Raw genomic sequence first — 56,944 nt, 5'->3', positions numbered from 1 at the left:
GGCGATTTTCGCCTATTGCACCGAGATCGCCTGGGACGAAGACCGGACCTGCCTGAGCTTCCGCGAACACGAGCGCAGCGACGCCTCGTTTTCACAGCAGGGCTCGGTGTCGGTACCGCACCTGTCGGGGCATATCTATCTGGTGACGAATTCGTCGGGGCAGTATCGCATGGCGATATTGTCGAGACCCAGTATCACCGGCGAGATGTTCGGCTTGCTGACGACATTGCGCGCCGGGCAGGGCTCGCATCTCACACCCGTCTCGACGCCGCTCGCCCTCCTGCCGATGTCGGCTTTCGCGCAGCCGTCGCTCGGCCGCGTCCTGGCGGGCGATCAGAATCACCAGGCATACTCGGCCATCATGCATAGAATTACCGGAGAAAATTACGCCGGTTTCGTCGGGTAGCGACGCCCTTAGCGGGCGTCGTGAAAGATGATGCCGACAGTGTGGCGCATGCCTGAGCGGACCCGGCTTACCCCGTGCCTGAGATTGACACGGTAGTTCCCCTTGGTTCCCCGCACGGGCCGATTATGGACTGCGAAGGCGACGGCATCACCTTGTCGAAGCGGCACGACGTCCACGCGGCTTTGCATGCGCGGCCGCTGTTCGGTCAGGACAAACTCACCACCGGTGAAATCCCGCCCCGGCTCGGACAGCAGAATGGCCACCTGGATTGGGAAAGCAAGTTCGCCGTAGAGGTCCTGATGCAGGCAGTTGAAGTCTCCGGGCACATATCGAAGCAGCAGCGGCGTCGGACGCCGCTGACCGACCTCGTGGCATCGCCTCAGGAAGGCGGCATGCTCCTCGGGATAGCGTTCCTCAACCCCCATACGTTCATTCCACCGGTTTGCGATATCGGCGAGATGAGGATAGAGCGCAGTACGCAATCCACCGAGAAGCCCCGGCAGCGGATAGTTGAAATAGCGATATTCGCCTCTTCCGAAACCGTGGCGCGCCATGATGATGTGGCTGCGGAAATGACGCTCCTCGGGATAAAGGCCGGAAATTGCGTCGCATTCATCGGGTGCGAGAAGCTTCGGAAGGACGGCGCAGCCGAAGCCGTCAAGTTCTCCCGCCAGCGACGTCCAGTCGTAGGCGTCGACCCGGGCCGAGATGGGGCTTTCCGTGAAGGCAGGCGCGGAAGTGGATATCGATGCGTTCATGTTCAGGTCCTCGGTCTGGGCGGGCTTTGGAGGCCCCGCGGATGCCGCAATAGCGCGAAGTCTAGTGTCCAAGCTGGGGCCGTTGCCACCCGATTTCCGATGAGCAATTCACACGAATGAGCCTCACCGGTTACATTGCGATACAATCGAGCCGCTTCCTGAAATTTTGCAGATACAATTCCGGGCGATCTTGCTGCGAGATCATCCATCAGGCAGGAGGCCAGAATGAAATTTGCGTTCCTCGGTGCATTTGCCGTCTCAAGCCTTGCCGTCGGCATCGCCGCTTCGCAATCGGCGGGTTCCGCAACGCCGCCGGAAAATGCCTCACCGATCTATGGTGTGACCATACCGGAAGGCTACAGGGACTGGAAATTCATCGCGCCCGCGCAGGAGGCTCCGCCGCTCGATGAACTTCGCGCCGTGCTGGGCAATGATATCGCCGTTGACGCCTACAAGAAGGGCACGCTGCCTTTCCCGGATGGCTCGGTCCTCGTCAAGCTGGCCTACAAGCGCAAGCAATCGACGGAGTTCGCGCCGGCGACCGTGCCGGGAGCGCCGACGACGGTTCAGGTCATGGTGAAGGATTCCAAGAAATATCCCGATAGCCACGGTTGGGGTTTCGGGCGGTTCGTCGATGGCAAGCCGGTCGATATCGCTCAACATGAAACCTGTCTGAGCTGCCATGTCGGTAACGTTAGGGATCACGACTACGTCTTCACGCGCTATGCGCCGTAAGGTGCGCTAACGCGATTAAGTGGAATTTGCCGGCCTGATCTCATCATACGCGGCCGGCCGGCTATCCATGGTTCTCCTCCCGCCGGGATAGCCGCCTTATCGACAAGCGAGCGCCGCTCGCAGCAAGCAGCCGTCGAGCCGCTTCCATCATCATGAAAGACGACTTTCACAAGTCCGCGCAATCTCTATGGTGCCGCCTCGGGAGAGGTCTCCAAAATTCTTCTTCGCCGGCGAACTGGGCGGAATTCGGAATCCGGCGTGCATTTTGTCGGTGGCAAAGTCAAAGCGCGGATTCTGTATTCCATTGTAGCCTCGGTCGATCCGGACACGGAAGGATACAATTTGGCTGGGTGGAGGACACAACCGAGATACACGCCGAAAGCAAAACTTCGCGGCATTCAACAAGCCTCCCAAACTTTTGGAGATCCTGACGTCGCCTTTATCTTTCTCAATGAACAGACGCAGCTGGACCGAGCGTTGCTATGGCAACCTGATCTACTTCAACGAAACCGACAATGGCGGGCATTTTGCGGCATTGGAGCAGCCGACGATTTTCACCAACGAAGTCAGGGCGGCATTCCGCTCACTACGTTAAGCTGACAAGGCGTTTGACGTGGTGAAGGCACCCGCGGGCAAGCGATGCCCGACGCTTGCCCGCGGAAGAGGGGGAAGCGTATAGCCTTCCCCCTCGCCGGCCGATAACGGATGCTGGCTGATTTGATCCAGCCGGTTTTCGCTGGATCGCTAAGTCCTTACGCAAAAGCGCTTCGGCGTCCAGAAAGCGAACCCACACCCATCAGGCCGGCCAGGATGACCGGGATGCACACCAGATAGGCGGTGCGAATGCCGGCGTGTTCGGCAATGAATCCAAGCAAGGGCGGAGCCAGGAAGAAGACGACAAAGGACATCTGCCCGAGGGCCGCGACGTTGACATGGGCCGGGCGGTCAGTGCGCTGGGCGGCGGCCGAGACCACAAGCGGATAGACCGCGCTGCAGCCGGCGCCCATGAAGGCAAATCCCAGAAGCGCGACGTTGGGGTGAGGTGCGAGCCAGACGGCGCAAAGCCCGGTTATCGCCAGGAGCATCAGGGAAAGCGCGACGGAGCGGGAGCCGTAGCGATCGACGAACCCGTCGGCAAACAATCGCGTCAGTGCCATGAAGAAGGTGAACAGCGTCAGGCCGAGGCCGCCGACGAAGGGCTCGACGTGAAAGACGTCGCGCATGTAGATCGCCGACCAGTCGATGCCAGCACCCTCGACCAGGAATGCCGCGATGCCGATGACGCAGAGCGGCAAAAGGCCGAGCGTCGGCAACGCGATGTGATGGGTCTCGACATGATCCTCGGTCGGACGGGCCGGCGCGTTGCGCATGCCAGAGATGGTGATCGAGCCTACGATGAGGACGAAGATAAATGTCAGACCGAGATGCACGTGCATCGGCACGCCTTCCTGCCGGATCACGGACGACACGAGTGCCGTCACAAAGAAACCGAGGCTCCAGAACCCGTGCGCCCGACTCATCACGCCGCGACCGAGCTGGGCCTCGATGCGATCGATCTCGACGTTGAGATTGATTTCGAGCGCGCCTGCCAGCAATCCCTCGCAGAAGAGGACAGCGAAGACTAGCGGAGCCCAGCCCATCCACGGCACGAGCGCGAGGGAAGCGGAGGTTCCGAGCACGGTGATGAATGCCGTCTTGCGCGCGCCGAGGCGTGCGACGATCGGGGAGGCGAAGGTGAGTGATATGAGCGCGCCGATCGCCGCGCCGATCAATGTCAGGCCGAGCTCGGATTTGTCGATCCGCAAGGCATCCTGCAGATCGGGAAGGCGCGAAAGCATCGCGCCCATCGAGACCGCGAAGAGGAAGAAGCAGACATAAATTCGCTGCTGCGGTTCAAGACGCATTTCGGCGCTCCAGGGAATCTGAACACGAGGGATGGAAAGGGTCTATCCGAAAGCAACCTGCGCTGGCAATACGAAGTCCCTTAATTCATCGGACAAATTAGACGTGCCGGTCAATTTCGGTAAGTGCGCGCGACCGATCAGAAACAAGACCCGCGACTGGACAAAAAAATTTGTCGACCTAACTCAGCCGGCGGGACACGCATAAATCGCATCGCTCTCATTTTTCATCCTTCGTCAACGGATCAGGAAACGGCAGACCAGATGTGGGATTAGCACCGCTCACGAGGCCGGCGGGTCAGACGTCGCAAACGGATTTGAACAGCTACAGGCTGATACCGCTCGCCAGTTGCCCGATTCTAGGCAGCAGCGCGGAATCGGGACTGCCGTCCGGCGTCGTTTTTTCCGGCCGGTCCTTTGACGCGGCAAGCGACAACGCCCTATCCTGCTGCGGTCGCTACAACCTGAGGAACAGCCTGCATCAGGGCGTAGCCGCGATTGGCGATGACGGACATCTGATGTTTGCCGTCAACAGCTGGGTGAGCGGGCAGCGCTGCACGGTCATGGGTGCCTTCGATCCCATGGGCAAGCCTGTCGCGCTGACCAAACCCAGCAGGATTTGCTTGGAAAATATTTCCAGTCGCCCGAGCGTCCCATCGTTCTCGATTCAAAGGCGAAAAGCGACATCGGCTTCAAGACGAATGGGCTCAATCCGAACGTTGGCGTCTATGTCGGCAACAAGACGATCACCTTACGTCAAGGCACGGTCGTCGGATGGTAAGACCGAAGGCAGCGCCACGATCACGACTGATTTCAATGGCAAGGTTCAGGATCAACTTTACGAGCTGTCGGCCAAGGGTAACAATTCGTCCCTGAGTGGCAGCTATGAACGCAGAGGCACCCAGACAGCGGAGAGCCTGAAAGCATCATGGGACAAATGGTCCTTGGAGGGCAAGCATTCCCGGGATGGGACAAGCAGGAACCGCGAGCTCAATCTTTCCTATCGCGCCACGGACAAGATAACGATCAAGGCCTCCTGGAGGCCGGACGTGAAGCCGCCATCCACGCCTCCGCGCATAACCAACTATTCGATCTTTCTCGGCCACCAACCCCAATCCGCCGCCGACCCCTCCCAACTATAGCAACTACATGATCACGCTCGAAATCAAACTGCCCTGAGCAAGGCTGTTTCAATTGAGTTGAGCCGTCCGCCGCGAAAGACCGCGGACGGCTTGATTTTAGCGGGCAGGGCATCGAGAAACTTCGATGCCTGATACGGCGGCAAGTGGATTGATCACGCGCCACAATTTGCCGGCAGCGACGACGGCTTGCGTGTGCCAATCAACACCAGCATCAGGCCGGCGGCGGCCAGCAGACCTCCGGCGATCGAGACCGCCGCATAGCCGAAACCAAGGCTGATGACGGCGGCACCCGTTGCGGCCCCAAGGGCATTACCAAGATTGAAGGCTCCGACATTGATGGAGGAGGCAAGGCCAGGCGCTTCCGCCGCCGCTTCCATGACGCGCATCTGCACGGGCGGGACGATCGCGAACGCAGCCCCGCCCCAGAGAAGCAGGCCGATGGCGGCTCCCGCGTGGGTGATCATCGCCAATGGCAGCGCGAACATGATGGCGGCGAGCAGGGCCAGGAAGATCTTGGTCGCGCCGTCGAGCGACCAGTCAGCCAGCCGACCGCCAAGCCAGTTGCCGATCGTGAAGCCGATGCCGATCAGCACCAGTCCTAGGGTCACGAAGCTGTTGGAGGCGCCGGTGAGTTCGGTAAGCGTGGGAGCGACATAGGTGTATAGCGAGAACATCGCGCCCGCGCCCATGACGGTGGTCGCCATGGCGATGAGGACCGTAGGATGGGTGAGCACGGCCAGTTCCCGCCTGACATCAGGCATCGCACCGCGCTCGCCTTTCGGAAGAGCGACCCAAAGCGCGGCGATTGCGGCGACACCGATCATAGCCGTCCCAGCGAAGGCCATGCGCCAGCCGATCGCCTGACCGACCCAGGTCGCGGCCGGCACGCCGCCGATATTGGCGATCGTCAGCCCCATGAACATGGCGGCAACCGCGCTAGCCTGCTTTTCCTTCGGTACCACGCTTGCGGCCACGACGGCACCCAGGCCGAAGAAGGCGCCATGGTTGAGGCTGGTGACGAGCCGGGCAAGCAGCAGCGTGAAGTAGCCCGGCGCCATCGCCGACATGAGGTTGCCGATCGTGAAGATGCCCATCAGCAGCATCAGCGCCGTGCGCTTGCCGAAACGGCTGAAGGCGAGCGTCATGAAGGGGGCGCCGACCATGACGCCGATCGCATAGGCACTGATGAGGAGGCCGGCGGTCGGGATCGAGACATCGACCCCTTTGGCGATGACCGGAAGAAGGCCCATCGGCGAAAACTCGGTCGTGCCGATGCCGAAGGCGCCGATCGCAAGCGCGAGAAGCGCCCATCGGGCGTGGGAGGATGTTTGAGCCTTTTCGGCCGTCGAAATCTTGGCGTCCATGTTGAAACTCCTTAGGCATCCCATTGGGGCGCGAGGCCGGGCGGGCTGACGATGCGGCCATCCGGGCGGGCGAGAGCGGCGATGGCGATCATATCCGCCTCGTCGAGATTGAAGTCGAAGATCGCGATGTTCTCCTTGACGCGCTCGGGATTGGCGGTCTTGGAAAGCGCGATGTGGCCCTGCTGGATCAGCCAGCGTAGCCCGACCTGCGCGGCGCTCTTGCCGTATCTGGCGCCGATCCGCTGGAGCACCGGCTCCTTCGGCAAAGCGCCGTCGGCCATGCCGTAATAGGCGGTGACCGCAAGACCGCTTGCCCTTGCGGCTGCGACGAGCGCGTGCTGGGGCAGATAGGGATGGATCTCGACCTGATTGGTCACGATCGGCGTGCTGGAAAGTCTGACCGATTCCCGCATCTGCTGGATATTCTGGTTGCTGACGCCGACGAAGCTAGTCTTGCCGGCGGCCTTGACAGCGTTCAGCATTTCGATCTGGTCGGCGACCGGCACCTTGTCGCCCGGCCAGTGCAGCAGCAGGAGATCGACACGGTCGGTCTTCAGCTTGTCTAGGCTTTCGTCGACCGAAGCGGCGAACTTCTCCTTGCTGTAATTGTCTACCCAGACCTTGGTGGTCAGGAAGAGGTCGTCCCGTCTTGCGCCAGCCGTTTGCAAGGCACTGCCGAGCGCTGCCTCGTTCTGATAGATCTGCGCCGTATCGAAATGACGGAAGCCGGCTTCGAGCGCGGCGGGTATGACGCGTTCCACTTCCGCATCCGACATTCGGAAGACGCCAAAGCCGAGCGCGGGAATTGTAGCGCCATGCGCGGTCACGGTGAACATCGAAAACTCCTTTTTGAAAATCTCGACGGCCTTGGCCGCCTTGAATGGATGCCGCGCCGGAATTGAAGGCGCGATTTCTTCGACCTATGAAATAGAGAGAGCATGCGTCCTTGATAATCCGGTAGCTTTTCACATTATTTGTGAAACCAAATCAAAGATGGTGTTCCATGGACAATCGCGTCGGCGAGATGCAGGTATTTCTTCGCGTGGTGGAAGCAGGCAGTTTTTCCGAAGCGGCGCGCCTGCTGCGCATGACGCCGTCGACCGTCAGCAAACTGATCTCCCGCATCGAATCCAGGCTCGGCGTTCGGCTTGTCGAGCGCTCGACACGACGGCTGTCGCTGACCCTCGAGGGGCGGATCTATTATGAGCGCAGCCAGGCCCTGCTGCATGATCTCGACGAGGTCGAGCAGGAGTTGGCGCAGGGCGCGACGACGACGGGCGGCACGGTACGGGTCAACATTTCCGTTGCCTTGGGCGTGCTTGGGCTTGAACCGCTCTTGCCGGAATTTTGGCGGACCTACCCCAATGTCGTCGTCGATCTCTCGCTGTCGGATGAAATCGTCGATCTTTATCTCGACCGCACCGACGTTGCTTTTCGGGTCGGGGCCTTGCCGGCGTCAGGCATGATAGCGCGCCGTATCGGCATTGCCCGCCGCAAGATCGTTGCCGCGCCCAGCTATCTCGATCGCTTTGGAATACCGCTGACCGTCGATGATCTCTCGCGGCACAATTGCCTGGGGTTCAATTTCCGCCGTCTCGCGCCCGTCTGGCCGGTGAGGGAAAGCGGCCGCATCGTCGATCGGGCCATGACGAGTTCGCTGCTCGCCAACAATGGCGAAACCGTCCGGCGCATGGCGCTGGCGGGTGTGGGGCTCGCCCGCATGGGGGACTATCACGTCCGTGCCGACATTGCGGCTGGCCGTCTCATCGAGGTGCTCGCCGATGTCGTCGAGCCGGATGAGGAGCAGATCCATGCGGTCTTTCTCGGCGGCGCGCGCATGCCGCAGCGCGTGCGCGTCTTCCTCGATTTCGTCGTGCCGCGCCTCCGGCAATTCCTTGACGAGGCAGCCTGAGCGGCCTTGGCGGGACTTAATCCCGACCATGTTGACCATGTTCTGCGCCGGCAACCCGCCACCAAGACGTCGGCGGGCAGGGATCACTGCAAGAGCCGGGGTATCGCGCCGGTTCGAGGCTGGATCGACAGATTTTCGTCTTCCCGATCGGTCTCGAGCCGCTGCAGGATCGGGCAATGTGGGCGATGGTCGCCCTGGCAGGAATTAACGAGCATGGTGAGTGTGTGCTCCATGTCCTGCAGGTCGGCGATCTTTTTTTTCAGCGCTTCGATATGTCCCTGAGCCAGGCGCTTGACCTCGGCGCTCTGCCGGGTTTCGTCTCGCCAGAGTTCCAAAAGCTCGCTGATTTCGGCAACGGCGAAGCCGAGATCGCGTGCCCGGCGGATGAAGCGCAGCATGTGCACGTCGTTATCCGAATAGTCGCGATAGCCCGATGCCGTCCTGCCGGCGGCCGGAATGAGGCCGGTCTCCTCGTAATAGCGGATCATCTTGGCCGAAACGCCGGATGCCTTTGCCGCTTGTCCGATATTCATGAAGCTTCTCCAATGACAGGCACCGCCTGATGTCGCCGATGGCAGGTGGGCCTTCCAACCATGGGAAGGTCAATAGCATATTTTTCGCTAGGGGACACTTGACCTTACCACGGTTGGAACCTCCACCTTGAGCACCATGAGATCAAAACCCATGAGAATTCTCGATGGGCCCGCGGTCAAGGTCGAGACGACCGCCATTCAACCGATACCCGGGCAGGTGGTCGAACAAGCGGGCTGGCAGGCGGTCGCGAACTGGGCAACCAAGGTCATGAAAAGCTCTCCACGATCACCATCGGCGCAGAGCCGGTTGAAGACGGCTTCGGTCCAGGGACCAAGGAGCGCGAGGCTGCGGTGAGCGGCCGAATGGGGACATTGCTTTGAGTAAGAGGAAGCAATCGATGCACCGACGTCGTTTTCTAACAGGGCTGGCAGGCCTGGCGATTTCCGGGCCGGCCGCGGCCCAGATGATGCACGGCATGGGACATATGGGGGCAAACGGCGCTCATGACATGCCGATGAGCGGCGGCAAACCTGTCTTGCCGGAAGGGCGGCCCTTGCGTGAGTTGCCGTGCTTGATGAACGAGGCTGGCGAAGCGGGTCTGTTCAAGGCAAGGCTTGCCGCCGAACCGGGGTCGGTTCGTTTCGCCGAGGGGCTCGACACGTCCGCGCTCCTCTATAACGGCGGAAATCCGGTGATCGAGGCGCATGAGGGCGACAGGGTCGAGATCAGTTTCAGGAACGGCATTCCCGATGAGCCGACGACGGTTCATTGGCATGGGATGCCGGTGCCGGCGGATCAGGATGGCAATCCCATGGAAGCCATCGCCTCGGGTAGCGAGCGCCTCTATGCTTTCGATCTGCCGCAAGGCAGCGCCGCATCCTATTGGTTCCATCCCCATCCGCACGGCTTCACCGCCGCGCAGGTCTATCGCGGGCTCGCGGGCGTCTTCCTGGTCAAACCCAAGGATGACCCGATCCCCGCCGAATATGGCGATACGATCCTGATGTTCACCGATCTTCGGATCGCCGAAGATGGAAGCATGCCGGCGAGCAACATGATCGATCTGATGAATGGGCGCGTCGGCGATCATATTCTAGTCAATGGTCAGAGGAATCCGGTCCTGGCCGTCGCGAAAGGGGAAAAGCGTCGTCTGCGCCTTTTCAACGCGACAAACGCGCGGTTCCTGCGGCTGACATTCGAGAATGCCGCCATGGTGCTCGTTGGAACGGATGGCGGCCTTATCGAAGCTCCCGTCGGCATAGACGATTTGCTGCTCGCGCCGGCCGAGCGGGTCGAACTCATCATCTCCTTCGACAAACCTGGAGCGGCGAGGCTTGTCACGCTCGACTACGAGCGTGGATGGATGGGGCCGGGCAAGCCCGAAGAGGCCGGCATGATCTTGCTGACGGCAAATGTCTCGGAGGAAGCCGCGCCTGTCGCGCCGCCGCTTCCGTCGAAGCTGCGCACCATTGACGGCTTCGCGGAACCGTCGGTCACGCGTCGCTTTGTGTTGACGGAATCCATGGAAGGCATGGAGATGAGGTTCCTCATCAACGGCGCCAGCTTCGATATGAACCGCATTGACGAAGTCTCGAAGGTCGGACAGGTGGAATTATGGGAGATCGTCAATCAGGCGGACATGGACCATCCGTTTCATGTGCATGGGACGCAGTTCCAGCTTGTCGAACGCGAAATGGATGGCGCGGTCACAAAGCCGTCCTATCGGGCCTGGAAAGACACTGTGAACGTTGCCGCCGGCGAGACGGTACGCATCCTGCTGCGACAGGATTTGCCGGGGCGGCGCATGTATCATTGTCACATCCTCGAGCATGAGGATCTCGGCATGATGGGCACGGTCGACGTTAAGGCCTGACAAGCTCGATCATCAATCGAAGCGAAGAGGGAAAATTGTCGTTCCCTCATCCTTGGCCTCGAACCTCGATCAGGTTGAGGCCGAGTTCGCGTTTGTCGGTGTGGATGTGCTGTTCGGGTCTTGCGCGAACAGCGGGTTCGGCGCTTTTATGTAAGCGCGTCCTACTGCAGCGAAGTGTTCGCGGCGACCTTGGAGGAGGGTCGATCGCGATCCCGCGGTGGATGCCAAATTGTGCTGACGGTGGCATTCAAGGGGAGGACTCGATGGCCGCTAATCATCAGACGCAATACCGTGAACGTGTGCGATCCGCCCATGAAGCCGTTGCCTTGATACCATCGGGCGCGAAGATCGCAATGCCGATTGCTGCCGGCCAGCCACCCGCCATTCTCGCGGCATTGGCCGAACGCGCGCGGGCCGGCGCGGTGGACAATGTCCGGCTCTACTACCTGCTTTGTACAGGCGTTGCCGGCTCGAGCGTGCTCGACTTCGACCTGCGTGACCGCATCATTCCCATGAGCTATTTTCATGGAGCGGTGGATCGCGCCCTGGATAAGCGGCGAATGGCCGAGATGCTGCCGGCCGCCGAAATCGTGCCATGTCATTTCAGCCAGGTGCCGCGCTCCCTGGTGGAGCATGTCGGTGTCGATACGTTGATTGCCACCGTCTCGCCCATGGATGCGGACGGGAATTTCAGTCTCGGCGCCAGCACGGATTATGCCCTGGCGGTCGCCCGCAAGCCCGGTGCCCGGCTGATCCTCGAAGTCAATCCCAGCATGCCCTACGTGCGGGGCAATTGCATGATCCCCGTCTCGAGCGTCACCGCGCTTGTCGAGAACGACGCAAGCCTGCCGGCGCTCGCCGCAGCGCCTCGCTCGGAAGTCGATGATGCGATCGGCGCCATCGTGGCGGGACTAGTGGACGATGGCGATTGCCTGCAGATGGGCATCGGCGCGTTGCCGGACGCGGTTTGCGCCGGTCTATCCCAGCACCGCCACCTGGGCATCCATACCGAAATGATGACATCGGGACTTGCCGCTCTGGTCAGGGCCGGCGTGGTCGATAATAGCCGCAAGCAGATACATGTCGGGCGAACCATCTTCACCTTCGCGCTCGGAGACAAGCCGCTTTACGACTTCCTGAACGATAATCCCGATGTCGAAGCGCATCCCGTGGATTATGTGAACAATCCCTTCGTCATCGCCCAGAACGATCGCATGGTGTCGGTCAATGCGACGCTGCAGATCGACCTCAATGGCGCGTGCAATTCCGAATTCGTCAATGGAAGGCAGTTCAGCGGCTCGGGCGGGCAGGTGGATTTCGTCCGAGGCGCCTATGGCTCACGCGGCGGCCGCTCGATCATCGCCTGTCATGCGACGGCGGCCAAGGGAACGCTTTCGCGTATTGTTCCAACGCTGACAGGTCCAGTAACGACGTCGCGCAACGATATCCATATCGTTGTCACGGAATATGGCTGGGTGAACCTCAAGGGAAAATCGGTGGCGGAGCGGGCAAGGGCGATGATCGCGCTTGCCCATCCCGATTTCCGGGAGGAGCTGGATCGGGCTGCCCACCAGGCGGGGTTCTACGCGCCGGATTGACGTCATCAGCGTTGATCTTGCATGGGGGATAAGAAGAACCGGAGGGAAAGCCAGATCCTTTGCTTTGATCGGAGGTCAACCGATCGATGGAAGAAGCCTGACGGATTGGAACGTCAGGCTTCCCGTACCTGGTCCTAAATAGACCGGGTAATTCGGTATTAGAAGCTACGCTGGAAGCGCAGGATACCAGCCCACTGATCCTGGTTCACGGAATCGAAGTTTGTGTAGGAGACTTCCGGCTCAATGAGCAGGTTCTTGACCGGGTTCCACTTGACGTTCGTCGTGGCGGCAAAGATCTTCGAGTCGGTGTAGGCGAGCTGGAGGTTCCACTTCAGCTTTTCGTTGATCGGAACGCCAACGCCGCCCCAGACAGCCCAGTCACCCCAGCCGCACTTCGATGCATCGTTAGCCGGGCAAGAAGAGCGAGCCAGGTTGGTGCCGGCGTACTTGTTCAGCTTGTCGCCGTCCGTGTTCCAGCCGCCCATCAAGAAGGCCGAGAAGGTACCGAAGTCAGCATCGACACGAGCCTTGATGGCGCCCTCCGACTTGATGGAGTCGTAACCGCCGACGACCTTGAAGCCCCACGCGCCAGACTTGAAGCCGGCACCGGCAACGACGTCGGGAGCGTAGTGGTTGGCCTTGTCATCGCTTGCCCAGCTCGCGCCATAACCAGCACCCGAGCCGCTGGAGTTCGAGTCTTCAACCGAGACGACAGCCGTGAAGCCGTTGCCGGCATCGTAGCTATAGGTCAACTGGTTGAGTTCGTACGGGCCGTCATAGATCACGTCGTCGTTGATGACGTCGCCGGCGTAACCGATGTAGTAGTTGAACTGCGAATCGGCCTTACCGACCAGGAAACCGCCGAGGCTGATGTTGGCGAACAGCAGCTTGCTTGAGGTCGAGTTGCCTTCCTGCCAATCCCAACGGATGACCGTGTTGGTCTTCAGCGGGCCGTATTCGGTGTCGGTCGCGGTGTCGAGGCTCAGCTGGGCGCGGGTATGCCAGAGAGTGCCGTTGTGGCTGTTGGCATTGTAGGCGTCGTACCACTTGCCTTCGGTACGGACCATGCCGCCGACTTTAAGGCAGGTTTCGGTACCAGGAATGAAGAAGTAGCCAGCACCATATGCGTCGCAGATGCGGACGTATTCCAGCGGCTCCGGCTCGGCGGCGACGATCGCGTCAGCAGCATGAGCACCGGATACTGCTGCCAGCGCAGCAGCGGAGCCGAGAAGAAGGCTCTTGATGTTCATTGTAAACTCCTTGTCGTAATTATTTCTACGTAATCCAAGGAGCGAGCATAATAGGCTACCATGGAAGTGCTTCCCGCAAACAGGAAGCCAAACCAGGCACTGCATCTGCAATAGACCGCCGGTACTATCCCCACCCCGATGGAACCTCGTTAGCTGGCGGCTGAAACAACAACCCCACCAGATCGCAAGCTAATTAGGTCCTGATGACAGAGCTATATACATTCAGATTGTTTGTAAATCCGAGCCGGAGCCATTCAAAAACGGAAAAACTGGTTGTTGATTTAATGCAACACATGCTTGGCGCGAAAATTCGGATAGGAAACCCCATCCCAGCAATCGAGGGGTCGATCGAATGCATGGATGGTCAACCTCTTTTGTCTCATCGGCGGCGTCAGCATGCGATCGCAAACAGCTCCATCGCGTTGGCGAAGCCCTTCAGCGGCTGCAGCCCCATCGAGATCGCATCGGTGATATCAGCCTTTTGCTGGAATGGGCCTGATATCAGGAGCGCTTGGCCGCTCTCGCTGCAGACGCTCTGGATGCGGCTGACGATATTGACGTCGGGGCCGATCAAGGTGAAGTCCAGGCGGTTGCCGGAGCCGACATTGCCGTAGCTCACCTCGCCATAGTGCAGCGCGATACCGACCTTGACGCGGATGCCTTCATGTTCAAAGCCGCTTATTTCATCGAGAATCGTCTTTGCCGCGGTCAGCGCCGCATCGCAGGCTCTGGTCGCATCGGCCCCCGGAAAGAATGCCAGAACCGCATCGCCCATGAATTTCAGCACTTCTCCACCTTCGTGGGTGATCGCTGGTATCACCTTGTCGAAATAGGCGTTCAAGAGCCCGAGCACGGTGCCGCCTGGCAGCCGATTGGAAAGCTCGGTGAAGCCGCGCAGGTCGCACAGCAGAAGTGCGGCCTCCATGGATTCGATTTCTCCGCGACGGATGTGTCCGGCGAGGATGCGGCTCGCCGTCATCGGACCGATATAGGTGTCGAGAAGGCTGAGTTCGCATTGTCTGAGGACGCGGAGCTCGCACGTGTTGCGCAATGCCGGCAGGATGCGTTCGATCAGGTCATGCTCGCCGGATGTGAAGCCGCCTGGCCGCCGCGTGGCGAAGACGGCGCAGCTGATCGGTCCGTCGGCGTTGCAAAGCGGCGCCACGATCAATTGCACGAGCCCCCGGCCGGAAAATATGTCGATGTGTTGCCAGCGCCCATGCGGACTCTCGCCCGGACCGACGACGAGCGGTTCGCGCATCTCCTGTGCCTTCATGAGCGGCGTATTGGCAAGCGCGAGACGCGAACCATGTTCGCGATCATGGATCTCGACCGGCTCGCCGGGCGCCCAGGCGAAGGTGCGGCCGATGAATTCGGGATGCAGCGTCGTCAGGTGCAGCGTCAACCGATCGATGGGAAGGCCGAAGGCCCGCAGGCGGCGGCCAAGCCCGGCGACGAGGCCGGCCTCGTCGAGGGCGTGGCATTCATCGCCCGTCAGCCATTCGATCAGGCTGAGGGTAGCCGCGGTATTGACGCCAATATGGCCCGCTCTGGGATTGATGATCGCGGTCTTGGGCATGTCGTGCAGCAGGGTCATGGCTATCTCCTCCTCTTTGAGATGCGGCGCTCAGTGTGCCGCACCGCCGGAAAGGTGGCCGGGTTTCTTCAGAAGCAGGCTCGCGACGAGGGCGATGACCAGCGCAACGCCGAGCAGGAAGAACATGTCGCTGAAAGCCATGATGTTGGCCTGCTTGCGAAGGCTGGCGGCGATGGCGACGATCGCCTTGTGCGTGGCAAGCGCCTGGTCGCTGACACCATGGTTCATGAAGTAATTCGTCAGATTGACAACGCGGGCACGGGTCGCCTCTTCGAATGCCGAGACCGAATTCGTGAGGATGTTGGAATGAAACTGCTCCCGCTTGGTGAGAAAGGTCTGCAGCGCGGCGATGCCGACCGCGCCACCAAGATTGCGCATCATGTTGAACAGCGCCGAGGCGGAACCGGCGTTTTCCTGCTCGATGCCGGCGGTGGCGATCGCCGTCAGCGGCGTGAAGGCGAGTGCCTGGCCGATGGCGCGCACGATATTCGGCCAGAAGAGCTGATCGCTGGCATAGTTGCCGGTCATGTGAACATTCATGAAATTCGAAGCGGCAAAAAGCGCGAAGCCGACGATGATCAGCAGGCGGGCATCGACACGTTTCATCAGCCGCGGCACCAGCGGGATCAGGATGAGCTGCGGAATGCCGGTCCAGGCAAGCACCATGCCGATCTGCTCGGAATTGTAACCCTGAATACGCGTGAGGTAGATCGGCAGGATGAAGACCGAGCCATAGAGGGCGACACCCATCAGGAAATTGGCGACGATGCCGAAGCCGAAATTGCGGCGCGCCAGCAGGCGCAGGTTGAGGAGCGGATGGGCGGCGCGAAGCTCGATGATGAGAAAGAGCGTCAAGGAAATCGCAGCGATGACGGAAAGGCGGAGGATAAAGGGAGAACCGAACCAGTCGTCCTTGTTGCCTTCCTCAAGCACGGTCTGCAGCGCGGCAAGGCCGACCGCCATGGTGATGATGCCCGGCCAGTCGCCCTTGGCGAGCAGCGAAAGGTTCATCGGCGCGCGATCGAGCGAGGCCCAGAGCATGCCGACCATGAGAATGCCGGGCACGAGGTTGACGTAGAAGATATATTCCCAGCCCCAGTTTTCCGTGAGGTAGCCGCCGATGGTCGGGCCGATCGCCGGCGCGAAGGTCGCCGAAAGGGCGAAGAGCGCGAGGCCGATCGGCTGCTTGGGCTTGGGGAGCAAGGTGATGATGATCGTGAAGGCCATCGGGATCAGCACTCCGCCCGAGAAGCCCTGTATGGCGCGCAGCACGATCATCTGCTGCAGATTGGCGGCAAAGGCGCAGCCGACCGAGAAAAGCAGGAAAAGGATCGCGTTGGTCAGCAGATAGATGCGCACGGAAAAGACGCGGGCGAGCCAGGCGCTAAGGGGAATGACCACAATCTCGGCGATCAAGTAGGAGGTCGAGATCCAGCCACCATCGTCCGTTCCAGCGCCGATCGCGCCCTGGATGTCGGCAAGCGAGGCATTGACGATCTGGATGTTGAGAACGGCCATGAAGGCGCCAAGTGTCGAACCAACCACGGCGGTCCACATGCGCAGCGGGCTCATGGCGAGCCGGGCAACCGGAGCGGATGCGGCTGAATTGTTGTTTGCGGCGATCTGAAGGGTAGCCACGACGCTTCTCCTTCCGGCTCATGCCGGAACAATCTCATGACGATACAGAGGTGATAATCGATGAAGATCGGGAAGGATCATCCAGCGTGGCTGGATAATCCTTGTGCGTCCGTCGTCGATGTCTGGATGGCCTTGGTGTCGATTTCCGGCTCCACCGACATGCCTGAGCGCAGCAAACCGACGAGGTTATCGTCATCGATGACGATCTTCACCGGTATGCGCTGGACGATCTTGGTGAAATTGCCTGTCGCATTGTCCGGTGGCAGCAGCGAGAATTCGAGCCCGCTTGCCGGCGAGAGGCTGTCGACATGGCCCTTGATGGTGACGTCCGGGAAGCTGTCCACCTTGATTTCGACCGACTGTCCGGGACGTACATAGGTGAGCTGCGTCTCCTTGAAGTTCGCGACGACATAGACCGAGTGCAGCGGCACCACCGCCATCAGCTGCGTTCCCGATGTCACATACTGCCCGACGCGAATCGAGCGGGCGCCGACCGTGCCGTCGACGGCGGCGACGATGTTGGTATAGGAAAGATTGAGCTCGGCCTGCTGGACGGCCGCGGCGGCCCGATCGCGCTGGGCGGCTGCCTGGTCTCGCTGGGTCTGAAGCACCGGCACCTTGTTCTGAGCGGCGACGAGCGCGGCCTGATCACGCTCGACGGCGGCGGCTGCCTGCTTTCTGGCCGATGCCGTCTCTTCGGCGCGCGACTGTGTGCCGACGCCGTTGGTGATCAGCCGAGCCGAACGCGCGGCATCCGATATCGCATAATCCAGGGAGGCTTGAGACGCGTCGACCGTCGCCTTGGCCTGCCCGATCAGCGATTGCTGCAGCTGGATCTGCGCATCGATGTTGGAAATCGCCGCATCGGCGGCCTTCAGATCCGCCTTCGCCTGGGAAAGTGCGGCCTGGAAATCGCGGTCGTCTATGCGGGCGAGCACCTGGCCGACCTTGACCTTGTCATTGTCGTTGACAAGCACATCCTTGATATAGCCGGCGACCTTCGGCGCGATCGTGGTGTAATCGGCCTTCACATAGGCATCGTCCGTGGATTCGATGAAGCGCCCGACCGTCCAGTAGCGGTAGCCGAAATCCGCCGCGATCGCGACGCCAGCCAGCAGCGCGGCGATCAGCACGCCGCGCTTGATGAGCTTTCCGCCTGTCTTGGGCGTGGCCGAAGCGGCAGGCGCCTCGGCGGCCACGCCCCGCGGGGCTTCGCTCGTGGGAGACCTTGCGACCTCGGTGGCCGGAGCAGCATCGGCTTGGCTCGCGTTCTTGAACGCTTCGTTGCGGGGGAGTTCCACCATTGTCCGTTTCCTTCAATGCGCCACCCCTTTGCCGGGGTCATTTTTGATGCGATGAAGATGCGTCCGAACCGTCCTTCTGATAATCTCCTCAAATCGGGAAGGATCATCAAGTCACAGTGGATAATCCGAGGGCAATATGGATCGGTTGACCAGCCTCACAGTCTTTGGCCGGGTGGTGGAATGCGGCGGCTTTTCCGCCGCCGCCCGCCGGCTCAACATGTCCGTCACCATGGTGGGCAATCACGTGCAATCGTTGGAAGACCGTCTCGGCGCGCGGCTCCTGAACCGGACGACGCGCCGGATCAGTTTGACGGAAACCGGCAAATATTATTATGAGCGTTCCTCACAGATCCTGGCCGATCTCGAGGAGGCCGATCGGGCCGCCGGCGCGCTTAGTACCATGCCGCGAGGCACGCTTAAGCTCTATACCAGCGGCGCGATAGTCCGCTTCCTGCTTCCCGTCGTCAACGAATTCATGACGCAATATCCCGCGATCTCGCTCGATTTCAACGTCGGCGAACGGTCGATCGACATGGTCGAGGAGGGTTACGACCTGATGATCCGAACCCTACCCGCGTCCGATTCGACGCTCGTCGCGCGCAAGCTCGCGCCCTGGCGGCACATGCTCGTTTGCTCGCCCGAATATCGTGACACACATCCAATGCCGAAGGTTCCGGCCGATCTCGCGGCGCATAATTGCCTGCAATATACCTATTACCCCTATGGCGACGAATGGCGTTTCGAGGATCCCGATGGCAAGCAGGTGGGGGTCAAGATTTCTGGTAACGTCGTCTCCAACAGCGCGGAGACGCTGCGCTTTCTCCTGGCGAGCGGGCAGGGCATCTTTCTCGCGCCAAGTTTCATCGTCTTCGAAGAGGTCGCCGCTGGCCGTCTCGTGCGTGTCATGCCCGACTATCGCGCCGTGGAATTCACGATCAGCGCGATCTATCCGAACCGTAGCCATCTGCCGACGAAAGTGCGATTGTTCATCGACCTTTTGGCGGAGCGTTTCGTCGAGCACCGCAAGTGGATGACCTGAGCACAACAAGGCCGAGTCCTTTCCGTCGGTGACGCAGCAGTGAATGGAGCCATCTCAAAGCCATGGCGAACCGAATAACATGCGAGGGTCGTCCGGAGCTGCCTGCGATTCAGATGCAGAACGGATTGACCGACGTCTTCGTGGAAGTTCTCGCCATTGCTGCTTCGGTGTTGGCGCGAACGAGGTCGGAGCAAGCGTTTGCATCCTGGATCGCATCGCGAGATCAGGCGGTCTTGGGACTTCGGGCGGTGGGATTCGACATCGCCGAAATGCCCTGGCACGTCGCGACATTTGCCGCGGATCGGAATTTTGTAATTCGGGCGATCACCGCCGCGGAATCGAAAGTCGGTTGGGAAAAGCTGGCTACGAGCCGAAGGAAGACTGGCTGATGCCGCGCCTGATGCGTTTGCGAATGCTGGTGTCGGCATTCGGACCACACAATATCAGGGCAAGCGGCGCGGCGATCCATTCGACCTTTTCCGAGAGCGACCTCAGGCGCTGCGAAACGCATGGGATCATCATGCATGCTTACGGATGCCTCGTCTGCAACAGGTCGGGGCCTTCCTGAAATTCACGGGCATGTGGCATGGCCTTACCGATCGTACAGGACGTCCTCGGGTCCATCCGGCCGGTGGCGGCATCATGACTGCGGTTGTTCGGCGGGCTGGCGCGTTTCCGCCTGGCGTGCGGCCGACGCGAGGCGCCGTTGCGCCCGGATGGCGCTCCATTGTTGATCGATCAAGACGCCGATCAGGATGACGCCGCCCATGACGGCGAAGTTGAGCGAGGAGGGGATACCCAAAAGGTTGACGAGGTTCTGCAATTCCTGCAGCAGGATCGTGCCCAGCACCACGCCGATCAGCGATCCTTCACCGCCACGCAGCGAAAAGCCGCCAAGCACCGCCGCGGCGATCGCGTAGAGCTCATAGAATTGCCCATGGCTCGCCGGCGAAATGGAGCGGGTGTACATGGCGAAATAGATCGCTGAAAGCGCCGTCAGCACGCCGCATATGATGTAGGCGACCGTTACCATCTTCCTGGTGCGGATGCCGGAATATTTCGCCGCCTCCTCATTCTTGCCGATGGCGTAGAGATAGCGGCCGTACACGGAGCGATGCAGAACGATCCACATGACGGTGGCGATGATCACAAGCGCGATGAAGGTGTTCGGCACGCCATAGAAGCGGCCGGCGGACAGGAATTCGAGGGTCGGAAAGTTCTGGCCGAAGGCGAAGCCGGCCGTGCCGTCCGCTGTGTAGAAGCGCGCCGCGCCACGATAGATCAGGAGGCCGCAAAGGGTGACGACGAAAGGCTGGAGGTTGAGCCGGGTAATCAGCCAGCCGTGGATCGCTCCCAGGAGGCCGCCAAGGATCAGGATCAGCGGCAGGGCGATCGCCCTGGATGTTCGCAAAGCGCGGTATCCTTCGTCCTCAACAATACGCCGGGCATGCGGCTATCGCAGCAGACCCGTGAGAGGGTCATCGAGGCAGCCCGCCAGCTTGGCTATGTCGCGCCGGTGCTTGCCGCGCCGCCGGCACTCCTGTCTCCATCGAGGCTCGATGGCGTCATCGGCTTTGCCGTCGACCAGCTTGCAACCAGTCCGGAGGCGGTTGTCGCGATCGAAGGAGCGCGCCAGGCCTGCTGGAATGCCGGAAACGTTCTGCTCGTCGCACAGACCATGAGTGATCCCGTCATGGAGCCGAGAGCGATCAAGGCGCTCACCAACAGCGGCATCTCGGCGCTCATCTACATGACGATCTTCACCCGTGAGGTGGAGGTGCCGGATTATCTCTATGATCTCAATATCCCGATCATTCTTCTGAATTGCTATACGTCCGACTATGCCTTTCCGTCCGTCGTTCCGAGCGAAATCGCCGGCGGGCAGACCGCGACCCGGCATCTGATCTCGCATGGGCATCATCGCATCGCGACGATCACGGGCGAACCGTGGATGCAGGCCGCTCAGGATCGATTGACCGGTTATCGTCGCGCCCTGGCGACGGCCGACATTCCATTCGATCCGGAGCTTGTCATCGAAGGCGACTGGTCGGCGAGCGCCGGCTATGCCGGCACCATGAAACTGCTTTCGCTCCCCGAGCGCCCGACGGCGATCTTCTGCCAAAACGACCGCACCGCCATTGGCTGCTACGAAGCGCTGAAGGAGGCTGGCCTCCACATTCCGGAGGATATGTCGGTCATGGGTTATGACGACGAGGACATCTGCCGTCATCTCGTGCCGCCCTTGACGACCTCCGTCCTTCCTCACATGGCGATGGGCCAATGGGCGATCGAGCATCTGGAAACCGCCGTCTTGCCGCGAGAGCGCCGCTATCAGATCACCAAGCTCGAATGCTCGCTTGTCAGACGTGCGTCGGTTGCCGCACCGGCTGGCATCAGAACCGGGCGCAAGGTGCGAAAGGTTTGATCGCGTTCGCCGGCAACCGCGGGGCGATCCGTTCGCCTGGCAACCTGTAGCGGCGTCTTGGCGACTGCCTTTTCGATTGCTACCATGCGCGTCATGACGGTTCTCTCTCCGGATACCCGCCCGCCGCTCCGGCTTTCGTTCCGGCTGTCGTCGCTCACCCTGCGACTGCTGTGGCGCTTCTGGCCGCAGCTGATGGCGCTGTGGCTGCTCGGGCTGATCGGAAATTCGCTTCTCAACGAACTGGCGGTCATGATCGGCCGGCTGAATGCGCTGGCCGGGCTGTCTACCCTGGCCCTTGTCGTTCTCCTGAAGCTTGTCATTATCGTCGCGCTGTTCGAGACCGTGCGACCTGGGCTGGCCTCGCTTGACGCCGCCTCGCGCGCCGCGGCTGCCCGGTCGGAAACCGATACCGGCGACGGCGCCGCGACGCCCAGCTTTACCTCGATACTGGCGCTGACCCTCGTGCCATTCTTCGCCTACTATGCCGCCTGGGGCTTTCTCGGCGACACGGTGAGGGAATATTCCAGGCTATCGCTCGACCTGATGCCGTTCGGTGAGGACCATAATCCTTTGAAATTCGACGGCAGTGCCTGGCTCCTCGTGTCGGTTGCCATCGCCTGGGCGGTCAGGCGCTTCGCCAAATTCATGCATTCGCGTTCGAAAGCGCCTGTCTGGGCTGTTATTATCGTTGTTTGTGAGGCGAACTGGGCCTTCATCGGTCTCTTTGTCATTTCGACTTGGGAAGGCGACATCCGTTCCTGGGTCGCCAGGCTTCCCGAAACGATCGGGCATTTTCTCGGCTTTCTCAATCCGGTTGGCGATGCCGCGGCGTCCACCATCTTTCCGCCGACGGCGGAGGACGCGTCGCTTTCCTTTTCCAGGCAAATGCGCGGTCTATTCCTTTATGCTCTTTATCCCGTCGTCTGGCTGACGCTCGCGGCCTTGGTCTATGGCTACGACATCAATGGCGAGCGCCCGCTGACGGAAGGCCGGTTGGCGCGCGCGGTTTCGCGCTGGCGGTCGCTGCCAAAGGCGATCCGTGATTTCATTTCGCATTTCATCGCGGGCACGGCAAAACGCTATCGTGCCTTGGCCGAGGGTGTCGGGCTGACCCTCGGCTCCGGTCTCCGGCTGATGCTATCAGTCATTCTGCTGTACCGGCTGCTGGATTGGAGCTCGGCCTGGGCCTGGTACGGCATCTCCAGGCTGATCGGTCCGCACGATCTGCCTTTGTGGCAGATGATCGCGCAGGCCATTTCGCTCGTCTTCGGCAGTCCCAGCGCGCCGGGTGACGGCGTCCTCATCATGCCGATCAAGATTTGCCTGTTCGCCGCGGCTCTGGAAATCGGTTTCGCGCAGGGGCGGGAATGGCGCCGCGGCGGAAGCTGAAGCACGGAGCGGTTCAGCTTCTCGTGGCTCTGCCTTAGTTCAGCCGCAGCGGAAAGGATATGGCGTCCGGTCTCGTCGAAGCGAAGCTCAGCTGTGCCGACAAAGAGGGGATCGCGTCGGCCGGCACGACGAATTTTTCCTCCATGATCGCATTCGCGCTTTTGGCGGGCGGCTGGCGTGATACGGTATCGCAGCCATCGATGGGGGTGGCCTGTGGGTCGAGGTCGCGGCTGAGATCCTTGGAGAGAATGAAATTGAGGGGCTGCCAGCGGCGCCCCTTCGGGTCCGTCAGGGTCAGGCTGCATTGAGCCCAGGACTGTCCGATATCGTCTTCGGCTCTCGCGGCCAGCCTTACGATCACCAGGCGCATCTGGCCGGGGAAGGTAATTTTCCCGTCACGCCCATCACCGATCACCCTTGCCTGGTCGAGTGTCCAGGAGGCCTTGGCATAGGTCTGCCCGCCCATATTGTCGCTTACGCGCAGCTCGTTTCGCTTGATGTAATCCCCGGCGTTGCGCCATGCTGTGATGGCATAATTGCCGGCGAACAAGAAGGGCAGGCTTAGCAAGGATGCCAACCATAGCCGTCGTTCTCGTCTAGACGCCATTATTGCCGATCTCCGCGCGGCTGCGCGTCTCGACGCTTCCACCGTCGAGCTTGACGCGAATTTCCGAATCCAGCTGAGGGAATGGCTGCCTGGAAAGCACCAGTGTCATATTGCTCGTTTCGTCTTCCGGCAGTTCGAAGACGAAGATGCCTGAAGTCGGCAGGCCCGGCTGCAAATCCTTCGACGGCAGGAGGCGAGGGGCACCATCGGCACGATGAGTCTGCCGGTAGGAGCGGCCGGAAGCTCCTTCAATCGCCGCGGCCTGGATGGTCATTGTGTCATATTTCGACCGCAGTTCGACACTGACGATCAGCCAGGCGCCTTCGGTCTGTCGCTCGACCGGCTTGCCGTAAGAGGTGAACGCGATCGTCCTCGCGCGCAGGAGCTTGGCGACCTTGACGCTGAACGTCTTGCTCGAAACTGTGTCCTTCTGCGGTCCCGACGTTTCGATGGGGCCGGTTAGGACGGCGTAGCTCGGTGTCGTCGATTGTAGGAAAGCCAGGAGCAGGGCGGCCACGCCGACGAGCAACACGGAAAGCAAGAGGCGTGTCAAGGATTTGCTCCTTGCCCCGCCGAAAGCAGCAGGCCGACGCGCGCCACGTCGTTCGGATTGAACCAGCCCGGCGCGGCATAGAGATTGTCCTTGGGCTTGTAAGTGGTTCCCACGATCGCGACATTCAGTACCTTGGGAAGCGCCTGCGTCGCGGGCAATTGCCAGACGACCTTGACCTTTTCCGGCATCATGGGCTGAAGGTCCCAAAGCAAATCATTGTCCCGGACGAGATAGAATTGTGGGACCGGCGGATTTTCGAGATTTTCGAGCTTCAGCGTATCCCGATACGAATTCGAGCTTCCCGCCGTCATGTTCTCAAGGGTCAGATCGAGCGTCAGCGCTTTCTTGCCATCGGGAAGGTGTTGGCCATCCGGCGTTTCGGCAGCGACGCCGCCGGAATTAAGCGTCACCATCCATTGGCCGGCATCGACGGGTTTGCCAGGCGCCACCTGTGCCACTTCCGCTTCTTCGCGGGTTTGGTAGATCGAATATCCAAGCGACAGTACGCCCGCCAGAAGGCCGCCGATACCGGCGATGATCCGTGTATGGAGCGCCTTGTTCGCTTTGCTGATGGCGGACTGGTTCATTGCCTGATGCGATCGGGTCGTGACTTTCGCCGCCCGTATCCGAGGAGCGGGCGGCAATCTTCTATTTGGTTCAGCCCGTCGACACGGCAAGGGTGGGTGGTGCCGGAGCGCGCGAATATGTGCTGATACCGCCGGGAAGATATGTTGTAAATCGATTTGCAAAAGCATTTGCAAATCGATTTACAATGCCGTAGCCTGCGCGTATGACCACGATCGCCAAAGTTGCCAAGCGCGCCGGAGTATCGCCGACCACTGTGTCGCATGTGCTCAATCATGCCGACCGTGTCTCGGCGGATTTGCGCAAGCGCGTGCAGGAGGCGATCGCGGAGCTTGGCTACGTCCCGAATCCGCTCGCCCAAAGCCTCAGGACCGGCCGTACCAATCTCGTTGCCATGCTGATCCCGGATATCCGCAACCCCTTCTATCCGGAGATGGTGCAGGCGGCGCAGTCCGATCTCGAGGCGATCGGGGTCGATCTCCTGATCTTCAATACCGATGTTCCCGGCGGCCATTCGCAGGAGCACGGCGAGCACTATCTCCGCCAGATCCGCAGCCGGCGCATTGACGGTCTCATTGTCGGCGATTTCGCGCTCCATGGCATGCATGACGCGCTGCTCGAAATCGATCTGCCGACCGTGTTCATCGGCGACCTGCCAAACAAGGCGGTCGACAGCGTCAAGATTGACGATTTCGGCGGCGGCCATCAAATGGGAACCTATCTGGCGAAGAAGGGCCATCGCCGGATCGCGCATCTGACCGGCCCGTCCTTCTTCGCCGAAGCCATGGCGCGCGCCGCCGGTTTCGAACAGGGCCTGCGTGACAACGGCGTCGAGCCGATTGCCGAACTGCGACGGGAAGGAAGTTATCTTGGTCCGTCAGGGCAAGAGGCGGTCGATTGGCTTCTGGCAAGCTATGGCGACGACCTGCCCTCGGTGATCTTCTTCGGAAACTACCTGATGGCGGCCGGAGCGCTCGCCGCCTTCTTCGATCGCGGCATCAGCGTGCCGAAGGATATCGGTATCGCCGTCTTCGGCGACCAGCCGCAGCTCGAATATGTCAGGCCCAGGATCACAAGGGTCGGCAACACGCCGTCGCTGCTGGCCCACCGCGCGACCGAGATGCTGCTGGAGCGGCTTTCGGGAGCTTATGCCGGGCCCGCGCGTTCGGACGTGATCCCCTGCAATCTACACGCCTACGATACCGCATGAATTGAGGCTCCGTCACCCGGGAGGAGAGTGGTGACGGTAACGCAAAATGGGAGGAAGTCATGACTGGTAAGGATAAGTTCATCGCCCCCGCCACCCGTCGCGGCGTGCTCAAGAGCGGCGCGATCCTCGCCGTCGGCGCGGCTGCCGGGTTGAGCGGTTTTCCCTACATATCGCACATGGCCGTCCGTGCGCAAAGCGCGCCGTTGAAGTTCTGGCAGTTCTACGCGCCGGGCGGCCCGGTCCAGAGCCAGATCGACTGGTTCGAGAAAGCGGTCGCGGCCTGGAACGACAGCCATCCGCAAAAGGTTGAACTCGAATATGTGCCGAACGCCGAATACATCAATGGACCGAAGCTCGCGACCGCCTTCGCCTCCGGCGAGGGGCCGGACATCTTCCTGATCTCGCCGGGCGATTTCCTGCGTTATTACAATGGTGGCGTCCTGCAGGACCTGACGCCCCACATCGATGCCAAGGAGGATTTTCCGGAGAGCGTGATCGCCAACCGCATGGTCGACGGCAAGATCTACGGTATTCCGATGGAAGTCGAGCCGATGGCGATGTACTATTCGGTCAAGGCTTTCGAAGAGGCGAAGCTCAACGAGAACGACGTTCCGAAGACCTGGGACGATCTGCTTGAGCTTGCCAAGAAGCTGACGACGCCGAAGCGTTTCGGCGTGCTCTTCGAGACCCAGCCAGGCTACTATCAGAATTTCACCTGGTATCCCTTCCTCTGGCAGGGAGGCGGCGAATTTCAGGACAAGGACGGCAAGAGCGCCTTCGATTCTCCCGCCACCGTGCAGGCTCTGAAGTTCTGGCAGGATGCCGTCAACTCGGGGGCGGCTCCGCGCCAGGTGATGGGCAGCGGCGCGAATGACACCGTCGCCAACCTCGCCTCGGGCTATTGCGCCATCCAGAATGTCGGCATCTGGGGGATCTCGCAATTGCAGAGCAACGCCAAGGATTTCAAATATGGCGTCTTCCGCCTGCCAACACCGCCAAACGGCAAATATGTGACCGTCGGCGGCGGCTGGGCCTTCGTCGCCAACGCCAAGGGCAAGAATCCGGATGCGGCGGCGCAGTTCTGCGCCTGGGCGCTGGCCTCCAAGGAAAAAGACTCCATTCAGCGTGTTGCCGATTGGTGCACCAAGGGCAAGTCGGACATGCCGCCGCGCGAAAGCGCGCTTGCCGCCGCCGGCGATGCCTTCAAGACCGGCATGATCGGCAAATTCGCCTCCGATGTCTATCCGGGCGCGCGTGCCGAACCACGTGTGCCGCCAGAGGTCTACAAGATCATCTCCGATGCGATCCAGCAGACGCAGCTCGGCGGCGCCGATCCTCAAGCGACGGCAACCTCGGCCTCGCAGCAGCTCGACGCGTTCCTTGGTTCCTATAGCGGCGCGCCGATCCTTTAAAAAGAAACGTCGGCCGCCGCGGCAATCCGCTCAAGCGGCCGTCTCTCCTTCCGGGACGAGATCATGACGACAATTGCAGATGCGACGACAAGCCATGCGAATGGCAGGCGCAAAGGCCTTTCCGCCCGGCATCGCGAGTGGGTCGCGGGCTACCTCTTCGTATTACCCGACGCGCTCGGCCTCTTTCTGTTTCTCGGTGTGCCGATGCTTCTGTCGCTCGCCCTGAGCGTCTATGAAGTCAACGGCTTCGGCGGCTACAATTTCGTCGGCGCCAAGAACTATATCCGCATGTGGCATGACCCCCTGTTTTGGAAGGGAGCGAGGGTGACGGCGCTTTATGCGGTCATGCTCGTGCCCTCGCTGTACGTGACCGGTCTGGGGCTGGCGCTTCTCGTGCAGCAGACCAACCGTTTCAATGCCGTCATGCGGTCGATGTTTTTCGCGCCAAACATGGTGAGCCTCGTGGTGGTCGCCCTTGTCTGGCAATTCATGGTGATCGACAAGATCGGCGTCGTTGGTCAGACCATGGCGAACCTCGGTCTTCCCGCTATTTCATTTCTCGGCGATCCGAATTTCGCATTGATCACCGTCGTGCTTGTCAGCGTGTGGTTCCTGATGGGCTTCTATATGCTGATCTTCCTGGGTGGCCTGCAGGACATACCGAAGGAGTATTACGAGGCGGCGATGATCGATGGCGCCGGCCCGGTCAAGCGTTTCCGATACATCACGCTGCCGCTCTTGAAGCCGACGAGTTTCTTCGTTCTCATGGTGTCGATGGTTGCCGCCGTCGCCGGTGCCCAGGCCTTCGACATCATCTACGTCATGACCAAGGGCGGCCCGGCCAATTCGACGGCGGTGCTGATCGTCTACATCTATCAGCAAGCCTTTTCTTTCGGCGCCTTCGGCTATGCGGCCGCGATGTCCTCGATCTTGGTCATCGCGCTCATGGCCGTGACAGCCATTTTCTTCGCCGTCACGCGCGGAGGACGTTTCGATCATGCCGAATGATGTCTCCAACGCCTATCTCGCGCGATCGCAGGTGACGCTGGTGCGCTGCCTGTGGATGCTGATCGCTGCCATCCTGGCGCTGATGACGCTGTTTCCGCTGCTCTGGATGGTCTCGATCGCCTTTAAGCCGGCAGCCGAATCCTTCTCCTCATCGCTGATACCGGAAGCGCCGACGCTCGACAATTTCATCTATGTGCTGACGGGTGTGCCCTTCATTCGCTACATGCTCAACAGCTTCCTTGTGTCGGCGATGGTCACGATCGTCGCGCTGTTCTTCCACACCATGGCTGGCTATGCGCTCGCGCGCCTGCGCTTTCCCGGCCGTGAGATCATATTCCTGGCGATCTTCTCGACCTTTCTCGTCTCGCTCCCAGTCGTGATCGTGCCGCTCTTCATCATCGTCAAGGCGATGGGCATGATCAATTCCTATGCGGGCCTCATCATTCCCGCCATCTTCAACGCCTTCGGCATCTTCCTGCTGCGGCAGTACTATCTTTCATTGCCGCGCGAGATCGAGGAGGCGGCGGTAATCGACGGCGCAGGCTATTGGCGTATCTATTGGAGCGTCATCCTGCCATTGAGCCGGCCGATCATGTCGGCGCTTGCTATCCTGTTCTTCCTCGCCAACTGGAATTCCTTCCTCTGGCCATTGACGATCACCTCCAATCCGAACCTCTGGATGGTGCAGGTCGGCATCGCCAATTTCAAGAGCCAGTATTCGGCTTCCTGGAACTACATGATGGCGGCCTCCACCATCGTCGCTATCCCCACTCTCGTCCTCTTCGTGATTTTCCAGCGGCAGATCATGGACTCGCTGAAGACCAGCGGCCTGAAATAGCCGTTTTCCTCAAGACAGGAGACATCTATGAGCAATCTCGGCCTTTCACCCTTGCGTGGGCTGGCTAAACTGCGCGAAACAAGGACGCGCCGCTTTTCGAGCTACGACCGCACCGGCGGCAACGACGACCGCTTCCATATCGAGCCGGGAAAGACGGAGGTGATCGCCGAACACTCGGGCGCCGGCATCATCACCCATATCTGGGCGACACTCGCCTGCGAGAGCGAGAATTTCCTGCGCAAGATCGTGCTTCGCGCCTACTGGGATGGCGAGGCGGCGCCGAGCATCGAGGCACCGATCGGCGATTTCTTCGGCATGGGCCATGGCCGCACGGCGAATTACGCCAGCCTGCCGATGCAGGCGAGTCCCGAAGACGGCAAGGCGTTCAACTGCTACTTTCCCATGCCCTTCGGCTCGCACATGAAGCTCACGGTGACGAACGAGGCCGAACACGACCTGCTATTCTACTATTATGTCGATCTCGAGCTTCATCAGACGCTTGAGGAGGACATGGGACGCTTCCACGCGCAGTATCGCCAGTCTCAGCCGCAAGGCATGAGCGACGTGGGCCTCACCAACGAGGAGTATCTCTTCGGCGGCGAGAACGTCGATGGCAAGGAAAACTACACGATCCTGGAGGCCGAAGGCCGGGGTCACTATGTCGGCGTTCTCTACAGCGTTTATTCGCGCCGCCGCTCCGAAGTGTGGGATTGGTACGGCGAAGGCGATGACATGATCTTCATCGATGGCGAACAGGGGCTCTCGGTGCCGGACACGGTGCGCAAGCCCGATCCGCGCATCGGGCCGAAGGCGGGGCTGATCGAACCGCGAGATGAATCCGTATCCGGTGCCAACGACGCCTGGCCACCGACACTGCACGGCACCGGCACGGAGGACTATTTCAATACGGCATGGTGCCCGACCCAGGAATACAGCGCGCCTTATCATGGCATCATCGCCGCCGGCGGTCCAAACTGGACCGAGCCGGTGACGCTCTACCGTTGGCATATCGAAGATCCGGCGATCTTCCAGAAGCACATCCGCGTGACGATCGAGCACGGCCACGCCAACCGACGCTCCGACGATATTTCCTCGGTCGCCTTCTGGTATCAGGCCGAGCCGCACAAGCCGTTCGGCGCATTTCCCGAGGTTGCGGAGCGCGTGCCGACCTTCCGCCGGCCATTCAAGGAAATGGAGATCGCCTTGAAGAAGGCGAGGGGCTGAGAGCGGCAGTATGTCCAAGGTAGCCAACGGACTTCACTGCAATCGCTATTCCGTGCCTTGATTTCGTACGAATGCGCTCCAAGAAGAGGTCATAAGTGACCTCTTTTAGGGAATCGCCATGACAACGATCAGCTTAAAGGATGCCAAGGCGTCATTTTCCCGTGTCATCGACCAGGCTGCCGCCGGTGAGTTCGTGACGATTACGCGCCACGGGCGCGCCGCGGCCGTCGTCGTCAGCGTGGGGGTGGCCGAGGCGGCAAGAAAGGCGATCCGGAGCGGCCGGCCGAGCCTGGTGCAATATCTGAAGACCTTTCCCGCTGATTCCGATCCTATTGACGATGTTTTCTCAAGAAATCCCGCTCCCTCGCGCGAGGTCGATTTGTGAGCCTTCTTCTCGAGATCAACCCGATCTCCATTCGCCCCGTCCAAGGCAAGTGCATCGAACACGTTTGCCGAATGGGTGGATGAACAGGACCGGCGGGACGCGATCTATCTTTCTGCGTTTACTATCCGCGAGATCGAAAAGGGCGTTCGGTTATTGGAAGCAAAAGGTGCGAAGGCAAAGGCAGCAGGGATTCACACCTGGCTACAAGGGCTAATTGCCGGGTATGGGGATCACATTCTTCCCGTCGACAAGGATGTTGCGCTTGAATCCGGGAGGCTCGAGGCGAAGGCGGTCATCGCCGGGCATAATCCAGCCGCGGCGGATGCAGTCATAGCAGGAACGGCAAGTGTTCATAAGCTCGTCGTGATCACAGCCAATCTCAAGCACTTCCTGCCGTTTGACATCCCCGACCAGTCGCCGGACCAAATCGCGCGCTAACGCTCCGGTTTGAATAGAGGTCCTGGCAATTGCAAAAACAGCAAGCTGGAGCACATGGCTTGGTAAGCATGCGCTACCGGCATTTCCTTCTCCTGCATCGATGAGACGCTGTGGATTCAACCTGAAAGCGGGATGCTCTCCTGCGAATGGATGAATTGAAAAAGCGCTGCGTTAGGGCGCTTTATGTATCGGGCGCGAAAGGTAAGAGGACGGTTTCTTTCGCCGCGTCGGGTTAATGCCACAGGCGAGTTGCTGGTCTCATGCGTCTCATACTTGTCAATGATGTTTCGATCGTTCGTGGTGGCGCGACCAAGGTGGCGCTGCAATGTCTTGAGGCAAGCAGAGATGCCGGGCTGACCTGCGCCATACTGGTCGGCGATGATGGCGAGGGCCTCAAGCCGCGCTTTGCCGATATCCGCACGGTCGCGCTGGGCGAGCGCGCCCTTCGAGAAGGACCGGCGACCGTCGATATCCTTGCGAAGAACTACAATCGGCGGGCCTATGAGGCGCTGGAGGGCCTGCTTCTAGAATCGGATGAGGAAACCATTGTCCACGTCCATGGCTGGTCGCAGATCCTCTCGCCCTCGATTTTCCATGCGCTTGCCAGGCATCGGGTCAAAGTCATCGTCACGGCGCATGATTTCTTCCTGACCTGCCCGAACGGCGGCCTTATTAATTTCCGCAGCGGCGAGGTTTGCGACATCAAGCCGCTATCTCTCGCCTGCCTGACGACCAATTGCGACAAGCGCAGTTATCTCCATAAGCTTTGGCGTTTCCGCCGCACCCTGACCCAGCAGGGGGTCGGCGAGAGGTTCTGGAGCCAGGTGAGCATCGTTCTGGCGCATGAGAGCATGGAGGCGCTTCTGCGCATCGGCCCCTTCCGGCACTTCACGACGCTGCGCACGCCGACGCAGCCATTGACGCCGGCGCCCGTCGAGGCGTGGCGCAACCGCCGGACTGTTTTCCTCGGCCGCATGTGCTGGGAAAAGGGGGTTCAGACACTGGCGGACGCGCTCAACAAGACGGGCAGGACGGCAACGCTGATCGGGCGTGGGCCGTTGCTAGCCGAGATGCGGCGGCTGTTGCCGCATTGTCATGTGCCTGGCTGGCTGAGCGACGAAGAGGTGAGCGAGATCGCTGGCACAGCGCGCGTTTTCGTCATGCCGTCGCGCATGCCCGAGCCTTACGGCCTGGTCGCCGCCGAAGCACTGATGTCCGGCATCCCCGTCATCGTCAGCAGCAACGCGTTGATCGCGGCGGAGGTCGAGGAGAATGGCGCTGGCCTGGTATTCGATAGCGGCGATGCGGATTCGCTGGCCGAGAAATTGATGGCGACGGATGACGACCGATTGATGCGGCGGCTAAGCGAAGGAGCATTGACCCTTGGCCGCCGTATCGCGCCGAGCAGGGCGGAATGGGGGCGCCGCATGGTGGATATCTATCTGGGACGGGGCGATTTTTCCGCATAGTGGTTGGGGGGAGACGATGGCACGCGCGTTGGTGACTGGTGGTTGCGGTTTCGTGGGCCGGCATCTTGTCCGGCGGCTTCTTGCCGAGGGCTTGGATGTGGTCTGCGTCGATTCCCTGGTCGCGGGAACGGGCGCGCTGCATCCGGAACTGTGGCAGCGGCTTCAGCGTTCCCGCTTCACCTTTTGCGAAGAGGATTGCCGGACGTTCTTCGCACGGCCTCCCGAGCATTTCGACTATGTCTTCCATCTGGCCGCGCTTGTCGGCGGCCGCTTGATGCTCGAGACGCGCGCGCTCGACGTCGCCGAGGATCTGGCGGTCGATGCGGAACTGTGGCAATGGGCATCGCGCGCCAAACCCGGTTCGGTCATATTCTTCAGCTCCAGCGCCGCCTATCCGGTGTCGCTACAGACCATCGCCAATCATCGGCTGCTGTCGGAGGAGATGATCAATTTCGACGCCGCCGTCGGTGTCCCCGATCTCAGCTATGGCTGGGCAAAATTGACCGGCGAATATCTGATGAAACTCTATGTCGAACGCTACGGTCGGCGGGCCATCGCCTACAGGCCGTTCAGCGGCTATGGCGAGGATCAGGATCTTGCCTATCCTTTCCCGGCGATCTGCCGCCGCTTGCTTGCGGAAAAGGGCGCGCCGGAAGTCTTCGTCTGGGGCTCGGGCCGTCAGTGCCGGGATTTTATCCACATCTCGGACTGCATCGACTTCATCTGGCGGACGAGGGAGCTGCTTCCGGACGGGGCAAGCCTCAATCTATCGACCGGCACCGCGACATCCTTCATCGAACTGGCAGAGACGATCAGTCGGCGGATCGGCTGGCAGCCGGCTGTCAGCGGGCGATCGAACCATCCGGAAGGTGTCTTTTACCGTTGCGGCGACACGGCCCTGCAACGCTCCTACGGACTGACCCCCTCGGTCGGTCTGGAGGAGGGGATTGCACGGATGCTCGCATATCTTCAGGCCGAGCAGGCGTCATACGCACTCGCCATCTGACCCCATGACCAATCATGGTTGTCACGTCCCGTCGACGAGATCCGGGCTGACCGGTTGTGCCCCCATCTGAATTCGGCGGCCCACCGTGGTCGGTGAGGCCACGCGTCAATCGACCTCGGGATCATCCACCGATCTGACCAACCGCGAAATAGTGCTTGCGCGTCTCAAATAATTAGGTAAGTTGCCTAACAAATGGATCGGGACGCATGATTGCTGGAATTGATATTGGCGGAACCAAAACGCAGCTCATCGCCGAGATGAATGGCGAACCGGTTGGCGAAAGAGTCGTCCACACGGCTGAATGGCGCGCTCGCGTCGATCATGATGCGGATGCGCAGGCCCTCGTTTCGCTGCTTGTGGCGACGACCGGAGCCATCCCAAAGATCACGGTCGTCGGCGCGCATGGCTGCGACAGCGACGAGGATCGGCTTGGGCTGCAAGCAAGGCTCGCCCGGCACTTGCCCGGCGCCGTGCTGGTCCTCAACGACTCCGAGCTGTTGCTGCCGGCGGCGGGCAAGTCGACTGGCATTTCCGTCATCAGCGGCACCGGTTCAATTGCGGTCTCGCGCGATGCCGCGCGCAGGATGATCGCATCCGGCGGGTGGGGGTGGTATCTGGGTGACGAAGGAAGCGCGAGCGGTCTTGTGCGGGAAGCGGCCCGGACCATCCGATTTGCGCTAGACCAGGGCCAACCGCTCGATCTCCTCGGTCGGAGCCTCATCGAGGCCCTTGCGATATCGTCGCCGATCGAGATCGGGCGGGCGTTGGGCGAGATCGGATCGGCAGCCGGCATAGGCCGCTTCGCGCCGCTCGTATTCGAGGCGGCGGATGCCGGTTCGCGATATGCCAACAAGGTCATCACGGAGGCGGGCGCCTCCCTTGCCGAGCTCACCGCGCAATTGCTGGAACGTGGCGCGCCGCGTGGCGATGTCGTTACCGGCGGCGGCGTCATTGCCCGTCAGCCGCGGCTTCTGGCGGCCTTCAAGACCGCCCTCAGTGACCGCTTGCCCGATCTGACGCTGACCCTTCTCGACGAGCCGCCGGTGGCGGGGGCATTGGTGCTCGCCCGCAAGCTCAGTCGTGGTGACCTGCCGGCCACCTTGCCGCCGCCGCATATCGACGGCGAGCTGAAAACCGCTGACGATTGGAGAGCCGCATGACCTCCCGGAAGATCATTCCCGCACGAAACTGGGGGCAGAGATTGATCGCGGTCGTGCTGATCGCTGTCGTCGTATTGCTGGCGTTCGTGGTCGCCACCAGCCGTCACATCGCCTGGTCGGCCATACCGCAATATATCTTCGACGAGACGATCCTGGATGGGGTCAAGCTGACCATCCTGTTCACCGTCTTGTCGATGATCATCAGCATCGTTGCCGGCGCCATCCTTGCCACGATGCGGCTCGCGTCGAACCCGGTGTTGTCCGGTTTCGCGAGCCTCTATATCTGGTTCTTCCGCGGCACGCCGCTGCTGGTTCAGATCATCTTCTGGTTCAACATCCAGCTCTTCATACCGAGTATCGATGTCGGATCGATCCATATCGACACCAACTCGATCGTCACGGCTTTCGTCGCGGCGCTTCTTGCCCTCAGCCTCAATGAGGCGGCCTATATGGCGGAGATCATTCGCGGCGGACTGCTCGCCGTCGATAGCGGCCAGCATGAGGCCGCCAAGGCGCTCGGTTATACGCCCGCCCAATCGATGCTGCGCATCATCTTTCCCCAGGCGCTTCGCGTCATCATCCCTCCGATCGGCAACCAAACGATCTCGATGCTGAAGACGACCTCACTCGTCTCCGTCGTCGCGGCCCAGGACCTGCTGACGCGCGCGCAGAACATCTATGCCAGGAACTTCCTGATCATCGAACTGCTGATCGTTGCCAGCATCTGGTACCTCGTGATGACCACGATCGCCTCCGCCATCCAGCTCGTCATCGAGAGCCGGCTTGGAAAATCCACGAACCAGGCGCCTGGCCTCCTGCAAGGCGCCCTGCGCCTCATGGGCGCGGAAGGGAGAAACGGATGAGTGCTCCTGCAACATCGTCCTCGGCAAGGGTCCTCGTCCAGGCGATCGACGTCCACAAATCCTTCGGTTCGCTCGAAGTGCTGAAGGGCATCAATCTCTCCGTCGACAAGGGCGAGGTCGTCTGCCTGCTCGGTCCCTCGGGAAGCGGGAAATCGACCTTCCTCAGATGCATCAACCACTTGGAGCGAATGACGGCGGGCCGCATTCTCGTCGACGGCCAGTTGATCGGCTATCACGAGCGCGGCGATGCCCTGCGCGAGATGAGCGGCAAGGAGCTGGCCGTGCAGCGGCGCGACATCGGCATGGTGTTTCAGCGCTTCAATCTTTTCGCTCACCAGGACGTGCTGACGAACATTTCGCAGCCGCCGATGCTCAATCGCGGCAAGTCGCGCGAGGAGGCTCTGACCCGGGCGCGAGAGCTCCTGAAGATGGTGGATCTCGAAGGCCGCGGAAGCGCCTATCCCTATCAGCTCTCCGGCGGCCAGCAGCAGCGCGTGGCGATCGCCCGGGCATTGGCGATGAGCCCGAAGCTCATGCTTTTCGACGAGCCGACATCCGCGCTCGATCCCGAACTCGTCGGCGAGGTGCTGAACGTGATGCGCAAGCTCGCGGCGGACGGCATGACGATGATCGTGGTGACGCATGAGCTTTCCTTCGCCCGCGACGTCGCCGACCGTATCGTATTCATGGATCAGGGTGTCGTCGTCGAGGAAGGGCCGGCGCGCGACGTGCTCGACAATCCGCGGCAGGAAAGAACCCAGGCGTTTTTGAGACGGATGCACTGACTGGCAGGCACCGCGACAAGGCCGCACGTCCTTCACGTGCACGAGCAAAAAAGGGGAATGACAATGACAGGGAAGACAAAGCTGACAATCACCTTCGCCTTGGCGACCATGCTCGCGAGCTCCACGGCCTGGGGCGCGGGCGTCGACCAGAAACTGCACGCCATGCTGCCCGAAAAGATCCAGTCCTCGGGCGAGATCAAGGTCGGGACGGAACCGCAGACACCGCCCTACGATTTCTACGGCGAGGACAATAAGACGATCATCGGTCTCGAACGCGATCTTCGCGACGAGATGGGCGCGCGTCTCGGCGTTAGGTTCACCGACGTGCCGGCGCAGTTCGCCAGCATCATTCCCGGCATCCAGGCCGGCCGTTTCGATATGGGCATGTCCGCCTTCGGCGATTTTGCCGAGCGCGAGAAGATCGTCGATGTCGTCAACTACATGCTCGAGGGTACCAGCATCATCGTGCTGGAGGGCAATCCGAAGGGCGTGCACAAGCTGAAGGACGCCTGTGGGCTCAATGCCGGCGCGGTCCAAGGCTCGATCCCGCTTCAGCTCCTGGACAAGCAGAAGTCGCTTTGCCCGGCCGATAAGCCGCTCAACGTCATGCAGTTTCCCTCGAACGACCAGATCAAGATCGCGCTGCAGAGCGGTCGCGTCGATCTTTCCATGGATACGACGGGCGTCGCGGCCTACAGCCTCCAGCATCAACCGGCGGGTAACAAGAAACTGGAGCTCGTGACCGGTGCCCAATATGCGGTGGGCTACCAGGCAATGCTCGTCGGCAAGGATGATCCGAAGCTGCGCGATGCGCTGGCGGCCACCATGCAGTCGATGATCGACGACGGCTCCTATGCCAAGATCTTCGAGAAATGGGGCCTTGGCGAGAACAAACTCGACAAGGTCACCATCAACGATGCGGCGCGCTTCGCCGACTACATGAAGCTGGATTGAGATCGGTCAATCCTCAGGCGGCCGCTACTTACGCGGCCGCCATTCCTTGCAACGAAATGGGAATGATCATGACAGACAGAGTGCCTTACCGCGAAGCGATCGCATTGCAGCCCGCTGCCCTCAACACCTGCTTCAATGCCGTCTCCAAACGGCTCGAAACGCTCGATCTGGAGCCGGTAAGGCGTGGACCGACGGTCCTCGTCGGGATCGGCGCCAGCCTCTATGCGGCCGTCGTCGCCGCGGCGCAGATGCGCGCGCAGGGCCTGCGCGCCTTCGCCCTGCCGGGTACCGATCTCCATGACCCATCCGTCGATGCCGGCGAGGCCTATATCGCCTTTTCCGCCTCCGGCCGCAGCGAGGAGCCGGCGCGCGCGATGGAGCTTCGTCCCAGAGCCCATTCCTACGGTATCGCCAAGGCAGACGGCACGCCGATTTCGCGGGTCGTGAAGCATATGATCGCAACCGAGAGCGGCGCGGACAGCGGCCCGAATACGACAAGTTATCTCGGATCGCTTCTGAGCGCGGCCTTGCTCATCGACAAGGCCGGCCGCCCTTCCGGCGCGAATTGGCAAGAGCTTTCAGGTCGCGCCGAGGCCGTATTGACCGAAACGCGCGCCCAGGCCGACAAGGGAGCTAAGTTGCTGGCCGGCAAGACGTCAATCGATTGCGTTGGCGCGGGCACGGCACTCGGCACGGCCGGCTATGCCGCGCTCCTGATCCGCGAGGCCGCGCGCGTCGCCGCCCAGGATTGGGATACGCTGAACTTTCTTCATGGGCCGATGGAGCCGAACGACAGGGATAGTGGCGTGCTGTTGTTCGGCAACGGTCGCGAGGTGAAGCTGGCGCGCGATCTCGCCGGCTTCGGCATTCCCTCCGTCCTGGTCACCGCGCGGACCGATATCGCGGATGCCGACAATCTCGTCGTCATCCATGTGCCGGCCTTCTCCGAAGGCATTGGCGATGCCATTCTGCAGGCAATTCCGGCGCAGTTGCTGATCGCGACGCTCTCGGAGGACGCCGGCCTGCCGATCTGCGAATTCCGCTACCGTCAGACCGATACCAAACGCGACATCTGAGCCTCTCAGCTGCTGATCCGACCCACGGTCAGCGCATTCGGATAAAGGAAGGCGGCCTTGCCTTCCTCTCCCAAAAGTCTCGCCATGGCGAAGTCGATGGCGAGGCGCACGGCGCCAAGAACGGTCGCCTGGGTCGATAGCTGGCCATTGACCACTTCAACCGGCCAGCACAATTCCTTCACCACATCCCTCACGCCCGGCAGCAATTGCGGGTTCTGCCCGACGCCGCCGCCAAGCACGATCAGTTGCGGATCGAGCACGCTGACGCAGGCGGCGGCCAGGTTTCCGACATCACGGGCGTGCTGCTCGACAATGGCGCGCGCCGTGCGGGATTGTTCCACGCGGGCAAAAAGCTCGCTGGTGCTTTTCGGCGGCGCACCTTCATTTTCGGGCCAATCTAGCGCCGCGCGCTCGAGAAGGGCCGCGGATCCCATATAGGTTTCCACTTGCTGCCATTTCGGCCGCTCATGTTGCGACCAAGGAAAGGGCAGGTGGCCGATTTCGCCGGCGCCACCTTTGAAGCCCCGGAAAAGACGGCCGTCCAGCACGATGCCCATGCCGGTCTTCACGCCGATCTGCATGTAGATCGCGAAGGAATACTGTTTTGCCGATCCTTCGTGATATTCGGCAAGGGCAGCGCAGTTGACGTTGTTTTCAAGCAATACGGGCGCAGCGTAGATGGCCTGCAAATGTTCCAGAACGGGTATCAAGGTCTCGCGGCCGGACATTCTCTCCAGCGATGCGGAAATGATATTCGGCAGGGCGATCGCGATTGCGCGCAACGGCGTCGATCGCGCCTCGAACTGGGAAAGCAATCGTGCGACGACATCTTCTATCAGAAGAAACCGTTCATCGGCGGATTTGTCGACAAGGTGCATTTCGATGGTTGCGAGTGTTGTCCCGTCGAGGCCGCGGGCAATGGCGTTGATATGGGTCGTGCCGCAATCGACGCCGACGACGAAGCCCGCCCTTGGCCCTAGGCCGTAGGTGACGGAGGTTCGTCCGACGGAGCCGCGATTGATGCCGGCCGGCGCGAGCAGGTCGTGCCGTTCAAGTTCGCTGACGGCCGCCGACATGGTGGGTTTCGAAAACATCAGCGCCGCGCTCAATTGCGGTCTGGTCGCGGGGCCGCTGCTCGCGATGGTTCGCAGCACCGCCCGCGCACTCTCCGTCAGCGGCGGCGCGTCAATTCCGGTCTGTTGCCAAGCTGTACTCAAAGGACACCCGGGGCAGTGAAGTCATTCGTAAAGCTCCCTTACCATCGGTGTCATGAAATTGACAGTCATATCCTATTGAAAAATATCGATTTGCGCGAACGGTCGCATGCGGATGCCGTTCCATCAGATGGCGGTAAAGCCGTTGTCGACGAAGAGGTGGATGCCGTTGACGAAGTTGGACTCGTCAGAGGCCAGATAGAGAGCGGCGCGCGCCACATCCTCGGGCTCGCCGATCCGCCCTTGCTGCGCGGCGATGGCCGCATCCGAGACATCGACGCCAAGCGCCCGCAGTTCGGCGACCTCGCGCAGCCCGTGCGGCGTGCGGATGAAACCGGGACAGACGGCGTTGCAGCGGATATTGCGATCGCGGAACTCGACGGCGATGGCGCGGGCGAACATATGCACCGCTCCCTTCGTCGAGTCATAGAGCACCTCCATCGGGGTCGCCGCGACGGCGGAGATCGACGAGGTGCAGACGATGGAGCCGCCGCCGGCGGCGATCATGCCCGGCAGCACCGCCTTGGTCATGAGGAACATCGAGCGGACGTTGACGCCATGCAGCCACTCCCATTCCTCGAGCGTCGTTTCGAGGAACGGCTTGATGACGATGGTGCCGGCATGGTTGAAGAGCACGGTCACGGCGCCAAAGCGGCCCTCGATGTCCTTGACCGCGGCATTGACGGCCGCTTCGTCCGAAACATCGGCGACCCAATCGTCGGCGATGCCGCCGGCATCGCGGATTTCATGCACTGTCCGCGCCGCCGCATCGCCATTTCTGTCGATGATCGCGACCTTCGCGCCTTCGGCCGCGAACAGCCGCGAGGCCGCGCCGCCCATGCCGGTCGCGCCGCCCGAAATGATGGCGATCTTGCCCTTGAGCCTGTCTGTCATGTGTTCCCCCTCCGCCGCATGTCCAGGACCGGCGCCTTGCGATCTTTTGCCGATGCCCTTCGAAACCCTCGAACCTGTCGAGATTATCGCGAAAGATGCGCTCGGTTCCATGGTGAGGCAAGGGCAATCAGGGGCGGTTCCGGATTACCTCATCGCAGATAGTGAATATGCGGCCGGGAATGGTGAGGAGAGGCTTCGACCCTTGCCTCGACAGCAAAGACGTTTCTCAGCAAATCTTCGGTCAGCACGGCTTCCGGGGTGCCGGAGGCGACTATCCTGCCTTGCTGCATGACAATCAATTCATCGCAGAACATGGCGGCATGATTGAGATCGTGAAGAGCGATGATGCTGGTGACCGGCAGGCCGGCGACCAGCCGCATCAGGCTGATCTGATGCTGGATATCGAGGTGGTTGGTCGGCTCGTCGAGGATCAGTTCCTTTGGCGCCTGTGCCAAGGCGCGCGCGATGTGGGCGCGCTGCTTTTCGCCACCCGACAGGCTCTGCCATCGGTCGTCGCGTTTCTCTCTCATGCCGGCGCGTGCGAGAGCATCTTCAACCGCCTCGTCATCCGCCGACGTCCAGCCGGAAAACATCGAGCGATGGGGAAACCGGCCGAGCCTCACGACATCGATGACCTTGAGATTGGCGTTGGTGGTGCCGTGCTGCTCGACGAAGGCGACACGCCTTGCGATCGAACGGCGGGACATCCGCCGCAGATCCTTCTGTTCGAGTGTGATGCGACCGGAATTCGGCCGTTTCAAGCCGGCAAGCAGACGCAGGAGCGAGGTCTTGCCGGAGCCGTTCGGTCCAAGTAGGCCGAGCATCTTGCCCACGGGCGCCTCGAAGGAGACCCCGTCGAGTACGGTCTTTGTACCGATTTTCCAGATGATGTTGTCGGCCTTGATGCTCATGATGCGCGCTGGAACCGGTAGAGAATGATGGAGAAGAAGGGAACGCCCACGAGCGCCGTGACCACTCCGATCGGCAGAACCTGCTGAGGGATGAGGGCGCGCGAGGCGATGTCCGCCAGCACCATGAAGATCGCTCCGACAATGGCGCAGGCCGGCAGCAGCCGGATATGGAGCGGGCCGACGAAGAACCGGGCCGCATGCGGCACGACGAGACCGACAAAGCCGATCGATCCGACCATGCTGACGATCGTTGCCGTCATCATCGCGGTCAGCGCGAAGAGCCCGATCCGCGCCCGCCCGACATTGACGCCGAGAGACGACGCGGCCTCGTCGCCAAAGGCGAACGCATCCAGCACGCGCGCATAGAGCAGGCAAGCCGCGAGCCCGAAACCGACAATGGTCGCGACCAGCATGAATTCCGGCCAGCGGACACCACCGAAACTGCCGAGCAGCCAGAACATCACATCCCGCGCCTGCTGTGCGTTTCCCGATGTCGTCACGATATAGGATGTCGCAGCATTGAACAGCTGGGAGGCTGCGACGCCGGCAAGGACCGTGCGGTCGGCGCCGCCTCGCGTGCCGTTCGAAAGCAGAGCGACGAAGAAGAACGCCGCGAACGCGCCGGCGAAGGCCCCAGCCGACAGGGAAACCGCGCCCGCGCCGATATTGAGTATGACGATCGCGACCGCGCCGGTCGAAGCGCCCGCCGAGACGCCGAGCACATAGGGTTCGGCGAGAGGGTTCCGAAGGAGCGACTGCATGATCGCGCCCGAGAGCGCCAGGCCCGCTCCACCGAAAGCGGCCACGAGCGCCCGGCTGAGGCGATAGTCCCAGATCACCGTTTCGTGGATGCGGTTAAGTTCGATCCCCGTCCATCCCAGCCTGTTGGTGATGGCATGGAAGGTCGTCGAAAGCGGTATCGGTAGATCACCGATACCGACGCTGACGCCGATCGTCAGACTGATCGCCGCGAGAGAGGCAAAAAGCAGCAGGCCGATGATGGCGAGCTGCCTCAGGGTTCGATACGCGTCGGTCACTTCAGAAGACCAAGCGCCTTCAGCTGCTGGGCGACCTGCTCGGCGCCATAGATCGTCCGGATGGTCGGGTTCATGGCCTGGCCGTCCATGACGACGATCGCCTTATCCTTGACCGCGGCTAGCTGGCTGACGGCGGGATCGGTGGTCAGAAACTTGATCTTGGCTTCCGGCTTGTCGAGCTCCCAGCGATTGCGGTCGAGGCTGGCGACGACGATGACGTCCGGATTGGCGGCTATGATGCTCTCCCAGCCAAGCGTCGGCCACTCAGCTTCGGTGGTAATGGCATTGCGGCCGCCGAGGAGGTCGGCGATATAACCCGAGGGGCTGTTTTTGCCGCCGACATAGGCGTCCGCGGATGGCGACGGGCTGGAGAACCAGAAGACATAGGAGAGCTTCTTGCCATCCTTCGGCGCATTCGCGCGCAGTGCCTCTTCCCGCTTTTTGAAATCCGCGATCAGCGCCTGGCCCTTGTCGCGGACATCGAAAATCCGCGAGAGTTCGTCGATTTCCTGGTAGAGCGTGCTCATGTTCCAGAGCTGGCTACGGGCGGCATTGCCGTATTTATCCTGAGAGGCGCCCTGGGCCGGGCAGATGCTGGGGGAAACATAGGTGGGAATATTGAGCTTTTCGAAGTCCTCGCGCTTTGCCACCTTGCTGCTCGGTCCCATCAGGGTCGGCAACGCGGCGGTGACGAAATCAGGATTTTCCGAGAGGATCGATTCAAAGGTCGGGAACTCGACCGTCAGCAGCTTGACCTTGGAATTGGCTTCCGCAAGCTGCGGCAGAACCTTGTTGGGCCAGAAGGCGGTACCGACCATTTTGTTTTCGAGGCCGAGCAAAAGAAGAATTTCGGCACTGTTCTGTCCAAGCCCGATCGCGCGCTCCGGAGCTTTCTGGAACGTGACCTTGGTGCCGCAATTGTCGATGGTCAGCGGATAGCTGGTGGAGGTGGCGGAAGCTGCCGTTGCGCCAAAGGCGAGCGCCGCGCAAAGAGCTGAAATGGTCAAAACTGATTTCAATATGGTCACGAATATATCCCGGTAGCTATTGTCAGCGCGATCGGACGAAAGCGCCCGCGCGATATAGCCTCGCCGCCCGGTCACAAACAAGAGGCAAAAAGTCATATTATTTTTAGAGCCGCGAGCATTTGTAAACTTGGCCCGCCATGCATTCCCGAAAGACGTATTTTTCATCGGCTCCGGTTGGCCGTGGCATCCTCGCATCCGGATCTGGAAAGGAGAAGGCGGTTCATCTCTGGAACAAAGCGAACCATTCTGAAGCCTGCCATCTCCAGGATTTTCCTTGAGGCTGCATTTTCAGGATGGGCAAAGGCGCGGACCTCTCGAATCCGCAGTTCCCGGTCCGCCAGCTGCAACGCCGCCGTGACCAATTCCGATGCATATCCGCATCCCCAGGCATCCCGGCGGAAAAAATATCCGATTTCGCAACCCCAGCCTGGTTCAAACGGATCGTCGTATAGGCCGCCCCAGCCGATGATTTTTGCATCATCCTTTCTGATCACCGTCCAAGGTGCATATCCGTCGCGTCGACGCCGCCATTCATGAACGGCGATCCTGCGACGGCAGGCGGCAGGTGTCGCGTCGACATGAGTGTGCCTCATGGCTTCCCGGTCGCCGAGAAATTCGAACAGGGCGGCGGTGTCGGACAGGAGCGAAGGGCGGAGCAGCAGCCGCGGCGTTTCGATCTGCGATCCGGTGTTCCTCATATGATTTCGACTTCCATATGCGAATGTTTCACGAAGCGAGCGAACGGCGGGTCGATATGTCCGACCCATTCAAACTGCCCGTCGGATGTATAGGCAACGACAGAATACTACTCATTGCCCAGCCGAAATGGCGTTGAAGAGGGTGGAGAAATGCGATTGCGTGCCTATTTCAATAATTGGGAAATGGAGAGCAGGAGGACCGGAATAATGGCAAAGAATACGATTTGCTTGTGGTATGACAAGGACGCGGAGGCCGCCGCCAAGTTTTATGTCGAAACTTTTCCAGATAGCGCCATGGGCGCCGTCATCCGCGCGCCGGGAAACTATCCGGAGGGCAAGCAGGGCGATGTGCTGGTCGTGGAATTTACGGTCGCCGGTGTCTCCTGCGTCGGCCTGAATGGCGGCCCGGTGTTCAAGCACAATGAAGCCTTTTCGTTTCAGATCTACACCGAAGACCAGGAAGAGACGGATCGCTATTGGAACGCCATTGTCGGCAATGGCGGCCAGGAAAGCGAATGCGGCTGGTGCAAGGACAAATGGGGCATCTCCTGGCAGATCACGCCGCGTATTCTGATGGAGGCGCTTCGCGAGGGCGGCGATCAGGCGAAGCGCGCTTTCGATGCGATGATGACCATGAAGAAGATCGATGTGGCAGCGATCGACGCGGCCCGGCGTGGCTGAGGACTGAAACGGCTTGCGCAGCACGCATCCCATCCCAAGGTCGCCAATGCCGTCGTGATCCGGGATGGCTTGCGTGCGCGGGGGCCATGATTGCTTTTATTCAAGACTCCATTAAATATGCACTCAGGCATATGAAATCGGCTGTTGTGGATCGGATAATAACAACTTATCCTTGATCGAATGCAGAGGCAGGCCAATGGCGGTTGACTGGTGAGGTTTACAGAGGATGGCCGCACGGAACGCCGCCAGCTGGAATCATTGCAAGGTCAGCGCCGTCTTCAGCGGGCGACGTGCACGACCGCGTGATGAACGCCTTGGCCAAGGAATTTGGCTGATCGAACCTGCCAGTCCCCACAAAAGTCGCTTTCCATACAAAGATTGGCCGCGGGCAGGCATGTGCTTGCGACTGTTTCGGTGCCGGCGGGTTTCCGGGAGGATTGCCGTGAAATCCCGTCACGCCGACGCCATCAGAATCCCTCCCGACCTGTTCCCGAAGAGTAGAGCTGACATTCATGATAAAACGCATGATCATCATGCTGATCATCATAGGCCTGATCCTTGGCGGGATCTTCGGCTTCCAGGCATTCAAGAACCGCATGATCGCGGCCTATCTGGCTAATCTCAAGTCGCCACCGCAGACAGTCTCGACAATCACCGCGGCGATGAGCCCGTGGCAGACGACACTACAGTCGATCGGCAGCTTCAATGCCGTCGAAGGCGCCAACCTTTCGGCGCAGGTCCAGGGCATTGTCCAGAAGATCGGCTTCGAGGATGGTCAGGACGTCAAGAAGGGCGATCTCATCGTGCAGCTGCTTGCCGATCAACAGATCGCGACGCTGGAACAATACAAGGCGTCGATGGCGAATGCGCAGATCGCCTATGAGCGCGATTCCAAGCTGATCAAGGCGAACACCATCGCGCAAAGCCAGGTCGACAGCGATCTGGCGAACTGGAAGGCGGCGCAGGCGCAGGTCGCGTCGCAGCAGGCGCTGATCGATCAATATTCGATCCGCGCTCCCTTCGATGGCCACCTTGGCATCAGGCTGGTCAGCCTCGGCCAGTATCTGCCTGCAGGAACCGCGGTCGTCACCTTGCAGTCGCTCGATCCGATCCAGTTCGATTTTTCGATGCCGCAACAGGCCCTGTCGCAGCTGAAGGTCGGCCAAGCGGTGACGGCGACGGTGGATGCCTACGGCAACCAGACCTTTGACGGCAAGATCACCGCGATCAGCCCGCTCGTCGATACCCAGAGCCGCAACATCACCATCCGGGCAACCTTCCCCAATCCGGACCGCAAGCTGCTGCCCGGCATGTTCGGCAACATAACGGTGGTGGTCGGGGAGCCGAAGGAATATATCTCCCTGCCGCAGACAGCCGTCACCATCAACCCTTACGGCAATGTCGTCTATGTGGTGACCGACAAGGGCAATGGCGCGGATGGAAAGCCGCAGCTTGTCGCCAATCAGAAGTTCGTCAGCACGGGGCAGGCCCGGGGCGACCAGATCTCGGTAACCAAGGGGTTGAACGCGGGCGAAGTGGTGGTCACGTCGGGCCAGCTGAAACTCAATAACGGCTCGCCTGTCATCATTAACAACGAGGTGCAGCCGTCGAACGACCCCAACGCGAACCCGGCAAATCCCAACTGAGGTGTGGCGATGAATATCACCGATATCTTCATCAAGCGCCCCGTTCTTGCTCTGGTGGTCAGCGCGTTGATTATCGTCATCGGCTACCAGTCGTTCCGCTCGCTCACCGTACGGCAATATCCGCAGACGCAGAATGCCGTTGTCACCGTGACGACCACCTATCCCGGTGCGGCGCCCGACGTCATCGCCGGCTTCATCACGACACCGCTCGAAAACGCCATCGCACAGGCCAACGGCATCGATTACATGACCTCGACGAGCACCAGTGGCACGTCGACGATCACCGTCAATCTTCGGCTCAACTACAGCGCCGATGCGGCGATGACCGAAATCAACGCCAAGGTATCATCCGTTCTCAATCAGCTGCCCACGGGCACGCAGCAGCCGATCATGACGGTCTCCATCGGCCAGTCGATCGATGCCATGTATATCGGTTTCCGAAGCGACGTTCTGGCCAGCAACCAGATCACCGACTATCTGACGCGCGTCGTTCAGCCCAAATTGCAAGCGGTCAATGGCGTTCAGACAGCCGAAATCCTCGGTGCGCGAACATTCGCCTTGAGAGCCTGGCTGCAGCCGGACAAGCTTGCCGCCTATGGCCTGTCGGCCGGCGATGTCTGGACCGCCCTCAGCGCCAACAACTACATCTCCGGCATCGGCACCACCCGCGGCCAGATGACTCAGACGGTGCTGACGGCGCAGACCGACCTGCATTCGGCGGATGAATTCAAGGAAATGGTGGTCAAGCAGATCGGCGGTACGATCGTGCGGCTGAAGGATGTCGCGACCGTCGCCCTCGGATCTCAGAATCCCGACGTCCAGATCGGCTTCGATGGGCAGGACGGCGTGTTCATGGGTATCCAGATCGCCCCGACCGCCAACCTGCTCGACGTGATCGCCGGCGTGCGTGCGGTGTTTCCAGGTATTCAGCAGCAATTGCCGCAGGGGCTCGAAGGTTACATCGTCTACGATTCCAGCACTTTCGTTACCACCTCCATCGACGAAGTCGTGAAGAGCCTGGTCGAAGCTCTCGCGATCGTCATTTTCGTGGTTTTCGCCTTTCTCGGTTCGCCGCGATCGGTCGCCATCCCCGTCGTCGCCATACCTCTGTCGCTGGTCGGCACTTTCGCGATGATGTTGATCTTCGGCTTCTCGATCAATCTTCTGACGCTGCTTGCCCTGGTTCTGGCGATCGGCCTCGTCGTCGACGATGCCATCATCGTGGTGGAGAACGTCAACCGTCATATCGAAGAGGGATCGACGCCCATGAGGGCGGCGCTGGACGCGGCGCATGAGCTGGTGGGGCCGATCCTGGCCATGACGGTGGTGCTGATCGCCGTCTACGTTCCGATCGGTTTCCAGGGCGGCCTGACGGGCGCGCTGTTCACGGAGTTCGCCTTCACGCTTGTCGGCGCCGTTACCGTGTCCATGATCATTGCGCTGACGCTGACGCCAATGATGTGCTCGCGCATCCTGAAGCCGCATTTGACCGACCGCAGTGGCTGGGAAGAACGTATCTCCGACTTCATCGACCGTCGCTTTTCGGAAATCCATCGGCCCTATGTGCGCATGCTGCACGGTAGCCTGAACACCGTGCCGGTGGCGCTGGTCTTTGCCGTCATCGTGCTTGGCAGCATCTATTTCCTCTATACCAGCGCCAAAACCGAGCTCGCTCCCAACGAGGACCAGGGCTTCCTGGCCGCGCAGGTGACGAACCCTCCCAATGCAACGCTTCAGCAAAAGCTGCTGAATTCCAACCAGGTCACCAAGATCTTCCGCGGTTTCCCCGAAACCGACAAGACCCTGCAGGTCGAGGTGCCTGGCACATCCTTCGAGGGCATGGTGCTGAAGCCCTGGGACCAGCGCACGAGAACGGCGGACCAGCTGCAGCCCCTGGTGCAGGCCGATCTGGCGAAGATCGCCGGCGGACAGTCCGTGGTCTTCCAGATACCGCCGCTGCCTGGCGCCAGCGGTCTGCCGGTGCAGTTCGCCATCGGCAGCACCAGCGGCTTCGAGCAACTCAACGAGGTGTCCACCGCCTTCCTGCAGGAAGCGCAGAAATCCGGCGAGTTCATCTTCCTGACGAAGGATCTCTACGTCGACAATCCGCAATATTCGATCCAGATCGATCGCAGCAAGGCCTCGGCCCTCGGCCTCTCCATGAACAATGTCGGCTCGGCGCTCGCTTCCATGCTGGGCGGAGGCTATGTCAACTATTTCAGTATCGACAACCGATCGTATCAGGTCATCCCGCAGGTGGAGCAACGGTCGCGCCAGACCATCGATCAGATCATGAACTATCCGATCGCGAACGTGAACGGCAACAAGATCCCGCTTTCGGCGATCGCGACGGCGAAACTCCAGGCCACGCCGCGCTCGGTCGCGCATTTCCAGCAATTGAATTCGGCCACGATCTCCGGCGTACCGGCGCCTGGTGTTGCCGTCGGCGATGCGCTGAATACGTTGAAGTCGATCGCGGCACGGACGTTGCCGCAGGGCTACTCGGTCGACTATGGCGGGCAGTCGCGTCAATATGTACAGGAATCGAGCGGCATGGCGACCACTTTCGCGCTCGCCCTGATCATCGTATTCCTGGCGCTTTCGGCGCAGTTCAACAGCTTCCGCGACCCGTTCATCATCCTCGTATCGGTACCGATGTCGATCGCGGGCGCTCTTGCCTTCATCAGTCTCGGCATCGGCGGCGCGTCGATGAACATCTATACGCAGGTCGGGTTGGTGACGCTGATGGGGCTGATCAGCAAACACGGCATTCTGATCGTTGAGGTGGCAAACACGCTGCAGGCGGAAGGAAAGACCAAGCGCGAAGCGATCGAAGGCGCTTGCGCTATCCGCTTGCGGCCGATCCTGATGACGACGGGCGCCATGGTTCTCGGCGTCGTGCCGCTGATCCTGGCGACCGGAGCAGGGGCTGTCGCCCGCTTCAACATGGGCCTGGTGATCGCTGCCGGTCTTGCAATAGGAACGCTGTTCACGCTCTTCGTCGTGCCGGCGGTCTATATGCTGCTCGCAGCCGACCATCACAAGAAGGATGCACCGGAAACAGAAGCAGAGCCGGCCCCTATGCATTGATGGGGTCGGCAGCAAGATGGGCTTGCTCGCATCGATTGGCGCAATGGGCTCGAGAAGGTCGTCGGCCGGCCAGCTGACGCATTGATGGCGGGTTTGCGGGGCTTCTCGCGTGCCGGAGCGATCACATTCGTCCGGTATTGCGGGGTGGCCGGATAAACTCAGCCGACGGCGGTCGTACTTACCACTTTACTCGCAGTCCGACATTGCCCTGGAACGTACGCTGATGTTCGCCGCTGACATCGAACCGATAGTCCACCGTCGCAAAGACGCTGAAGGTTGTGTTGACGGCATAGACCACGCCGCCGCCGACCTCCATCGAGGTGCCCTTCATCGCAGTATTCATCGCATCGGAATCGAAGCGGACGGTGTCCGTGCTGTCGAAATCGTGCCAGATGTCGGTCTTCAGATAGGGTTGAAGCAGACCGGCCGAGGTTTGGAAATTGCCTTGCAGGCGAGCGCCGACCCGTCCGGTCCAGCTGGTATCCGAACCGAAGGCAACGGCTGAATAGGCATCGCGCTTGTCGTCGAGCGACATATCCTGCCAGATCAGCTGCGCCTGCGGTTCGAGCGACCAGTTGCCGCCGAGCGCGATCGGGTAGCCGCCTTCGAGTGAAGCGGTGAAGCCGCTGCCGTCGATATCGATCCCCGTACCGCCGATCGAGTTGGCACTGCCGCCATACCAGGTCCCCATCAGCACACCATCGAGATACCAGCCCGTGGGGCCGATATGGGTCCAATAGGCGCCAACGCTGGTAGCATCGAGGTTGATCCTGCCGGTCTTAACATTGTTCCAGCCGACCGCCTGGCCTGTGACATCGGCTCTGAGATCGGCATAGCCGAAGAACAGGCCCGCAATGTCGCGATGCCCGCTGTCGGTCTCGTGGCGGAGGATGTCGACACCGGTCTGCAGGCCCCAGAGCGAACCGTCGATCGACGGCGATACCGAGCCGGACCAGCCCTGATCGACATGTTCCCCAAAACCTCTTCCCCAGACGGCAGAAGCAATATTGCCTGACGTCACCACGCTTTGCTCGCCGCGGCGCTCATGAAAGGTTCCGAGCGTGGCAAGCGTTGCGACCTGTGCCGCCGGCGGGATGGCCGTATAGGTCGCGACTTCCGGCCGGATCAACCGGATGACTTCCACGTCGACGCCGCCGATGTTCATGATTTCGGGAGAGATCGGCGTCGCGCCCGAATTGGGCGGTGCCGGCGCCGGATCACCCGGGGTCACCAGCGGCGGCTGAATTCCAGAGGTTCCATTCGTCGCCGGGATCAGAATGGGGCCTTCCGGATTCGGGTTGTCCGGTGTCGGGACAGGTGCGACAAAGGCCGAGCGCAGATACCAGTTGTTGCTCGTCCCGGCGCTGACGCCACCCTTGAAAAGATAATATTCATAGGCGCCTGCGGCCGCCCGGCCATTCAGATAAAAGGCGTTGCTGCTGGCGGTGGCGCCGTTGGTCGCTTCGACGACATTGATGCCGTCGAGCATGGTGGCTGCGCCGCCGCCGCCAAAATTGTTGACGGTAATGGCTGTCGAGCCCGATGCCGTCCCGCCATCGATCACTAACTTGTCGGAGGCCGCGCCATCGCCACCGAGCACGGTATCGAGAAGCAGGGAGCCACCCGAACCGACATAATTGCCGACAACGGTGAGGCTATTCGTGGTTTGGGAGCCACCATTGGTCAGATTGATCACGCCTGAATTGGTGAGTGTTACGGCCGCGCCGCCCGGATAAGGGGCGATCGAGGGATTGAAGCCGCCGCCGGCCAAGAGGCTGGCGCCGGAGGACACCGTCACGTTGCCGGTTAGGTCGCTCTGAAGCTGAAACGTGCCGTTCTCTATGAAGCTGTCGTGAAAGTCGCCGGTGCCGGCCCAGGTCCAATCCGTCCCGGTCATGTAGAGCGTCTGGAAATTGGTGAATGCATTGTCGATCAGGCCATCGCCCTGAAGCGTCACCGTGTTGTTGCCGCCGCCGCCGTTGGCCGTCCCGACCATTTTCGAACCGGTTTGCAGGGTGAGGGAGATATTGCCGTTGCCGCCGCTGATGGCGAAACCGTTGCCTCCGTCCAGCAGCCCGGCATTGGTGATGCTCGTCGGGCCGTTGAGCGTGCGGATGGCGGGGCCTCGGTCGCTGATGATCTGGCCGCCGGAAAGATTGACGATCGTTGCATTGAAGGTCGAGCCGAGCGTGTTGGAGAAGACGCCGTCCGATGGCAGGCCACCCGAGGCTGCGCCGCCGCTCGCATGGATCGTGCCGCTGTTGATCAAAGTGCCGTTGCTGCCCTGGATGTAGACGGTCGGCGAACTATTTCCGCTTGTCGTCAAGGTGCCCGTGTTGGTGACGCTGCCGTTTGCGCCGAGGATCGATACCGCACGCGCATTGCTGCCGCTGGTCGAAACCGTGCCGTTGTTGATGATGGTGTTGTTCGGCGAGCCGCCGCCGCTCTGGCCCCAGCTTGCCGTCATGCCATAGGCATTCGGTCCTGTGGTCGTGATCGAGCCGTTGTTGGTCAAGGTATTGCCGCTGCCGTCGGCGGCCATGCCGTCATTGTACTGGCCTGTCGTACTGATCGAGCCGTTATTGGTGAGGCTGTTGTTGTTGCCGGTGCCGACGAGCCCAGCGCCGCGATTGAGACCGCTGCTGCCGGAACCGGTAAGGGAGATGGCGCCGGAATTGACGATGGTGCTGAAATCGACGACGCGAGCGCCGGCATTGGCGGTCGGCGCGCGGACGATACTGACGATCGCGCCCCCCAGAATATCGATGGTGACACCGGAACTTCCTGCTGCCCCGTAGACACCCGCGGTGACAGGATTGGGAGACGTCGCGTCGCAGGTTGCCGTCTGACCACTCGCCGGTGTGAAGCTGTTGCATGCCGCCTGAGCTATCTCGGGTGCGACAAGGCTTGTTCCCAATACAAGCGCCGCCTTCAGAGAAATGAAGGCAGATTTCGGACTTGAATTCCTGACATGGCGCATCGCTCTCCCCCCAACTTCATCAGCCGTTTCCAGCCGATGGATCGCCCGCCCACTCAACTAAGAGCATAGTAGAAGATTCGCATCAACTCAAAAATTTAAAGCTAATAACGTAATTAATATATTGCTTTAGCATCTTGGGTACGCGATTGTCCGACGCTGTGTCACGGCGAAAGAAGATGCATAACGAGGCGATCAAGGCCGGCTGTCGGTCTTCAGGCAGGAGAGGCGATCCTTACGCGGGGGTCGCCATATTGAGTTCTGCCTGACGCCCGAGATGCTTCATCCAGTCGACGAAATCGGGCCGGCTCTTGATCTGGCGACCGTAATGGCGGGCAAGCGCGGCCGTCAGATCGCCCTTTCGGCCGAGCTGTTCGTCGGCAAATCCGATCATCTGGGAGTTCGGCCAGGCCTGCGGACGGATGGCGACCAGACGAGTAAACAGGCTCTCACCGGGTTCATCAGGGTTTGCCTGCGCCATCAAAGACAGCATGGCGGCGGTCGAGCGCGATACGCCCATGTGGCAATGCACCAGCAGATGACTCGAAGCCCCGGGATATTGTCGTGCCTGAAACTCGGAGCCGAATTTCAGGATGGCTTCAACATGTTCCGGCCGGGGCATGACCCGCCCCGGAGCCGTCGCGATGATATCGTGAAAACGAAGCGTCGTGCGATGATGCTCGGCATAGGAGTAGAAGACATCGAGCTCGGGATATTCCGGATCAAGGAGGGAAAGCACATGGGTAACGTTTCGCGCGCGTTGATCGGGCAACTCCTCAATGCCACAAACCGTGAGTTCTGGAGAGAGAAGCACGCTCATTGTGATATCCTTCAAACCGGCTGGCGATTCCGCAGCGCTCCGAGACGATATAGCGCCATCGCTCTGAAGTGAAAATGCTTTTTCCCCTGTTGCCGCGAAGTGGCGCGGCAAATCGTCCGCGGGGGCTAGGTCCTTGAAAACAAGACGACCTGCGTTTTGATCTCTTCTTCGTCCATCTCCAGGATACGATAGCCGAATGTCCCCGTATCTACCTTGAGACGTTCGGATTGCTTGACGATCTGATAGGAGACCGCTGGCGAGACATATTGCCTGATGTTTGCCTCCCGGGCTTCGTGGATCATGTGGTAGTGACCGCAGAACAGGGATATCCGGCAATCCATGCCGATCAGAAGCGATCTGACCTCGTCGCGATCGCGCAGGGCTGCCCCGTTTCGATCTATCGGCGTGTCGAGCGGCAGGATCGGATGATGCAGGAAGATCGCGGCCTGCCTCACACCTTCGAGTTCGCGGGCGAGCCACCGGCGCTGGCCGTCGCCGACGACGTTGTCGGACGTATCGAGGAAAATCCGTTTCACATGCGGATCTTGCTGCGAGTAGCACAGTTTCCCAGCCACGGTGCCGCCGCCCATGTCTTGGTACGGCGCGACATCGCCGTAGGTATCGTGATTGCCGAGGATGAGCGACACATCGAAGGCATGGGCGCGCAGATGCCCGAAAAAGCCGCCGACCGAACACGTGGTGCCGATATCGCCGCCGAAGACGATCTTGGAAATGCCCCGGCGGGCGATATCGCCGAGGACCAGTCGCAGATGATGCTCGTGCTCTCGCGGCGTATTCTCATAGCCCATTTTGTCGCCGGCGATTTCGGTCTTGGTGACCAGCTTCTGGCCGAGATGGGTGTCGGTGAAAAAGGCTAGGATGGTCTTTGTCATGGGTCGGCTCCGCGGCAGTTGCTTGAGCGGTCAGTCTAGGCCGGCAATCTGCCCCAATGCTTCGACATGTGTCGAAGCATGCGAACTATTTCGGTGTTATGATGCAGCCTGATGTAAAGGGGCCCAGACATGACGACCCAGCCGAACATAACAGCCGTTGCCTTTCTGATTGCCGATCCCGCCCGGGCGGCCATATTGTCGGCGCTCCTCGATGGCCGGGCGCGGCCCGCCGGCGAGCTCGCCCATGCGGCCGGCGTGACGGCACAGACGGCCAGTTCCCATCTCGGCAAATTGTTGGCCGGCGGGCTGCTGGCCGTGGAAACCGAGGGGCGGCATCGATATTATCGTCTCGCCGGTTCTCATGTCGCGCTGGCGCTCGAGACCCTCGCCTCCATCGCTCCGGTGCAATCCGTGCGAAGAAGGCCGCTAACCCGGGATGCGCAGAAGCTTCGGTTCGCGCGTTGCTGCTATGATCACCTGGCCGGCCGCGTTGGGATCGCCCTAACCCATGGATTGGTGGAGGAGGGGTTCCTTGTCGCGGCCGAAAAGAAGCGGTTCGAACTCACGCCTGATGGTGCGAAGTGGTTCGACCGCATGGGCATGAACACGGCCAGCATCAGACCCACGCGCCATGGGCTTGCCCGGCAATGCCTCGATTGGACAGAGAGAGAACATCATCTTGCTGGACCGCTCGGCGTTCATTTGACCAACTTCCTCTTTGCGAAGGGTTGCATACGGCGGGCGCCTTCGTCCCGCGCCGTTGACGTCACACCGAAAGGCTGGAAGGTGTTGAAGGAGCATTTCGGCATTCACGAGCAAGCCTTGCTCCGACGGGCGCTCTACCGCATTGACTTCGTTTCGACAATGGATGATTTTGGTACGCCATATTATGGTATCCGAGGATCGAGGGTGTGGAAATGAATGACGATGCGCATGGCGCCGCGATTCGCGTGGAGCGTCCGACGAAGACGTTGCGGGAGCTCGCCCTCGACAAGGTGCGAGAGGCGATCATCAACGGCTATTTCCGCCCGGGCGACCGCCTGGTCGAACGCGATCTTTGCGCTCAGCTCGGCGTCAGCCGCACGATCGTGCGCGAGGTGCTGCGCCATCTCGAATCCGAAGGCCTCGTCGCCAACCTGCCGAACAAGGGGCCGATCGTCGCGCAGCTCAATCATGACGAAGCCAAGCAGATCTACGAGATCCGCGCCGCGCTCGAAGGGATGGCGGCACGGCTTTGCGCCGAGCAGAACAACCCCGCGATCGCGGATGCCCTGGACAAGTCGCTCGAGGACATAAGGCATAGCTACCGCGAGAAGGACATGGCCGGCGTGCTCGCCCACACATCGTCCTTCTATCAGACGCTGTTCAGCATGGTCGACCGCCATGTGGCCTGGGGCGTCGTCAACCTTCTGACCGTGCGCATCAATCACTTGCGCTCCATGACGATCAAGACGCAAGGTCGCGATGTTCAAGGACCCGCGCAGATGGCGCGTATCGTCGATGCTATCAGGCGCGGCGACGGTGACGGCGCCTATCAGGCCGCGATGGATCATGTCGCCAGCGCAAGCGCCATCGCCCAGGCCGTGCTTTCCGGACGGCAGCCGATCGGTTGATTTCCCAAGAAGGCCATGAAGATGACGGCTTCCTCTTCCTTTCTCGGGTTCCCGGACGGCCTTGATGACGGTCGTCCGCCGCGTGTGGTGATCTTCGGGGCGGGTCACGGCAGTACCTATCCCGGCAGGGACAGCGGCGGCCATGCCTTGTCGGCGGGAGCCATCCGGGACGCCAGCCAGGATGATGCCGGCTTGGTCGAACACTGGGATTTCGATCTCGGCGGCCCGTTGTTCGCCGGTCAGCCCGCTTGCTGCGTCGACGTCGGAAACATCGAGACTGTCATGCACGACAACGCCGGCAACCGCGATCGGATCGAGGCAAGGACGCGCGGCGTGCTTGCATTGCCGGCCATTCCGATCCTGCTTGGCGGCGATTGTTCCGTCACGATCCCCTTCATCGCCGGCTTTGCGGATGAGGGGCCGGTCTGGATCTTGCAGATCGACGCCCATATCGACTGGCGCGACGCGCTGCATGGCGAGCGCTACGGCTATTCAAGTCCGATGCGGCGGGCAAGCGAGATGCCGCATGTCGCCGGAATGGTGCAGGTCGGCCTGCGTGGCGTCGGCAGCGCTCGTCCTTCGGATATCGAGACAGCGCAACGCTATGGCAGCCGCTTTGTCACGGCCCGCGAGATCCATGCCCAAGGGGTCGGGGCCGCTCTTCGGCATATTCCGGAGGGCGCTCGGGTCATTGTCACCCTTGATTGCGACAGCATCGATCCCGGCATCATGCCAGGCGTGGCGGCTCGCACGCCCGGCGGCCTCACCTATATGCAGATCATCGACCTGATCGCCGGCCTCGGCCGGCGGGCTGACATCGCGGGTTTTGATCTGGTGGAGCTCTATCCTCCCGCCGATATCGACGGCCTTTCGGCCCTGACCGCCGCGCGCATTGTCGTCAATGTGATCGGCGCCATCATCCGCCAGGGCTAACGCCCGCGAAGATCTCGCCATGTGACGAGCCGGCTTGCGCCACGTCGGATATGCAGGAAGCCGTCACGCCT

General features: G+C 60.9%; 51 protein-coding genes and 2 pseudogenes (1 of these 53 cut by a window edge). 31 read left to right on the top strand and 22 right to left on the bottom strand.

The window, feature by feature from the left end; all coding sequences use genetic code 11:
* A protein-coding gene (locus tag I8E17_RS29715) for a helix-turn-helix transcriptional regulator (protein ID WP_113366240.1) crosses the window boundary here: on the top strand, positions 1-406 show its 3' portion. 356 nt of this gene lie to the left of the window's left edge; only the last 406 of its 762 coding nucleotides appear in the window; its start codon lies beyond the left edge, outside the window; the stop codon is at positions 404-406.
* 8 nt (positions 407-414) lie between these two features.
* Here the strand turns inward: I8E17_RS29715 and I8E17_RS29710 are convergent, their stop codons facing one another.
* Entirely contained in the window at positions 415-1,164 is a 750-nt protein-coding gene (locus tag I8E17_RS29710; protein WP_113366241.1) for a 2OG-Fe(II) oxygenase, read from the bottom strand.
* Between the two features lie 225 nt (positions 1,165-1,389).
* On the opposite strand from I8E17_RS29710, the gene I8E17_RS29705 reads away from it, so the two are divergent.
* Positions 1,390-1,899 (top strand): cytochrome P460 family protein, encoded by a 510-nt coding sequence (locus I8E17_RS29705; RefSeq protein WP_069615006.1) that lies wholly within the window; start codon positions 1,390-1,392, stop codon positions 1,897-1,899.
* 460 nt (positions 1,900-2,359) lie between these two features.
* Positions 2,360-2,494 (top strand): annotated as a pseudogene (locus tag I8E17_RS29700) (epoxide hydrolase); the annotation flags it as partial.
* A gap of 157 nt (positions 2,495-2,651) precedes the next feature.
* On the opposite strand, the gene I8E17_RS29695 reads toward I8E17_RS29700, so the two are convergent.
* Positions 2,652-3,803 (bottom strand): MFS transporter, encoded by a 1,152-nt coding sequence (locus tag I8E17_RS29695; protein ID WP_069615007.1) that lies wholly within the window; start codon positions 3,801-3,803, stop codon positions 2,652-2,654.
* A gap of 314 nt (positions 3,804-4,117) precedes the next feature.
* Between I8E17_RS29695 and I8E17_RS29690 the strand changes: the two genes are divergently transcribed.
* Positions 4,118-4,942: a hypothetical protein gene (locus I8E17_RS29690; protein ID WP_162750883.1), complete on the top strand. Its 825-nt coding sequence runs from the start codon at positions 4,118-4,120 to the stop codon at positions 4,940-4,942.
* A 152-nt stretch (positions 4,943-5,094) separates the two neighbouring features.
* Here the strand turns inward: I8E17_RS29690 and I8E17_RS29685 are convergent, their stop codons facing one another.
* Positions 5,095-6,306, bottom strand: coding sequence for an MFS transporter (locus I8E17_RS29685; RefSeq protein WP_069615009.1), 1,212 nt, complete (start codon positions 6,304-6,306; stop codon positions 5,095-5,097).
* Between the two features lie 11 nt (positions 6,307-6,317).
* On the bottom strand, positions 6,318-7,142 hold the full coding sequence (locus I8E17_RS29680; RefSeq protein WP_069615010.1) for an aldo/keto reductase: 825 nt from the start codon (positions 7,140-7,142) through the stop codon (positions 6,318-6,320).
* A gap of 167 nt (positions 7,143-7,309) precedes the next feature.
* On the opposite strand from I8E17_RS29680, the gene I8E17_RS29675 reads away from it, so the two are divergent.
* Positions 7,310-8,218, top strand: a complete 909-nt coding sequence (locus I8E17_RS29675; RefSeq protein WP_113366242.1) for a LysR family transcriptional regulator — start codon at positions 7,310-7,312, stop codon at positions 8,216-8,218.
* A gap of 83 nt (positions 8,219-8,301) precedes the next feature.
* Here I8E17_RS29675 and cueR read toward each other — a convergent pair whose 3' ends face one another.
* Positions 8,302-8,751, bottom strand: coding sequence for a Cu(I)-responsive transcriptional regulator (gene cueR / locus I8E17_RS29670; protein ID WP_113366243.1), 450 nt, complete (start codon positions 8,749-8,751; stop codon positions 8,302-8,304).
* A 398-nt stretch (positions 8,752-9,149) separates the two neighbouring features.
* Between cueR and I8E17_RS29665 the strand changes: the two genes are divergently transcribed.
* Together I8E17_RS29665 and I8E17_RS29660 are read left to right on the top strand one after the other, a co-directional pair.
* The gene (locus I8E17_RS29665; RefSeq protein WP_113366245.1) at positions 9,150-10,625 is read left to right on the top strand and encodes a multicopper oxidase family protein; all 1,476 of its coding nucleotides are present in this window, start codon (positions 9,150-9,152) and stop codon (positions 10,623-10,625) included.
* A gap of 263 nt (positions 10,626-10,888) precedes the next feature.
* Positions 10,889-12,223 carry an acetyl-CoA hydrolase/transferase C-terminal domain-containing protein gene (locus tag I8E17_RS29660; protein ID WP_112723915.1) on the top strand — a complete coding sequence of 445 codons (1,335 nt, stop codon included), beginning with the start codon at positions 10,889-10,891 and terminating at the stop codon, positions 12,221-12,223.
* Positions 12,224-12,381: 158 nt separating this feature from the next.
* Here I8E17_RS29660 and I8E17_RS29655 read toward each other — a convergent pair whose 3' ends face one another.
* The 4 genes from I8E17_RS29655 to I8E17_RS29640 all read right to left on the bottom strand — a co-directional run bounded on the left by I8E17_RS29655 (position 12,382) and on the right by I8E17_RS29640 (position 18,012).
* Positions 12,382-13,473 (bottom strand): porin, encoded by a 1,092-nt coding sequence (locus I8E17_RS29655; protein WP_113366246.1) that lies wholly within the window; start codon positions 13,471-13,473, stop codon positions 12,382-12,384.
* 391 nt (positions 13,474-13,864) lie between these two features.
* Positions 13,865-15,070 carry an adenylate/guanylate cyclase domain-containing protein gene (locus tag I8E17_RS29650; protein ID WP_069615016.1) on the bottom strand — a complete coding sequence of 402 codons (1,206 nt, stop codon included), beginning with the start codon at positions 15,068-15,070 and terminating at the stop codon, positions 13,865-13,867.
* Positions 15,071-15,100: 30 nt separating this feature from the next.
* Positions 15,101-16,708: an MDR family MFS transporter gene (locus I8E17_RS29645; protein WP_113366247.1), complete on the bottom strand. Its 1,608-nt coding sequence runs from the start codon at positions 16,706-16,708 to the stop codon at positions 15,101-15,103.
* A gap of 77 nt (positions 16,709-16,785) precedes the next feature.
* Entirely contained in the window at positions 16,786-18,012 is a 1,227-nt protein-coding gene (locus I8E17_RS29640) for an HlyD family secretion protein (RefSeq protein WP_113366248.1), read from the bottom strand.
* 136 nt (positions 18,013-18,148) lie between these two features.
* Here I8E17_RS29640 and I8E17_RS29635 point away from each other — a divergent pair, with 136 nt between their 5' ends.
* Positions 18,149-19,051 carry a LysR family transcriptional regulator gene (locus I8E17_RS29635; protein WP_112723911.1) on the top strand — a complete coding sequence of 301 codons (903 nt, stop codon included), beginning with the start codon at positions 18,149-18,151 and terminating at the stop codon, positions 19,049-19,051.
* A gap of 125 nt (positions 19,052-19,176) precedes the next feature.
* A complete protein-coding gene (locus I8E17_RS29630) occupies positions 19,177-19,440 on the top strand; it encodes a hypothetical protein (protein ID WP_162751059.1) in 264 nt (87 codons plus the stop codon).
* Between the two features lie 251 nt (positions 19,441-19,691).
* Here the strand turns inward: I8E17_RS29630 and I8E17_RS29625 are convergent.
* Positions 19,692-20,444 (bottom strand): annotated as a pseudogene (locus tag I8E17_RS29625) (ABC transporter permease); the annotation flags it as partial.
* On the opposite strand from I8E17_RS29625, the gene I8E17_RS29620 reads away from it, so the two are divergent.
* On the top strand, positions 20,394-21,476 hold the full coding sequence (locus I8E17_RS29620; RefSeq protein ID WP_229002228.1) for a LacI family DNA-binding transcriptional regulator: 1,083 nt from the start codon (positions 20,394-20,396) through the stop codon (positions 21,474-21,476). The pseudogene I8E17_RS29625 and the gene I8E17_RS29620 overlap by 51 nt on opposite strands.
* 84 nt (positions 21,477-21,560) lie before the next feature.
* Entirely contained in the window at positions 21,561-22,865 is a 1,305-nt protein-coding gene (locus I8E17_RS29615; RefSeq protein WP_113366251.1) for a hypothetical protein, read from the top strand.
* 34 nt (positions 22,866-22,899) lie between these two features.
* Here I8E17_RS29615 and I8E17_RS29610 read toward each other — a convergent pair whose 3' ends face one another.
* Genes I8E17_RS29610 through I8E17_RS29600 form a run of 3 tightly spaced genes read right to left on the bottom strand, consistent with a single transcriptional unit; the run spans position 22,900 to position 24,612 of the window.
* A complete protein-coding gene (locus I8E17_RS29610) occupies positions 22,900-23,472 on the bottom strand; it encodes a hypothetical protein (protein WP_162750885.1) in 573 nt (190 codons plus the stop codon).
* Positions 23,462-24,025, bottom strand: a complete 564-nt coding sequence (locus tag I8E17_RS29605; RefSeq protein WP_069615025.1) for a hypothetical protein — start codon at positions 24,023-24,025, stop codon at positions 23,462-23,464. Before I8E17_RS29605 ends, I8E17_RS29610 begins: the two co-directional genes overlap by 11 nt.
* On the bottom strand, positions 24,022-24,612 hold the full coding sequence (locus tag I8E17_RS29600; RefSeq protein ID WP_113366253.1) for a hypothetical protein: 591 nt from the start codon (positions 24,610-24,612) through the stop codon (positions 24,022-24,024). The genes I8E17_RS29605 and I8E17_RS29600 overlap by 4 nt, the downstream gene beginning before the upstream one ends.
* A 203-nt stretch (positions 24,613-24,815) precedes the next feature.
* On the opposite strand from I8E17_RS29600, the gene I8E17_RS29595 reads away from it, so the two are divergent.
* The 14 genes from I8E17_RS29595 (at position 24,816) to I8E17_RS29530 (ending at position 38,438) form a co-directional block, all read left to right on the top strand.
* On the top strand, positions 24,816-25,820 hold the full coding sequence (locus I8E17_RS29595; protein ID WP_113366254.1) for a LacI family DNA-binding transcriptional regulator: 1,005 nt from the start codon (positions 24,816-24,818) through the stop codon (positions 25,818-25,820).
* A gap of 59 nt (positions 25,821-25,879) precedes the next feature.
* The gene (locus I8E17_RS29590; RefSeq protein ID WP_113366255.1) at positions 25,880-27,232 is read left to right on the top strand and encodes a sugar ABC transporter substrate-binding protein; all 1,353 of its coding nucleotides are present in this window, start codon (positions 25,880-25,882) and stop codon (positions 27,230-27,232) included.
* Positions 27,233-27,295: 63 nt separating this feature from the next.
* Positions 27,296-28,240 (top strand): sugar ABC transporter permease, encoded by a 945-nt coding sequence (locus tag I8E17_RS29585; protein ID WP_069615029.1) that lies wholly within the window; start codon positions 27,296-27,298, stop codon positions 28,238-28,240.
* A complete protein-coding gene (locus I8E17_RS29580) occupies positions 28,230-29,078 on the top strand; it encodes a carbohydrate ABC transporter permease (protein WP_113366256.1) in 849 nt (282 codons plus the stop codon). The genes I8E17_RS29585 and I8E17_RS29580 overlap by 11 nt, the downstream gene beginning before the upstream one ends.
* A 27-nt stretch (positions 29,079-29,105) precedes the next feature.
* Positions 29,106-30,302, top strand: a complete 1,197-nt coding sequence (locus I8E17_RS29575; protein ID WP_069615031.1) for a glycoside hydrolase family 172 protein — start codon at positions 29,106-29,108, stop codon at positions 30,300-30,302.
* Between the two features lie 118 nt (positions 30,303-30,420).
* Positions 30,421-30,687, top strand: coding sequence for a type II toxin-antitoxin system prevent-host-death family antitoxin (locus I8E17_RS29570; RefSeq protein WP_113366257.1), 267 nt, complete (start codon positions 30,421-30,423; stop codon positions 30,685-30,687).
* A gap of 75 nt (positions 30,688-30,762) precedes the next feature.
* On the top strand, positions 30,763-31,125 hold the full coding sequence (locus I8E17_RS29565) for a PIN domain-containing protein (protein ID WP_229002227.1): 363 nt from the start codon (positions 30,763-30,765) through the stop codon (positions 31,123-31,125).
* Positions 31,126-31,385: 260 nt separating this feature from the next.
* Positions 31,386-32,594: a glycosyltransferase family 4 protein gene (locus tag I8E17_RS29560; RefSeq protein WP_113366258.1), complete on the top strand. Its 1,209-nt coding sequence runs from the start codon at positions 31,386-31,388 to the stop codon at positions 32,592-32,594.
* 16 nt (positions 32,595-32,610) lie between these two features.
* Complete coding sequence (locus I8E17_RS29555) at positions 32,611-33,600, top strand: NAD-dependent epimerase/dehydratase family protein (protein ID WP_113397230.1); 990 nt, start codon at positions 32,611-32,613, stop codon at positions 33,598-33,600.
* Positions 33,601-33,806: 206 nt separating this feature from the next.
* Positions 33,807-34,760 (top strand): BadF/BadG/BcrA/BcrD ATPase family protein, encoded by a 954-nt coding sequence (locus tag I8E17_RS29550; RefSeq protein WP_069615035.1) that lies wholly within the window; start codon positions 33,807-33,809, stop codon positions 34,758-34,760.
* On the top strand, positions 34,757-35,623 hold the full coding sequence (locus I8E17_RS29545) for an amino acid ABC transporter permease (RefSeq protein ID WP_069615036.1): 867 nt from the start codon (positions 34,757-34,759) through the stop codon (positions 35,621-35,623). Before I8E17_RS29550 ends, I8E17_RS29545 begins: the two co-directional genes overlap by 4 nt.
* A complete protein-coding gene (locus tag I8E17_RS29540) occupies positions 35,620-36,408 on the top strand; it encodes an amino acid ABC transporter ATP-binding protein (RefSeq protein WP_113366260.1) in 789 nt (262 codons plus the stop codon). The genes I8E17_RS29545 and I8E17_RS29540 overlap by 4 nt, the downstream gene beginning before the upstream one ends.
* A gap of 63 nt (positions 36,409-36,471) precedes the next feature.
* Complete coding sequence (locus tag I8E17_RS29535; RefSeq protein ID WP_113366303.1) at positions 36,472-37,362, top strand: ABC transporter substrate-binding protein; 891 nt, start codon at positions 36,472-36,474, stop codon at positions 37,360-37,362.
* 68 nt (positions 37,363-37,430) lie between these two features.
* Positions 37,431-38,438, top strand: a complete 1,008-nt coding sequence (locus tag I8E17_RS29530) for a phosphosugar isomerase (protein ID WP_083258312.1) — start codon at positions 37,431-37,433, stop codon at positions 38,436-38,438.
* 5 nt (positions 38,439-38,443) lie between these two features.
* On the opposite strand, the gene I8E17_RS29525 is transcribed toward I8E17_RS29530, so the two are convergent.
* The 6 genes from I8E17_RS29525 to I8E17_RS29500 form a co-directional block, all read right to left on the bottom strand.
* A complete protein-coding gene (locus I8E17_RS29525; RefSeq protein WP_162750886.1) occupies positions 38,444-39,655 on the bottom strand; it encodes an ROK family transcriptional regulator in 1,212 nt (403 codons plus the stop codon).
* Positions 39,656-39,778: 123 nt separating this feature from the next.
* Positions 39,779-40,546, bottom strand: a complete 768-nt coding sequence (locus I8E17_RS29520) for an SDR family oxidoreductase (protein WP_113366304.1) — start codon at positions 40,544-40,546, stop codon at positions 39,779-39,781.
* Between the two features lie 149 nt (positions 40,547-40,695).
* Positions 40,696-41,457: an ABC transporter ATP-binding protein gene (locus I8E17_RS29515; protein ID WP_069615038.1), complete on the bottom strand. Its 762-nt coding sequence runs from the start codon at positions 41,455-41,457 to the stop codon at positions 40,696-40,698.
* Entirely contained in the window at positions 41,454-42,494 is a 1,041-nt protein-coding gene (locus tag I8E17_RS29510; protein WP_113366262.1) for an iron chelate uptake ABC transporter family permease subunit, read from the bottom strand. Before I8E17_RS29510 ends, I8E17_RS29515 begins: the two co-directional genes overlap by 4 nt.
* Positions 42,491-43,501, bottom strand: coding sequence for an ABC transporter substrate-binding protein (locus I8E17_RS29505; protein WP_229002265.1), 1,011 nt, complete (start codon positions 43,499-43,501; stop codon positions 42,491-42,493). Before I8E17_RS29505 ends, I8E17_RS29510 begins: the two co-directional genes overlap by 4 nt.
* Positions 43,502-43,683: 182 nt before the next feature.
* On the bottom strand, positions 43,684-44,220 hold the full coding sequence (locus I8E17_RS29500; protein ID WP_069615040.1) for a GNAT family N-acetyltransferase: 537 nt from the start codon (positions 44,218-44,220) through the stop codon (positions 43,684-43,686).
* 207 nt (positions 44,221-44,427) lie between these two features.
* Between I8E17_RS29500 and I8E17_RS29495 the strand changes: the two genes are divergently transcribed.
* The 3 genes from I8E17_RS29495 to I8E17_RS29485 all read left to right on the top strand — a co-directional run bounded on the left by I8E17_RS29495 (position 44,428) and on the right by I8E17_RS29485 (position 49,637).
* Positions 44,428-44,901, top strand: coding sequence for a VOC family protein (locus I8E17_RS29495; protein ID WP_069615041.1), 474 nt, complete (start codon positions 44,428-44,430; stop codon positions 44,899-44,901).
* A 524-nt stretch (positions 44,902-45,425) separates the two neighbouring features.
* Positions 45,426-46,547: an efflux RND transporter periplasmic adaptor subunit gene (locus I8E17_RS29490; RefSeq protein WP_229002226.1), complete on the top strand. Its 1,122-nt coding sequence runs from the start codon at positions 45,426-45,428 to the stop codon at positions 46,545-46,547.
* Between the two features lie 9 nt (positions 46,548-46,556).
* Complete coding sequence (locus tag I8E17_RS29485; RefSeq protein ID WP_113366263.1) at positions 46,557-49,637, top strand: efflux RND transporter permease subunit; 3,081 nt, start codon at positions 46,557-46,559, stop codon at positions 49,635-49,637.
* 178 nt (positions 49,638-49,815) lie between these two features.
* Here the strand turns inward: I8E17_RS29485 and I8E17_RS29480 are convergent, their stop codons facing one another.
* From I8E17_RS29480 to I8E17_RS29470, 3 genes are all read right to left on the bottom strand, one after another.
* Positions 49,816-52,617: an autotransporter outer membrane beta-barrel domain-containing protein gene (locus I8E17_RS29480; protein ID WP_113366264.1), complete on the bottom strand. Its 2,802-nt coding sequence runs from the start codon at positions 52,615-52,617 to the stop codon at positions 49,816-49,818.
* 232 nt (positions 52,618-52,849) lie between these two features.
* On the bottom strand, positions 52,850-53,434 hold the full coding sequence (locus tag I8E17_RS29475) for a protein-tyrosine-phosphatase (RefSeq protein WP_113366265.1): 585 nt from the start codon (positions 53,432-53,434) through the stop codon (positions 52,850-52,852).
* A gap of 125 nt (positions 53,435-53,559) precedes the next feature.
* Positions 53,560-54,327: a metallophosphoesterase gene (locus I8E17_RS29470; RefSeq protein ID WP_113366266.1), complete on the bottom strand. Its 768-nt coding sequence runs from the start codon at positions 54,325-54,327 to the stop codon at positions 53,560-53,562.
* A 129-nt stretch (positions 54,328-54,456) separates the two neighbouring features.
* Between I8E17_RS29470 and I8E17_RS29465 the strand changes: the two genes are divergently transcribed.
* Genes I8E17_RS29465 through I8E17_RS29455 form a run of 3 tightly spaced genes read left to right on the top strand, consistent with a single transcriptional unit; the run spans position 54,457 to position 56,873 of the window.
* Positions 54,457-55,248 (top strand): helix-turn-helix transcriptional regulator, encoded by a 792-nt coding sequence (locus tag I8E17_RS29465; RefSeq protein ID WP_113366267.1) that lies wholly within the window; start codon positions 54,457-54,459, stop codon positions 55,246-55,248.
* On the top strand, positions 55,245-55,940 hold the full coding sequence (locus I8E17_RS29460; protein ID WP_069615047.1) for a GntR family transcriptional regulator: 696 nt from the start codon (positions 55,245-55,247) through the stop codon (positions 55,938-55,940). The genes I8E17_RS29465 and I8E17_RS29460 overlap by 4 nt, the downstream gene beginning before the upstream one ends.
* A gap of 21 nt (positions 55,941-55,961) precedes the next feature.
* Entirely contained in the window at positions 55,962-56,873 is a 912-nt protein-coding gene (locus I8E17_RS29455) for an agmatinase (RefSeq protein WP_113366306.1), read from the top strand.
* Positions 56,874-56,944: the final 71 nt, after the last annotated feature.

This window comes from Rhizobium sp. AB2/73 (assembly GCF_020871915.1).
GTDB lineage: Bacteria > Pseudomonadota > Alphaproteobacteria > Rhizobiales > Rhizobiaceae > Rhizobium > Rhizobium dioscoreae.
This window is presented reverse-complemented; position numbering and strand designations above follow the sequence as displayed.

What these genes read in the sequence shown, in the direction of transcription:
- I8E17_RS29475 (WP_113366265.1), bottom strand. Translation starts at nt 53,434, where the DNA reads ATGAGCGTGCTTCTCTCTCCAGAACTCACGGTTTGTGGCATTGAGGAG.
- I8E17_RS29575 (WP_069615031.1), top strand. Translation starts at nt 29,106, where the DNA reads ATGAGCAATCTCGGCCTTTCACCCTTGCGTGGGCTGGCTAAACTGCGC.
- I8E17_RS29635 (WP_112723911.1), top strand. Translation starts at nt 18,149, where the DNA reads ATGGATCGGTTGACCAGCCTCACAGTCTTTGGCCGGGTGGTGGAATGC.
- I8E17_RS29585 (WP_069615029.1), top strand. Translation starts at nt 27,296, where the DNA reads ATGACGACAATTGCAGATGCGACGACAAGCCATGCGAATGGCAGGCGC.
- I8E17_RS29560 (WP_113366258.1), top strand. Translation starts at nt 31,386, where the DNA reads ATGCGTCTCATACTTGTCAATGATGTTTCGATCGTTCGTGGTGGCGCG.
- I8E17_RS29485 (WP_113366263.1), top strand. Translation starts at nt 46,557, where the DNA reads ATGAATATCACCGATATCTTCATCAAGCGCCCCGTTCTTGCTCTGGTG.
- I8E17_RS29710 (WP_113366241.1), bottom strand. Translation starts at nt 1,164, where the DNA reads ATGAACGCATCGATATCCACTTCCGCGCCTGCCTTCACGGAAAGCCCC.
- I8E17_RS29615 (WP_113366251.1), top strand. Translation starts at nt 21,561, where the DNA reads ATGCGCGTCATGACGGTTCTCTCTCCGGATACCCGCCCGCCGCTCCGG.
- I8E17_RS29640 (WP_113366248.1), bottom strand. Translation starts at nt 18,012, where the DNA reads ATGGTGGAACTCCCCCGCAACGAAGCGTTCAAGAACGCGAGCCAAGCC.
- I8E17_RS29520 (WP_113366304.1), bottom strand. Translation starts at nt 40,546, where the DNA reads ATGACAGACAGGCTCAAGGGCAAGATCGCCATCATTTCGGGCGGCGCG.
- I8E17_RS29540 (WP_113366260.1), top strand. Translation starts at nt 35,620, where the DNA reads ATGAGTGCTCCTGCAACATCGTCCTCGGCAAGGGTCCTCGTCCAGGCG.
- I8E17_RS29610 (WP_162750885.1), bottom strand. Translation starts at nt 23,472, where the DNA reads ATGGCGTCTAGACGAGAACGACGGCTATGGTTGGCATCCTTGCTAAGC.
- I8E17_RS29495 (WP_069615041.1), top strand. Translation starts at nt 44,428, where the DNA reads ATGGCAAAGAATACGATTTGCTTGTGGTATGACAAGGACGCGGAGGCC.
- I8E17_RS29570 (WP_113366257.1), top strand. Translation starts at nt 30,421, where the DNA reads ATGACAACGATCAGCTTAAAGGATGCCAAGGCGTCATTTTCCCGTGTC.
- I8E17_RS29480 (WP_113366264.1), bottom strand. Translation starts at nt 52,617, where the DNA reads ATGCGCCATGTCAGGAATTCAAGTCCGAAATCTGCCTTCATTTCTCTG.
- I8E17_RS29665 (WP_113366245.1), top strand. Translation starts at nt 9,150, where the DNA reads ATGCACCGACGTCGTTTTCTAACAGGGCTGGCAGGCCTGGCGATTTCC.
- I8E17_RS29490 (WP_229002226.1), top strand. Translation starts at nt 45,426, where the DNA reads ATGATCATCATGCTGATCATCATAGGCCTGATCCTTGGCGGGATCTTC.
- I8E17_RS29455 (WP_113366306.1), top strand. Translation starts at nt 55,962, where the DNA reads ATGACGGCTTCCTCTTCCTTTCTCGGGTTCCCGGACGGCCTTGATGAC.
- I8E17_RS29705 (WP_069615006.1), top strand. Translation starts at nt 1,390, where the DNA reads ATGAAATTTGCGTTCCTCGGTGCATTTGCCGTCTCAAGCCTTGCCGTC.
- I8E17_RS29470 (WP_113366266.1), bottom strand. Translation starts at nt 54,327, where the DNA reads ATGACAAAGACCATCCTAGCCTTTTTCACCGACACCCATCTCGGCCAG.
- I8E17_RS29555 (WP_113397230.1), top strand. Translation starts at nt 32,611, where the DNA reads ATGGCACGCGCGTTGGTGACTGGTGGTTGCGGTTTCGTGGGCCGGCAT.
- I8E17_RS29660 (WP_112723915.1), top strand. Translation starts at nt 10,889, where the DNA reads ATGGCCGCTAATCATCAGACGCAATACCGTGAACGTGTGCGATCCGCC.
- I8E17_RS29580 (WP_113366256.1), top strand. Translation starts at nt 28,230, where the DNA reads ATGCCGAATGATGTCTCCAACGCCTATCTCGCGCGATCGCAGGTGACG.
- I8E17_RS29590 (WP_113366255.1), top strand. Translation starts at nt 25,880, where the DNA reads ATGACTGGTAAGGATAAGTTCATCGCCCCCGCCACCCGTCGCGGCGTG.
- I8E17_RS29530 (WP_083258312.1), top strand. Translation starts at nt 37,431, where the DNA reads ATGACAGACAGAGTGCCTTACCGCGAAGCGATCGCATTGCAGCCCGCT.
- I8E17_RS29550 (WP_069615035.1), top strand. Translation starts at nt 33,807, where the DNA reads ATGATTGCTGGAATTGATATTGGCGGAACCAAAACGCAGCTCATCGCC.
- I8E17_RS29695 (WP_069615007.1), bottom strand. Translation starts at nt 3,803, where the DNA reads ATGCGTCTTGAACCGCAGCAGCGAATTTATGTCTGCTTCTTCCTCTTC.
- I8E17_RS29515 (WP_069615038.1), bottom strand. Translation starts at nt 41,457, where the DNA reads ATGAGCATCAAGGCCGACAACATCATCTGGAAAATCGGTACAAAGACC.
- I8E17_RS29675 (WP_113366242.1), top strand. Translation starts at nt 7,310, where the DNA reads ATGGACAATCGCGTCGGCGAGATGCAGGTATTTCTTCGCGTGGTGGAA.
- I8E17_RS29595 (WP_113366254.1), top strand. Translation starts at nt 24,816, where the DNA reads ATGACCACGATCGCCAAAGTTGCCAAGCGCGCCGGAGTATCGCCGACC.
- I8E17_RS29685 (WP_069615009.1), bottom strand. Translation starts at nt 6,306, where the DNA reads ATGGACGCCAAGATTTCGACGGCCGAAAAGGCTCAAACATCCTCCCAC.
- I8E17_RS29680 (WP_069615010.1), bottom strand. Translation starts at nt 7,142, where the DNA reads ATGTTCACCGTGACCGCGCATGGCGCTACAATTCCCGCGCTCGGCTTT.
- I8E17_RS29535 (WP_113366303.1), top strand. Translation starts at nt 36,472, where the DNA reads ATGACAGGGAAGACAAAGCTGACAATCACCTTCGCCTTGGCGACCATG.
- I8E17_RS29465 (WP_113366267.1), top strand. Translation starts at nt 54,457, where the DNA reads ATGACGACCCAGCCGAACATAACAGCCGTTGCCTTTCTGATTGCCGAT.
- I8E17_RS29600 (WP_113366253.1), bottom strand. Translation starts at nt 24,612, where the DNA reads ATGAACCAGTCCGCCATCAGCAAAGCGAACAAGGCGCTCCATACACGG.
- I8E17_RS29545 (WP_069615036.1), top strand. Translation starts at nt 34,757, where the DNA reads ATGACCTCCCGGAAGATCATTCCCGCACGAAACTGGGGGCAGAGATTG.
- I8E17_RS29655 (WP_113366246.1), bottom strand. Translation starts at nt 13,473, where the DNA reads ATGAACATCAAGAGCCTTCTTCTCGGCTCCGCTGCTGCGCTGGCAGCA.
- cueR (WP_113366243.1), bottom strand. Translation starts at nt 8,751, where the DNA reads ATGAATATCGGACAAGCGGCAAAGGCATCCGGCGTTTCGGCCAAGATG.
- I8E17_RS29650 (WP_069615016.1), bottom strand. Translation starts at nt 15,070, where the DNA reads ATGACCCTGCTGCACGACATGCCCAAGACCGCGATCATCAATCCCAGA.
- I8E17_RS29460 (WP_069615047.1), top strand. Translation starts at nt 55,245, where the DNA reads ATGAATGACGATGCGCATGGCGCCGCGATTCGCGTGGAGCGTCCGACG.
- I8E17_RS29500 (WP_069615040.1), bottom strand. Translation starts at nt 44,220, where the DNA reads ATGAGGAACACCGGATCGCAGATCGAAACGCCGCGGCTGCTGCTCCGC.